Source organism: Desulfoluna sp. CYM3A (assembly GCF_056829965.1).
This window is the reverse complement of sequence record NZ_CP186556.1, coordinates 2,511,979-2,569,649: the sequence shown is the minus strand read 5'-3', so window position 1 is coordinate 2,569,649 and position 57,671 is coordinate 2,511,979. Positions and strand designations below refer to the sequence as shown.

At 48.1% G+C, this 57,671-nt stretch carries 50 protein-coding genes, 1 tRNA gene and 3 pseudogenes (1 of these 54 running past the window's edge); 39 read left to right on the top strand and 15 right to left on the bottom strand.

Features of this window, described 5'->3' with window-relative positions; genetic code table 11:
- Positions 1-1,155: the 5' portion of a B12-binding domain-containing radical SAM protein gene (locus tag ACOYW1_RS13125; RefSeq protein WP_482423143.1), read on the bottom strand. 642 nt of this gene lie to the left of the window's left edge; the window shows 1,155 of its 1,797 coding nt (coding positions 1-1,155); its start codon is at positions 1,153-1,155; its stop codon lies beyond the left edge, outside the window.
- Between the two features lie 236 nt (positions 1,156-1,391).
- Here ACOYW1_RS13125 and ACOYW1_RS13120 point away from each other — a divergent pair, with 236 nt between their 5' ends.
- The gene (locus ACOYW1_RS13120) at positions 1,392-2,117 is read left to right on the top strand and encodes an RNA methyltransferase (protein WP_482423142.1); all 726 of its coding nucleotides are present in this window, start codon (positions 1,392-1,394) and stop codon (positions 2,115-2,117) included.
- Positions 2,118-3,464: 1,347 nt separating this feature from the next.
- Here ACOYW1_RS13120 and ACOYW1_RS13115 read toward each other — a convergent pair.
- From ACOYW1_RS13115 to ACOYW1_RS13095, 5 genes are all read right to left on the bottom strand, one after another.
- A complete protein-coding gene (locus tag ACOYW1_RS13115; protein WP_482423141.1) occupies positions 3,465-4,388 on the bottom strand; it encodes a bifunctional 5,10-methylenetetrahydrofolate dehydrogenase/5,10-methenyltetrahydrofolate cyclohydrolase in 924 nt (307 codons plus the stop codon).
- Between the two features lie 220 nt (positions 4,389-4,608).
- Complete coding sequence (locus tag ACOYW1_RS13110; RefSeq protein WP_180141448.1) at positions 4,609-5,241, bottom strand: cyclodeaminase/cyclohydrolase family protein; 633 nt, start codon at positions 5,239-5,241, stop codon at positions 4,609-4,611.
- A 536-nt stretch (positions 5,242-5,777) separates the two neighbouring features.
- On the bottom strand, positions 5,778-7,025 hold the full coding sequence (locus ACOYW1_RS13105) for a M48 family metallopeptidase (protein ID WP_482423140.1): 1,248 nt from the start codon (positions 7,023-7,025) through the stop codon (positions 5,778-5,780).
- 154 nt (positions 7,026-7,179) lie between these two features.
- Positions 7,180-9,303: a carboxy terminal-processing peptidase gene (locus ACOYW1_RS13100; protein ID WP_482423139.1), complete on the bottom strand. Its 2,124-nt coding sequence runs from the start codon at positions 9,301-9,303 to the stop codon at positions 7,180-7,182.
- Positions 9,304-9,375: 72 nt separating this feature from the next.
- Positions 9,376-9,645 carry a hypothetical protein gene (locus tag ACOYW1_RS13095; protein WP_482416119.1) on the bottom strand — a complete coding sequence of 90 codons (270 nt, stop codon included), beginning with the start codon at positions 9,643-9,645 and terminating at the stop codon, positions 9,376-9,378.
- 1,200 nt (positions 9,646-10,845) lie between these two features.
- Here ACOYW1_RS13095 and ACOYW1_RS13090 point away from each other — a divergent pair.
- From ACOYW1_RS13090 to ACOYW1_RS13080, 3 genes are read left to right on the top strand one after another with little or no spacing between them, the layout of a single operon-like run.
- Entirely contained in the window at positions 10,846-11,442 is a 597-nt protein-coding gene (locus tag ACOYW1_RS13090; protein ID WP_482423718.1) for a serine/threonine-protein kinase, read from the top strand.
- Positions 11,439-13,241, top strand: coding sequence for a hypothetical protein (locus tag ACOYW1_RS13085; RefSeq protein WP_482423138.1), 1,803 nt, complete (start codon positions 11,439-11,441; stop codon positions 13,239-13,241). The genes ACOYW1_RS13090 and ACOYW1_RS13085 overlap by 4 nt, the downstream gene beginning before the upstream one ends.
- Positions 13,204-13,530, top strand: a complete 327-nt coding sequence (locus ACOYW1_RS13080; protein ID WP_482423137.1) for a diguanylate cyclase domain-containing protein — start codon at positions 13,204-13,206, stop codon at positions 13,528-13,530. Before ACOYW1_RS13085 ends, ACOYW1_RS13080 begins: the two co-directional genes overlap by 38 nt.
- A gap of 292 nt (positions 13,531-13,822) precedes the next feature.
- Here ACOYW1_RS13080 and ACOYW1_RS13075 read toward each other — a convergent pair whose 3' ends face one another.
- Positions 13,823-14,149, bottom strand: coding sequence for a hypothetical protein (locus ACOYW1_RS13075; protein ID WP_482423136.1), 327 nt, complete (start codon positions 14,147-14,149; stop codon positions 13,823-13,825).
- 229 nt (positions 14,150-14,378) lie between these two features.
- Here ACOYW1_RS13075 and ACOYW1_RS13070 point away from each other — a divergent pair, with 229 nt between their 5' ends.
- The 11 genes and pseudogenes from ACOYW1_RS13070 to ACOYW1_RS13020 all read left to right on the top strand — a co-directional run bounded on the left by ACOYW1_RS13070 (position 14,379) and on the right by ACOYW1_RS13020 (position 23,543).
- Complete coding sequence (locus ACOYW1_RS13070; protein WP_482423135.1) at positions 14,379-14,675, top strand: hypothetical protein; 297 nt, start codon at positions 14,379-14,381, stop codon at positions 14,673-14,675.
- Between the two features lie 1,331 nt (positions 14,676-16,006).
- Positions 16,007-16,357 (top strand): four helix bundle protein, encoded by a 351-nt coding sequence (locus ACOYW1_RS13065; protein ID WP_482416123.1) that lies wholly within the window; start codon positions 16,007-16,009, stop codon positions 16,355-16,357.
- A gap of 63 nt (positions 16,358-16,420) precedes the next feature.
- Positions 16,421-17,791: an MBL fold metallo-hydrolase RNA specificity domain-containing protein gene (locus tag ACOYW1_RS13060; protein ID WP_482423134.1), complete on the top strand. Its 1,371-nt coding sequence runs from the start codon at positions 16,421-16,423 to the stop codon at positions 17,789-17,791.
- A gap of 322 nt (positions 17,792-18,113) precedes the next feature.
- A pseudogene (locus ACOYW1_RS13055) lies at positions 18,114-18,968 on the top strand (nucleotide sugar dehydrogenase); the annotation flags it as partial.
- A 15-nt stretch (positions 18,969-18,983) separates the two neighbouring features.
- Positions 18,984-19,403, top strand: coding sequence for a UDP binding domain-containing protein (locus tag ACOYW1_RS13050; RefSeq protein WP_482423717.1), 420 nt, complete (start codon positions 18,984-18,986; stop codon positions 19,401-19,403).
- A 1,149-nt stretch (positions 19,404-20,552) separates the two neighbouring features.
- A pseudogene (cysC, locus tag ACOYW1_RS13045) lies at positions 20,553-21,166 on the top strand (adenylyl-sulfate kinase).
- Between the two features lie 238 nt (positions 21,167-21,404).
- Positions 21,405-21,650, top strand: coding sequence for a hypothetical protein (locus ACOYW1_RS13040; protein ID WP_482423716.1), 246 nt, complete (start codon positions 21,405-21,407; stop codon positions 21,648-21,650).
- A gap of 395 nt (positions 21,651-22,045) precedes the next feature.
- Positions 22,046-22,243, top strand: a complete 198-nt coding sequence (locus tag ACOYW1_RS13035) for a hypothetical protein (RefSeq protein WP_482423133.1) — start codon at positions 22,046-22,048, stop codon at positions 22,241-22,243.
- Between the two features lie 66 nt (positions 22,244-22,309).
- Positions 22,310-22,627, top strand: a complete 318-nt coding sequence (locus ACOYW1_RS13030) for a helix-turn-helix domain-containing protein (RefSeq protein ID WP_482423132.1) — start codon at positions 22,310-22,312, stop codon at positions 22,625-22,627.
- Complete coding sequence (locus tag ACOYW1_RS13025; protein WP_482423715.1) at positions 22,597-22,671, top strand: winged helix-turn-helix domain-containing protein; 75 nt, start codon at positions 22,597-22,599, stop codon at positions 22,669-22,671. Before ACOYW1_RS13030 ends, ACOYW1_RS13025 begins: the two co-directional genes overlap by 31 nt.
- Positions 22,672-23,288: 617 nt before the next feature.
- On the top strand, positions 23,289-23,543 hold the full coding sequence (locus ACOYW1_RS13020) for a hypothetical protein (protein ID WP_482423131.1): 255 nt from the start codon (positions 23,289-23,291) through the stop codon (positions 23,541-23,543).
- A 3,536-nt stretch (positions 23,544-27,079) separates the two neighbouring features.
- Here the strand turns inward: ACOYW1_RS13020 and ACOYW1_RS13015 are convergent.
- The gene (locus tag ACOYW1_RS13015; protein ID WP_482423130.1) at positions 27,080-27,469 is read right to left on the bottom strand and encodes a hypothetical protein; all 390 of its coding nucleotides are present in this window, start codon (positions 27,467-27,469) and stop codon (positions 27,080-27,082) included.
- An 860-nt stretch (positions 27,470-28,329) separates the two neighbouring features.
- Between ACOYW1_RS13015 and ACOYW1_RS13010 the strand changes: the two genes are divergently transcribed.
- The 23 genes and pseudogenes from ACOYW1_RS13010 (at position 28,330) to ACOYW1_RS12900 (ending at position 48,062) form a co-directional block, all read left to right on the top strand.
- Positions 28,330-28,716 (top strand): hypothetical protein, encoded by a 387-nt coding sequence (locus tag ACOYW1_RS13010; protein ID WP_482423129.1) that lies wholly within the window; start codon positions 28,330-28,332, stop codon positions 28,714-28,716.
- Between the two features lie 1,874 nt (positions 28,717-30,590).
- Positions 30,591-30,989: a glycosyltransferase gene (locus ACOYW1_RS13005; RefSeq protein WP_482423128.1), complete on the top strand. Its 399-nt coding sequence runs from the start codon at positions 30,591-30,593 to the stop codon at positions 30,987-30,989.
- Positions 30,965-31,081, top strand: coding sequence for a hypothetical protein (locus ACOYW1_RS13000; RefSeq protein ID WP_482423127.1), 117 nt, complete (start codon positions 30,965-30,967; stop codon positions 31,079-31,081). The genes ACOYW1_RS13005 and ACOYW1_RS13000 overlap by 25 nt, the downstream gene beginning before the upstream one ends.
- A gap of 652 nt (positions 31,082-31,733) precedes the next feature.
- A complete protein-coding gene (locus ACOYW1_RS12995) occupies positions 31,734-31,982 on the top strand; it encodes a hypothetical protein (protein WP_482423126.1) in 249 nt (82 codons plus the stop codon).
- 1,021 nt (positions 31,983-33,003) lie between these two features.
- Positions 33,004-33,378, top strand: coding sequence for a hypothetical protein (locus ACOYW1_RS12990; RefSeq protein WP_482423125.1), 375 nt, complete (start codon positions 33,004-33,006; stop codon positions 33,376-33,378).
- Positions 33,379-33,732: 354 nt separating this feature from the next.
- Positions 33,733-34,131 carry a WecB/TagA/CpsF family glycosyltransferase gene (locus tag ACOYW1_RS12985; protein WP_482423124.1) on the top strand — a complete coding sequence of 133 codons (399 nt, stop codon included), beginning with the start codon at positions 33,733-33,735 and terminating at the stop codon, positions 34,129-34,131.
- Positions 34,128-34,373 carry a WecB/TagA/CpsF family glycosyltransferase gene (locus tag ACOYW1_RS12980; RefSeq protein WP_482423123.1) on the top strand — a complete coding sequence of 82 codons (246 nt, stop codon included), beginning with the start codon at positions 34,128-34,130 and terminating at the stop codon, positions 34,371-34,373. The genes ACOYW1_RS12985 and ACOYW1_RS12980 overlap by 4 nt, the downstream gene beginning before the upstream one ends.
- Before the next feature lie 1,189 nt (positions 34,374-35,562).
- Positions 35,563-35,844 (top strand): transposase, encoded by a 282-nt coding sequence (locus tag ACOYW1_RS12975; protein ID WP_482423122.1) that lies wholly within the window; start codon positions 35,563-35,565, stop codon positions 35,842-35,844.
- Positions 35,786-36,115, top strand: a complete 330-nt coding sequence (locus ACOYW1_RS12970; RefSeq protein WP_482423121.1) for a transposase — start codon at positions 35,786-35,788, stop codon at positions 36,113-36,115. The genes ACOYW1_RS12975 and ACOYW1_RS12970 overlap by 59 nt, the downstream gene beginning before the upstream one ends.
- A 113-nt stretch (positions 36,116-36,228) precedes the next feature.
- Positions 36,229-36,906: pseudogene (locus ACOYW1_RS12965) on the top strand (UDP-N-acetyl glucosamine 2-epimerase); the annotation flags it as partial.
- Between the two features lie 158 nt (positions 36,907-37,064).
- Positions 37,065-37,289 (top strand): UDP-N-acetylglucosamine 2-epimerase, encoded by a 225-nt coding sequence (locus tag ACOYW1_RS12960; protein WP_482423714.1) that lies wholly within the window; start codon positions 37,065-37,067, stop codon positions 37,287-37,289.
- Positions 37,290-37,702: 413 nt separating this feature from the next.
- Positions 37,703-38,380: an O-antigen ligase family protein gene (locus tag ACOYW1_RS12955; RefSeq protein WP_482423120.1), complete on the top strand. Its 678-nt coding sequence runs from the start codon at positions 37,703-37,705 to the stop codon at positions 38,378-38,380.
- 251 nt (positions 38,381-38,631) lie between these two features.
- Positions 38,632-39,639: a tetratricopeptide repeat protein gene (locus ACOYW1_RS12950; RefSeq protein ID WP_482423119.1), complete on the top strand. Its 1,008-nt coding sequence runs from the start codon at positions 38,632-38,634 to the stop codon at positions 39,637-39,639.
- Between the two features lie 19 nt (positions 39,640-39,658).
- The gene (locus ACOYW1_RS12945; protein ID WP_482423118.1) at positions 39,659-40,243 is read left to right on the top strand and encodes a Rossmann-fold NAD(P)-binding domain-containing protein; all 585 of its coding nucleotides are present in this window, start codon (positions 39,659-39,661) and stop codon (positions 40,241-40,243) included.
- Positions 40,212-41,174 carry a sugar transferase gene (locus ACOYW1_RS12940; protein ID WP_482423117.1) on the top strand — a complete coding sequence of 321 codons (963 nt, stop codon included), beginning with the start codon at positions 40,212-40,214 and terminating at the stop codon, positions 41,172-41,174. Before ACOYW1_RS12945 ends, ACOYW1_RS12940 begins: the two co-directional genes overlap by 32 nt.
- 1,152 nt (positions 41,175-42,326) lie before the next feature.
- Positions 42,327-43,121 (top strand): hypothetical protein, encoded by a 795-nt coding sequence (locus ACOYW1_RS12935; protein WP_482423116.1) that lies wholly within the window; start codon positions 42,327-42,329, stop codon positions 43,119-43,121.
- A 399-nt stretch (positions 43,122-43,520) separates the two neighbouring features.
- Positions 43,521-43,883, top strand: coding sequence for a hypothetical protein (locus ACOYW1_RS12930; protein WP_482423115.1), 363 nt, complete (start codon positions 43,521-43,523; stop codon positions 43,881-43,883).
- Entirely contained in the window at positions 43,861-43,992 is a 132-nt protein-coding gene (locus ACOYW1_RS12925; protein ID WP_482423114.1) for a hypothetical protein, read from the top strand. The genes ACOYW1_RS12930 and ACOYW1_RS12925 overlap by 23 nt, the downstream gene beginning before the upstream one ends.
- Positions 43,993-44,077: 85 nt before the next feature.
- Positions 44,078-44,242: a hypothetical protein gene (locus tag ACOYW1_RS12920; RefSeq protein ID WP_482423113.1), complete on the top strand. Its 165-nt coding sequence runs from the start codon at positions 44,078-44,080 to the stop codon at positions 44,240-44,242.
- 34 nt (positions 44,243-44,276) lie between these two features.
- Positions 44,277-44,588 carry a hypothetical protein gene (locus ACOYW1_RS12915; RefSeq protein ID WP_482423112.1) on the top strand — a complete coding sequence of 104 codons (312 nt, stop codon included), beginning with the start codon at positions 44,277-44,279 and terminating at the stop codon, positions 44,586-44,588.
- A 267-nt stretch (positions 44,589-44,855) separates the two neighbouring features.
- Positions 44,856-45,392, top strand: a complete 537-nt coding sequence (locus ACOYW1_RS12910) for a polysaccharide biosynthesis/export family protein (RefSeq protein WP_482423111.1) — start codon at positions 44,856-44,858, stop codon at positions 45,390-45,392.
- 1 nt (position 45,393) lies between these two features.
- On the top strand, positions 45,394-47,586 hold the full coding sequence (locus tag ACOYW1_RS12905) for a GumC family protein (RefSeq protein WP_482423110.1): 2,193 nt from the start codon (positions 45,394-45,396) through the stop codon (positions 47,584-47,586).
- 393 nt (positions 47,587-47,979) lie between these two features.
- Positions 47,980-48,062, top strand: a tRNA-Thr gene (locus tag ACOYW1_RS12900).
- 17 nt (positions 48,063-48,079) lie between these two features.
- Here ACOYW1_RS12900 and ACOYW1_RS12895 read toward each other — a convergent pair.
- The 7 genes from ACOYW1_RS12895 to ACOYW1_RS12865 form a co-directional block, all read right to left on the bottom strand.
- Positions 48,080-48,529 carry a tyrosine-type recombinase/integrase gene (locus tag ACOYW1_RS12895; RefSeq protein ID WP_482423109.1) on the bottom strand — a complete coding sequence of 150 codons (450 nt, stop codon included), beginning with the start codon at positions 48,527-48,529 and terminating at the stop codon, positions 48,080-48,082.
- A 1,021-nt stretch (positions 48,530-49,550) separates the two neighbouring features.
- A complete protein-coding gene (locus ACOYW1_RS12890; protein ID WP_482423108.1) occupies positions 49,551-50,771 on the bottom strand; it encodes an IS256 family transposase in 1,221 nt (406 codons plus the stop codon).
- A gap of 317 nt (positions 50,772-51,088) precedes the next feature.
- A complete protein-coding gene (locus ACOYW1_RS12885) occupies positions 51,089-51,307 on the bottom strand; it encodes a hypothetical protein (protein ID WP_482423107.1) in 219 nt (72 codons plus the stop codon).
- 95 nt (positions 51,308-51,402) lie between these two features.
- Positions 51,403-51,639: a hypothetical protein gene (locus ACOYW1_RS12880; protein WP_482423106.1), complete on the bottom strand. Its 237-nt coding sequence runs from the start codon at positions 51,637-51,639 to the stop codon at positions 51,403-51,405.
- 285 nt (positions 51,640-51,924) lie between these two features.
- Positions 51,925-52,254, bottom strand: a complete 330-nt coding sequence (locus ACOYW1_RS12875; protein WP_482423105.1) for a nuclear transport factor 2 family protein — start codon at positions 52,252-52,254, stop codon at positions 51,925-51,927.
- A gap of 19 nt (positions 52,255-52,273) precedes the next feature.
- Positions 52,274-53,476 carry an NADH:flavin oxidoreductase gene (locus ACOYW1_RS12870; RefSeq protein ID WP_482423104.1) on the bottom strand — a complete coding sequence of 401 codons (1,203 nt, stop codon included), beginning with the start codon at positions 53,474-53,476 and terminating at the stop codon, positions 52,274-52,276.
- Positions 53,477-53,774: 298 nt separating this feature from the next.
- Positions 53,775-54,374 carry a TetR/AcrR family transcriptional regulator gene (locus tag ACOYW1_RS12865; protein WP_482423103.1) on the bottom strand — a complete coding sequence of 200 codons (600 nt, stop codon included), beginning with the start codon at positions 54,372-54,374 and terminating at the stop codon, positions 53,775-53,777.
- A 1,155-nt stretch (positions 54,375-55,529) separates the two neighbouring features.
- Here ACOYW1_RS12865 and ACOYW1_RS12860 point away from each other — a divergent pair.
- Positions 55,530-57,551 (top strand): molybdopterin-dependent oxidoreductase, encoded by a 2,022-nt coding sequence (locus ACOYW1_RS12860; protein ID WP_482423102.1) that lies wholly within the window; start codon positions 55,530-55,532, stop codon positions 57,549-57,551.
- Positions 57,552-57,671: the final 120 nt, after the last annotated feature.

Here is a 57,671-nt window from a genome sequence, read left to right as displayed (position 1 = left end):
GTCCACCTCAGGGGGCGTGATCAGGTCCATGTCCAGCAGGGACTCTGCCCAGTCCAGGGCCAGGGTGATCTCATCGGGCTTGAAGCCCGGGGTCTCGATGATGGTGTACGGAGGCTTGTCCTGGTACCGGAGCCCCAAGGCTTCACTCTCCTTTCGGAAGGCGGTGCCCGGGAGCAGTGCAAGGGGGAAGACCTGCATGTCGTCGTCCAGGCCGTTTTCCTTTACAAAGCCCAGGGAGCGCGAGAAGCTGGCGAGGTCATCGCCGGGGAGGCCGATGATGAGGTCCACCGTGGAAAGGATTCCGTGGTCCTTGAGATGGTTCACCCCGTCGATGAACCGTGTGAGGTCTGTCTTGCGACCCATGAGTTTCTGGGCCTGGGGGCAGGTGGACTGAAGGCCGATTTCAAACACGGTGAACCCGGCTTCGGCAAACAGCTCCGCGGCCTCGGCGTCGATCCATTCGGCGCGTATTTCGCTGCGCAGGGAGAGGCGTTTGTCCGGGTTGAGCTTTGCGATCTCTTTGAGCAGCTCTTTGAGCCCGGGGCGGGCGTTCAGTGACGGGTCCAGGAGATAAAGCTCCTTGACCCCTTTTTGTACGGCCCAGCCGATCCCTTCGAGCACCTTGTCATCGGAGAGAAAGGTGAGGCCTTTGCGGGCTTTGTTGTAGTAGCAGAACTTGCACCCGTAGGGGCAGCCTCGCTGGGTCTCCAGGAGCATGATCTCTTCCGGACCGGGGTCGAGGAGCTTTTCCATGTACGGGTTTTTGGCGTCCATGAAAAACTCCGGGGCGCAGCCGAAGGCCTCTTTTTGCTCCCAGAATTCCGGTTCATTCAAAAGCCTGACAAAGATCTCTTCCCCTTCGCCGTACACACGGAAATCAATGGCCGGATGGCGGGTGAGCTCATTATCGGCCGTTACCTCGGGACCTCCGGCCACGATGCGCGTTCCGCACCTTTTTTTGACCTCTTCGGCAAGGCGCAGGGAGCGCTCCACGTTCCAGCAGGTGAGGGTCAGCCCGAGGATATCGGGGCGCTTCCGGCAGATCTCTTCCAGAATAACGGTATCCCCTCCATGGGTGGCCAGGGGCTCGGGGAAGATTTCCACGCGGGCGTCGGTATGGGCCTCGGCTGCAAGTTTCAGGCAGGCGGCCCCCAAAGGAGTTGGGCGCCGACCTGGTGCCTGGGAACGGGAAGTTGGACAAGAAGGGTATGGGGCATGAAAAAGCCTTGGGATCCTGGGGTTAAAAAAAGAGAACATATGCGTTTTTTTGCCGGTCTGGTATGACAGTGGGGTTTCTATCAGAATCCGGGGATGCTATAAAGAGCGTTTTTTATCCTAAGATCGTGTAATCAGGAGTTGTATGAAGACAGAGCAGATATCCATTCCGGGGCGTGGCGGGTCCCCAGCCCCTTCCCATCGGTCACTTGTCCAGGGCCATGATGAATTTCGGTTTTTCACGTCTGGTGCTCGTGAACCCCCAGTGCAACCATTTGTCCATGGATGCCCTGCGAATGGCGGTAAAGACAAAGCGGATCCTTGAGGAAGCCGTGGTGGTGGATACCCTTGCCGAAGCTCTGGAAGGGGTTCACTACGCCTTTGGCACCACCCGGCGCTTTGGCAAGTACCGAAATGTTTTCTACACCCCGGATGAGCTGGCGGAAAAGCTCCACCCCAAAGGCGACGAGGTCAAAGCCGCCCTGGTCTTCGGACGGGAAGACAAAGGCCTGAAAACCGAAGAGCTTGACCTGTGCCAGTATTTCATTACCCTCCCCACGGACGAGGCCTATCCCTCCATGAACCTTGCCCAGGCCGTCACCGTCTGCCTGTACGAGGTCCGTAAACGCTTTGCCGGGCCCACCCCCGAAGGCATCGATACCCGGGTCCCCGCCACCAACGAATCCCTGGAACGCATGCTCCGCCACATGCAGCAGACCCTTCTTGATATCGAATATTTAGACCCCTTAAGCCCCGATCACCTACTCCGTACCTACCGCCGCCTCTTCGGCCAGAGTGACATCACCGAACGTGAGGTCAATATCCTTCAGGGCCTCTGGAGCCGCATCGACTGGACGGAGAGCGAGCGGTTGAAGTGGAAGAAGATGGTGGAAGAAGAATAGGGAATAGCAAATTCGGTGTTTTTTTTGTTGGCTCCACGGGGTGTTGTAGGGTGCGCCGTGCGCACCGCAGGCGATTCAAGACCCGGAATTATCCGATTTCATAAGGACATGTGATTGACCCAAAGCCGGTGGTTTGCGTTACGTAAATCGGTGCGGGAGCCGCACCCTACGCTTCGCAGCCCAGGCGGGACCGGGGGGTCCGTGGGGACAGGGAATCGTTTTCGCCATGGCGGCAAAAGGCCGTTGTCCCGTAGGGTGCGCCGTGCGCACCGTCGATTACCAAAGAAAGCGGATGGGTTACGGCGCATTGCAATGGCGTTGGCTGTGGCCAAAGCCGATGGCTCCGCGTACCGTTTTGCGGTGCGGGAGCCGCACCCTACGCTTCGCAGCCCAGGCGGGACCGGGGGTTCCGTGGGAGGGAATCGTTTTCGCCATGGCGGCAAAAGGCCGTTGTCCCGTAGGGTGCGCCGTGCGCACCGTCGATTACCAAAGAAAGCGGATTGGTTACGGCGCATTGCAATGGCGTTGGCTGTGGCCAAAGCCGATGGCTCCGCGTACCGTTTTGCGGTGCGGGAGCCGCACCCTACGCTTCGCAGCCCAGGCGGGACCGGGGGGGCCGTGGGGACAGGGAATCGTTTTCGCCATGGCGGCAAAAGGCCGTTGTCCCGTAGGGTGCGCCGTGCGCACCGTCGATTACCAAAGAAAGCGGATGGGTTACGGCGCATTGCAATGGCGTTGGCTGTGGCCAAAGCCGCTGGCCTCGCGTACCGTTTTGCGGTGCGGGAGCCGCACCCTACGCTTCGCAGCCCAGGCGGGACCGGGGGGGCCGTGGGAACAGGGAATCGTTTTCGCCATGGCGGCAAAAGGCCGTTGTCCCGTAGGGTGCGCCGTGCGCACCGTCGATTACCAAAGAAAGCGGATTGGTTACGGCGCATTGCAATGGCGTTGGCTGTGGCCAAAGCCGATGGCTCCGCGTACCGTTTTGCGGTGCGGGAGCCGCACCCTACGCTTCGCAGCCCAGGCGGGACCGGGGGTTCCGTGGGGACAGGGAATCGTTTTCGCCATGGCGGCAAAAGGCCGTTGTCCCGTAGGGTGCGCCGTGCGCACCGTCGATTACCAAAGAAAGCGGATGGGTTACGGCGCCTTGCAATGGCGTTGGCTGTGGCCAAAGCCGATGGCCTCGCGTTACGTTTGCGGTGCGGGGGCCGCACCCCACGGGATGTCGCCCGGTCGGGGTTCTTCGAAAGCATAATAAAAGCCGCTGGAGATTCTCCAGCGGCTTTTTGTTTTCTGTCAGAGGCCCGTGACCAAAATTACCTATGGCCTATTGCCCCCATAACCTTTTTCTTACGCTTTTTCACACGCTGCCACCGTGTGCTTGCAGAGCACCGATGTGGTTACTGAGCCGACCCCTGCGGGGACCGGAGAGATGCGGGCAACGATGGGCTCTACGTTGGCGTAGTCCACATCGCCGCAGTATTTGCCGGGGTTTTCCGGGTCGGCGTTGATGCCGACGTCGATGAAGGTCTGACCGGCTGCGGCGGCGTCGGCTTTGACGAGGCGGGGGACGCCGGCGGCGGCCACGATGATGTCCGCCTCTTTACAGACGTCGGCGGTGGTGACGCCTTCAAGGCGTTTGGCAAGGCTCATGGTGCCTTCTTTCAGGGCAAGCTCGTCCACGCACAGGGTGCCTGTTTCGTCGATGTAGCAGGTGGTGACGGCGGCACCGGCTTTGAGGAGAAGGTAGGAGACGGGTTTGCCCACCACGGCTCCCTGGCCGATGACCACGCATTTTTTGCCTTCAAGGGGCACGTTGTAGTGGGCCAGCATGTCCATGCAGGCTGTGGGGGTGCAGGGGGGGAAGCCGGAGCCGTTGCCTGCAAAGAGTTTATCGGCGCTGATGGGGCTCAGGCAGTCCACATCCTTTTCCACGGGAATCAGGCTCTTGATTTTGTTCTCGTCCAGGTGGGAGGGGAGGGGGGCGAACATGAGGATACCGTGGATGTCGGTGCGGGCACCCACATCGGAGACAGCCTTTTCAAGGTCGGCCTCGGTGATGGCTTCATCGTGCTCAAACACCTCGTACTCCATGCCCACGGCCGTGCAGGTTTTTTTGGCGCCCCCTTCATAGAACAGGTCGTCGGGGCGGGCACCCACGCGGATGATTCCGAGCTTCGGTGTGGTTCCTTTGGTTTTGAGAGCGGTCACTTTGTCCGTCAGGGAGGCCTTGATGGCATCGGCCACGGGTTTGCCTGTTAAACGTTCTGCCATGTCTGTCGTCCTTTCCGGTCTCCAGAAATAAAGGAGCCCATGTGAAATTGATTCCTGTAAAACAAGAGAAGAATCCTTGCTTGACGCAGCGGCTCCCTTGTGTGACGGTCTACGGGCAGGTGCGGTGCCCGAGCAGGGAGTCGTTTTGTATGGTCTGCATCGGGCCCCGCTGTAGACGGCGGGCGCTTTGTCCCGCCGTGTGTTGCCAGGGCCCGTTGCGTTATTTCGTCAGTTTTTCCATCACGATCTCAAGGGTGTCGTCCGCATCCACTGTCCCCTGCTCCATGAGGATGTCCATTTCGTTGCGGGTGGCCGCAAGGTAGTCTTCATCCTTAATGGAGTTCAGGTTGATGATGACGTTGAGCTGGGCGGAGATGAGGGCCGCTTTGAGAAAGGCCACGCCGCAGCCCACATCGGAGACGGCCATGACCGTGCCGATTTCACCCATGCGTTTGTGAATGGCGATGCCTTCGCAGGCCTTTCGCATGATCTGCATGGGGACGCTGCACGCTGTTTTGCAGCAGGACTCGATGGTCTCGGCCTTGATTGCCGCCTCTTCCGGGGTGGCTTTGGGCAGGCTGTAGGCTTTGGCAAGGGGCTTGAACACCTCGGCGTCCGCGTCGATGAGGGCCAGGAGTTCCCGAATGACAACGTCGCCTTTTTTCAGGAGTTCCAGAACTTCACCTTCCACATCCTGATACTTCTTCTTGCCTGTGGTCAGGTTGCCCACCATGTTGGAGAGGGCCATGCCGACGGCACCGCCCAGGGCTGCAGCTCCGCCGCCTCCGGGAATGGGGGCTTTGGATGCAAGTTGTGAGAGAAATTCTTTGGATGAGAGTTCGGCCATGGACATAACGGCAGGTTACCTCCCTGAAGTGTGAAGGGCACGTGTTTCGGGCACGCTTTGCGCACATGACGACGGACATCTTTTTTGCCGTCGTAACATCCGGTTTTGCCGTGGCAGCACCACCTCGCGGTATGCGCAATGGTATTGCTTCAGGCCCGAAATCAAACCCTTATGGAAGAAATTAGAGTAAGTATATGGCAGTCATGTAATCGAGTGATCCCAAATCCGCCCTGATGAAGACAAATCGTTGCAGATAGTGGTGTATTGCTTTGACTATTACTTGTTGAGCAATGCGATACTATCTACGAAACAGGACAGGATAAATTTAACTTGATATACCTTCTGTGCCGAAATTTGTCAAAAAGAATATATCTAAATAAGGAAAAAACGGTTTGACGCAAGGCTGAGTAATCTTGATCATTTTCCTATAGATGTATCCTTGGGAGACTATCAAGCCCGCAAAAAATGGCTTGCGGCCGAGTCATCCGAAGGCGGTGGCCACAGCGCAATGTGGCCGACCTGGGGGTGTCTTTTCGGACGGTTCAGGAAGGAGGCTTTTGGCCTTCCCGTTGGATTTGCCGGATGCGCTGGAGCAATGGGGGGTGGGAGTGGTTCAGGGCCACGTGAAGCGGGTGGGGGTTGAGGTTGGACAGGCTGGTCTTGTGAAGGGCCTTGAGGGAGGAGACAAGGGCGCCTGAAAGACCGGAGGTTCGCACCGCGTAGGCATCGGCCTGATATTCGTTGGCTCGGGACCATGCCTGGAGCGGAAAGCCCAGGAGAAATTCCACCGGCGTGTACAGAAGGGAAAAGAAGATCAGGCCGGTGTACACCTCGATGGTGGGCATGAAAAAAGCGTCATGCAGGGGGCGAAAACTCAGGGCCAGGGAGAGGAGATAAAAGAGCACGCCGGTGTGGGCAATGGCGATGAGCAGGCCGTTACGGATGTGCCGAAGCTTGAAATGCCCCATCTCATGGGCCAGGACCGCAAGGACTTCATCGGTGGACTGGTTGTTGACCAGGGTGTCGTAGAGGACGATGCGCCGGAACTTGCCGAACCCGGAGAAAAAGGCGTTGGCTTTGGTGGATCGCCGGGAGCCGTCCATGACGAAGATCTTCTGCAGGGGGAACCCGATGGTGTCCGCATAGGCCATGATCCGTGATTTCAGGTCCCCCTCCTCAAGGGGCGTAAAGGTGTTGAACAAGGGCATGATCCAGGTGGGGACGATGATGTTGACCCCCAGCATGAACAGGGTGACCACGGCCCAGCAGATCAGCCAGGCCGTATCGCCCGCATGCTGGAAAAAGGCAAGGATCCCCGCAAGCAGGGGGGCACCGATGGCAAGGCCAACAAGCAGCCCCTTGATTCGGTCCAGGACAAAGGTTTTGAAGGTGGTTCGGTTGAATCCGAAACGCTCTTCGATGACAAAGGTGCCGTAGAGGTCAAAGGGGAGACCAAACAGGGACTTCAGGGCTCCGAGGAGGGCAAAGGCCGCCAGGCCGGTGAGGACCGGGCCGACGTTGAGCGCCCTGACCAGGCGATCCAGAAAGGGGAACCCCTGGAAAAACCAGAAGAGAAGAAAAAGGCTCAGGGAGAGGAGGCTCTGGAGCCACCCCATCTGCGTGCGCGCCTTGAGATAGGCTTTGGCTTTTTGCCCTTCTTCTGGGGAGTAGAGGTCGTCGAGTTCAGGGGGGATGACTTCGGCGCCGCGGAGGTTAAGGGCATCGGCAACCATGTGGGTCAGGGTTTGGGTCAGCAGGGCGAGCAGTATAATCCAGGCGATCAAGTTCAAGGCGGCGTCCGTGTGCGTTGATGGGTGGCGAATAGAGTGAATCGTGAGCCGTAAACGGCCCCCGGTGCCGTGCCGGGGTGTTTATCACGTGCGTCCGGTCCCGGGGCGTCGGGCAACCCGATCCCCGGGACCGGACATGGCGATCACATGTCGGTTAGTTGGCTTTTTCCTGTTTCAGCAGCATGGCAAAGTCGGAGACCACGTAAGCACACTCTTCAAGGAGGGTGTCGTCGTCATCTTCTTTGTCGTCGGAGTCATCTGTCTCCTCGTTTTCCGCCTTGCGTGATGCGGTCAGGGCTTCGTAGTCCTTAAAGGGTTTTTCCCCCTGGGCTTTTCTCAGCTCGTTTTCAAGGTCGAGGAAAAAGGCTTCACTGCTCTCTTTTTCCGCCTTGCGGGTCTTTTCGTTGAGGGCAATGGTCTCTTTTTGCCGGAGGGTCTCCACGTATGTGTTGTAGCCCTTGAGGTATTTGAACTCAGCCGAAGCCTCGGTCCGTTTGTCGTGGCGCTCTTTGACACGGAGCACGATGGGCGTCAGGCTGGCCTGGTGGTATGGCTTGTAACGGATGGGACGGATGGTGTCCCAGGGAAGGGCTTCCGGAAGGGAGCTTTCCCCGGTCTCTTCCAGGTTGTACTCGGAAGGGAAGGAGATGTCCGGGTGGACACCCCGGTGCTGGGTGCTTGCCCCGGAGACCCGGTAGAACTTGGCGATGGTGAGCTTCAGCTGGCCGCTGTCCCGGTTGAGGTTGAGCAGGGACTGAACCGTTCCCTTGCCGAAGGTCTGGGTGCCCACGATGAGCCCGCGGCGGTAGTCCTTGATGGCGCCTGCAAAGATCTCCGAGGCCGAGGCGCTCATGCGGTTGACCAGAACGGCCAGGGGCCCGTCGTAGGTGATACCGGGCTCGGGATCCGGGTAGGACTCCACGCGGTTGCGGCGACCGCGTACAAGGACCGTGGGGCCTTTGTCAATGAACAGGCCGGTGAGGGCAGCGGCTTCGGTGAGGGCGCCGCCGCCGTTGTCCCGCAGGTCGATGACCAAGCCGTCGATGTTCTCTTCTTTCAGCTTTTTAAGGAGACGGCGCACGTCCTCGTCGCCTCTGTAGTCCGGGGCCCCTGCCTGGTGGGCGTTGAAATCCGCGTAAAAAGCGGGGATGGTGATGACCCCGATACGCCGAGTCCCCCCCTCTTCAAGGGGGATGTCCAGGACCTTGCTGCTGGCTGCCTGGTCCTCCAGCTTCACGGTGTTTCGGGTGATGGGGATTACCTTGCTCATGGCAGAGTCCGCGCTGTCCGCGGGAATGATCCGCAGGCGGACCACCGTCCCCTTGGGGCCGCGGATAAGCTGGACAACGTCGTCCAGGCGCCAGCCCACCACGTCGACGATCTCTTCGTTCTCCTGGCCCACGCCGATGATGCGGTCACCGGGCTTCAGGAGGTTTGATTTCTCAGCCGGTCCTGCTTTTACCAGGCTCACCACCTTGGTGTATTCGTTGTCCATCTGGAGCAGGGCACCGATGCCTTCAAGGGAGAGGCTCATGTGGATGTTGAAATCTTCCGACGCCCTGGGGGGAAGGTACTGGGTATGGGGATCGTAGAGCTCGGTGAAGGTGTTGATAAAGATGCGGTGCACGTCGCTGCTTTTCATCTGGCGTGACCGGTTCAGGCTGTTGGTGTATTTTTTGAGGAGGTTCTCTTCCGTCTTTTCAGACCCGGTATCCGACAGGCGCCTTGTGATGAGTTCGTTCTTAAGCCTGCGGCGCCACAGGTCGTCCAGGGCTTGTTTGTCTTCCGGCCACGGGCTCTCCTCCCGGTCCCTCAGGAGGGTCTCATCTTTGGTGAAGTCCAAGGTGTCGACCTTTGATTCCAGAAAATTGGCCATGAAAGCAAATCGCTCCACGGTCCGGTGCTGGTAGAGGTTGAAGATGTCGAAGGCGGGCTGGAGGTTGCCCTGGGCAAGGGCGTTGTCCAGGACGTATCGGTATCGCTGCATGGTGGCGATGTCGGCGGCGGTGAAGTAGGCTCTCCCTTTGTCCAGGGAGTCGATATAGTTGTCGAAGATGCGGCTCGACAGGTCGTCGTTGAGTGTCAGTTCCTGATAATGATGTCGTTTGAGGTTTGCGATGATGCTCACGCAGGTTTTATTGAACTCGGGAAGAGGCGCGAGGGTGATGTAATAGTCCTCTGCTGATATGGGCGCCTTGGTCTGCTGGGAGAAAACCGGCGTCGCAAACAGAAAGGACAGGGCAATGCAGGGGATCACCGCAAGGAAACGTTTTTTCATGGTTGCAGGGTATCCTTCGTCTGGGGGTCTGACAGGTAAGGGTGCGCCACCCAAGGGGGTGGCGCATGGGGCTTAGGTTGATGGCTGCGATGGAAAAATGTCTTCTACCGCCAGTCCCTGAATTTTGGACAGGCAATCTTCAAGGGCCTCGTCCGGTGTATCGCCGACCCCTTGATACTCGGATGATGCATGGATCATCACGAGGTTGGGGACAGCCAGAAAGCGCCCGACAAGGGTGCCTTCGATCAGTTCATGGACGTCAATGAAAAGCGATTTTCCGTTTCTCATCAGGTTGTAACGGGTGACGCGGGTTAACACATCTCCGGTTTGTAATGATTGCATAGTGCCTCCTTGGGAACCATAATTAACACAAAAGGGGGGGGCGGAGCGAGCCTTTTTGACTGACGCGGGCCTGGGGGCTGGGGATGCGGACCCTGGTTTGCAAGGAGGTTGAGGGGCTCTCAATGAATGGTTGAGACGACGTGTTGATATCCTACCATATTAATATATGTCTCAGTATACATGTTCGACCGCCCGATGGGAATGGTTCATCATGCTTCGATGATCATAATCCTGATATTTCATGAGTCGAGTGCGCTCATATGCAAGGCATCAGATCTGACTAATTAATTGCCCCAATGCTCTGATAACACAGAACATGGGTTCACTTGTTCTGCCTGAAGGGTGAGAAAATCGATGAATGATATTTTGAATTGTTTAACTGTCTGGATTTAAATCAATAGCCAATTGCAATGACGGGTTGTTGAATTGGCCTGGCCGTTTTTCATGTGATATTCGGGATAAGCCGTTGGCGTCCTGTTTGATTGGGGCGCCCCATGGCTTGGCTCCTGCTTTGTTAATTGATGCTCCGTTGATTTCGTTGTGGTATACTGAGCACCTACACACTTAAACCGGATAATTCACGAATCGCGTGAACGCATCTTCAAGGTATCGGGCTGCAGATGGCGTCGTTTGTTTCAATGCTTCGATATCACGGAGGATAGGCTCCCTTACGACTCCCCGGAAGGGTAAGGCAATGGAGCCGAAAGCAGCGGATTACATTTTGCATTTTTAACATGTCCAGATTTATCCTGAGTAACCAGCTGTAAAAATATCCTATTGATTTGGCCGGGGCGTTTTCCCGTGAAATATCCGGGCTAAAGATCCAAAGAGGGCAGACCATCCCGGGAAGGGGGCAGGGCAAGAAACGTGGCGGCAATAGATACCATTAAAACAGACCATCTCATCGGCCTGGAAGTTGGGTCGTCCACCATCGTCCGGGAGCATGCGCGGGGCGGGATGGCGGTGACTTCGGTTCCCTTACCTCAAGCGAACGCTCAAGCGGCGCATTGCCTTGAAAGTCCTCCCCAAGAGCCTGATCACACCCACTGCTGCGGAGTTGTTTCATCGGGAAGCCGAATCCGCGGCAGTCCTTTATCATCCGAATATCATTCCTGTCTATGAAGTGGGGGAGACCGACGAGTTCCTCTATTTTTCCATGCAGCTCGTGGAGGGGGACTCCCTGCTGCATGTCATGAAGTACTGCCCGGAAAGCAGGGTTCCCTCTCCAGGCGAACCCTCCCTGTCAAAACCGCCCTTGAAACGGGTATTCAGGTTCTCGACGCGCTGGATTACGCTCACTCGGAGGGGATCGTGCACCGGGATATCAAGCCAGGCAATATTCTTATGGAGAAGCGAAGCGGTCGACCCATCGTCCTTGATTTCGGGGTGGCCAAGGTGTTGAAAGAGGACACCAAGTCCAGGCGCGTGATCCAGGGAACGCCGGTTTACATGGCACCGGAGCAGATCATGGCCCGTAACGTCGATGGACGGTCAGACATGTACGCCTTTGGGGTTACCTTAAGTCAGTTGGTTGTTCCATCGCTGCCCTTTCCAAAGGTCGGCAGCGCCGTGGAGCTGATGAGGGAAAAGGTCAAACGCAAAGAGGGGATCTTTACGCGGCCCCTTTCGGAGTTGAACCCTCAGCTCGATGAACGGTTCGATGCCATGATTCAAAAGACCATGGCCTATGACCCGGAGGATCGGTACGCGTCCTGCGGAGAACTCAAAGAGGAGATGGCTGCCTGCCTTTCACAGCTACAGGACAGGCAGGGGATCAACAGGCGGGGTGACGAATGAAACGGAAAAATCCACAGAAAAAACAGATCGCCGATAAGATTGGCCGCAGCTTTTCCCTTCTTTTCAATCGCGCCCTCATGTACAAGACCAACCATCCCACCACGGTTCATTCTGCAGAGGAGTTCCATCGCGTGCTCCGGGCGGAGCTGGATAAGGTCTCAGCCATTGCCCTCGTCTTTCACCGGGGAGCCCTCTACGTGGATGAGGAAGCCCTGGACCCGAAGATCAATATTTCCAAAATTGCCGCAAGTTTCAAAGAGACCGGTGTGGAATCCATCTCTTTTGCCGCCGGTGTGTCCCTGGAGGATATCAATCTCCTGCTGGATATCCTGACGGACACCCAGCGCTTTGCCACCGCGGGCGCCATGAAAAATGCCCTGAAAAATCAGGGTGTTAATCTGGTGTCGGTCAATCATATTGTCTACCGGAAGGTGACCGAAGGAGAGACGGTTGTATCCAAAGCCGATGCCGAAGGCGGGCAGGGCGGGGTCTCACCGATTCAGACGTTTTTGATCGACAGGTTGATTGCCTCGGACACGGCCGGTGCCGGTACAGGGCTCTTTCGCGAGGTCTTCGGGGCCACCGAGGCCTGGGCCACGGAAGCCTTTGAAGGCGGGCTGGAGAGGTTGGAGGGTGAACTGGGTCAGCAGCTCGGCGGCCTGGACCACCAGGCTGTGGAAAAGCTGCTGAAGGGGCTGAATTATTTAAAGCGGGAGCTCCGCGAACGCGTGATATCCCGAAGGGCAGGAGGTGTTGAAGGAGCCCTTGAACACGGCCTTCTGGACAAAGCCGACTCCGTGACCGACAAGGTGATGCTGGATCTGATTCGCCGGGAGTACGGCAAGGGCGCTATCAGCATTGAGAGGCTTGCCCAGATTATCCAGAGGATCCTGCCTGATCCCGATGAGCTGGTCCGGCTTCTGCCCCGCATTGAGAGGGTGCTGCTGGATGAGGGCATGCCCCTGACCGATTTTATACGGCTTTCGGAGATGCTTCACGGGTATGAAGCGGGCAGGGACGTGATGGATGCCATCGCCGAAGGGGCGGAGACCATCGGGCTCCAGAGACAGGAACTCCTTAACGAGATCACCGACGACCCCCGGGGGGCTGCCGAGCTTATCTATCTTGCCTCGGAGATACGCAAGGCCCGTGGTGACGACGGCACCTTGACCGATGTTCTGGTGGAGTACATCGAACGCATCGGCGGTAAGATGGCCCTGGATGCCGTGGGAGAGGGGGGCAAAGAAGGGGAGGAACATCTCCAGGGGGTGATCGCCCGTCTGGAGCAGGATATCGTTCAGAACCTGAGGGGGCGGGGCATTTCATCCGAGGTGATGGATTCTGTTGTGAACCGGCTGAACGGACGCCTTGAAGGGTGCCTGAAAAAACTGGAGTCCGACTGGGAGTTTCGGACCCTTCCATCCGTAGGAGGCGGGTTCAAGGGAGACGCCACCAATGTGCTCTCCTATTTTGAAGAGACCATCGACAGCATGGAGGACCTTCAGTTTGTCCTGCAAAAAGCCAGGGAGTCTGTGCAGGAGCTTCGGGCCAAAGATGACAAGGTGCAGCAAAACGCAACACCTGAAGAGAAAGAGCCTGCATCGGATCCTCAGCCCGCCTTGCCCAAAGGCGTGTTGGGAAAGAAAAATACCTTGTACTTTATTGAAAAAGAGCTTCAGCGCGTTCGCCTTCAGCGTCGCCCTGTTCGAAATGATCGGGGCCAAGGTTTCCGTGCCCGTGTCAAAGGGAACTGTCAAGGCCATGGACATCACCACCGTTGTGCTGGAATCGTTCCGTAAGATCGTTCGGGACACCGATTCTCTGGGACTTCTCGGCAACAAGCGGTTTGCTGTCTTGATGCCCATGACCGATGACGAGGATGCCCGCATCGCCCTGAGGCGTCATCTCAAGGAGCTTCAGGCCATGGCGCTTAAGGTGGGCAATGTTGCCATCGACGCCACCTTTGCAGGGGCCGTGGCCGAGTATGACGTGGAAGAGGCTCCGAACCTGCGCAAGTTTGTACAGACTGCTGAAAACGCTCTGGAAGAGATGATCTTCAGGCTGCGGAACATTCAATCGCTTCTATAGCGAAAGGCGAATGGCAGATGGTGAGTGGTGAAAACGTGTGGCCCTTGTTGCTTCCATCCCCCATGCTTTGGAGCGCCGCACTCCAGTGCGGCACGAATGCCGACGCCCCTGCAAAAAGCCAAACCCATTCGCAGCATCTCGGTTCGGCTTATTTCATGGCGTTCCCAAACACTCCCCAAGGCTCGGCCCCCAGACATTCACTATATTAATGATGGAGCCACAGCCAACGCCATCCCCCCATCCCTTTTTTCCGCTTCCTCCCCCGTAGCACGTATTTTTCATTACAATGCGCCTATGGCCTATGGCCTACTTCACCTATCATCTGCTTTACCTGTTTCCCCTCCTTCATCCTGCGCTGTTCATCCCTGTAGATTTCAGCGATCCTGTCGATTTTCCGATACTGCCTTTCCAGCAGGTCTTCTGTAATGGTTCTGATCCCCCATTTTTTAAAATCGAGTTGAAGCCCATTGCCATTGGAGTCCTCGGCTCCTTCAAATTCGGCCAGGAACTCCCCGACGGATTTGAGAAGCCTGTGGATATCTTTGATGGCGTCACACAGGGCCGGGATTTCAGTCCCTGAGAATATATCGGAGGTATGCTGGGATTCCGTGGTGTTCATGGTTGGTCTCCTCTTCGGGCATCGTGTGCATCCGGCAGCCAATGTGCTGGCGAGGCCCGTTTGGCAGGAAGTTCGATTGTTGGCCGGTAAGAAGGCATGCCGCGCAGGGTAGGGGAGAGGGACACGAAGAAAAACGCAGGAAGAAGTAGAGGGTGTTTGTCAGGAAAATAGAAGTCGCTTCGTGTCCCTCGTGGCACATAGCCCGGCTCGCCCGGAGGGTGAGAAAACCGTGATTGAACGCTTTCTCGTGAAATCTCCGGGGGAGCCTTACCAGCCTGTGATTTACGCGCAGATGTCCATCGACGGTATGTCCGATCCATTCAGCAGGCCAGTCAGGGAGCGCAAGACGCGTAAACGGGTTTTGTTTTCCTTGTTAACCTTGCTGATGGCGGATTCCGGACAAACGTGCCTTGGTGAGCCTGGCAGGATATTCCTTCGTGAAAGTGAAACCGAAGGAAAATACCAGGTGCATCAGCACCCAACGGTACGCCTTTCCGTTATCCGGCGATCAGGAAATAAACGGTAACGGCCATTTGAAGCGGCAGTAAAGCCGGGTGCGTGATAGCGGGATTCCAAGGGGTGAGGAAAATACGACTTGAAAAGGGGGTGGGTGTGGTGTAAAAAATCGCTTAGCCATGACGACCTCCTGGTAAGGTTGTTTTGGTGAGGCCTGGCAGGATGTTCCCGCATCCTGTCGGGTCGCTACGTATATCGAATAATAACTAGTTATTAGTGCTCACGATAAAACCATCTCTCCGGTATGTCAATAGTTTTTTTCTGATAAATCCACCCGTTATTCCCTTCTGCTGTAATTTGGCGTGTTCCATGCCTCGATCCCCTTACGGAAAAGCCTGGTGTCGGTATACGTCACGTGACAAGTCCGTTGTGCTGGCCATTTTGTTTTTTTTGAAATCCAGCTGCAAGGACGTCTTATAGATTTGCCCTGGTTGTTGTCTCATCACATGTCCAGTTTATGCCCCTTCACCACGTCCACATCACCCCTTCCTTACATCACGAACACTATTCTGCGTGTTATGACAGCCGCGTTATAGGAGACATTGTAGATGCAGAGGGCTCCTGATGGGGCCGCTTGTCTTTGCTATGGTGTGGCGGACTTCTCTGGTGCATATTCCCACTATTAATAAGGCCTTCTGCCGGTGCTATTACCTGTAGATGCTTTTCGTGATGAAGCATATTTACGGATAATTTATTTTTGTATTGACAGAGAAGAATAAAAACGAGACAACAATACTTCAAATTGGTTTGGTGGATCAGTTATGACGCAAACCTCGCGTCGCTTTGTCAGTTCAATCATAAGATTGATTTTCAGCGAAATTGAGAAAAGTGAATTTCGCAACTGCCCGACTGAATTGCAATCGGGTGAATCTAAACAGTAATACGGTGTTCTCTCTTTTCCAGGAGAACAATGTTTTTTGCCGTGCGTATGCACGGCAGAACCGTTGTCTCTTCTTCCCCCCCTCAATGAAAAGAGACCCAAGGGCTCCTGACAGGCCCGACAGAAGTTCCCATTGATATTGTTGTACAAGTTACATGCAATACCCGTCGTACCCCTTGTTGTACCAGAGACAAGCAGTGCCCGTTGTACCCATTGTCGTGCCCGAATCATGTTGTGTGACCATGACCCCCAATGGATACGGAGCTCCCTATGCGTATGCCGGGTTGGATCTCATCACCCTTACGGCGATTCGTGATTTCCCATTTCTGCGCTATTTTTTTAACAGGTGGATGTAACCTGAGGGGCGGAGCTATGCGAAGTGGGGTATAGGAAATAGGTAATAGGTAATTTAGAATATACAAGCAAATGCTGGGTGTGTTTTGTGCAAATTCGGTTAACCTATGGATTTCCTGAATCTTAAAGTATGGAATCGTGCAAAAGACCTTGCGGTATTTATCTATGTAATAACCGGTAAAAATCCTTTTGAACGGGATTATGGTTTAAAGGACCAAATACGTCGCGCCGCTGTTTCTGTTTCGAGCAATATCGCAGAAGGTGATGAACTTGGTACGAAGAAACAGGCCATCAAACATTTTTATATAGCAAAAGGCTCGTCCGCAGAAGTGTTCACCCAGGCAATTATTGCCTTTGAAGTTGGTTATATTTCGAGGGAAACGTTATGTTACATTCAGAGTGAATGTTCAGCTATTTCAAAAATGCTATACAGTCTGATTCGCTCTCGTGCAAATTAAATTGGGCCAAATGGTTGTTTTATGACCTATAACCTAAGGCCTATTCCTTGGTTTCATATCCCTATGCCTGCAAAGCTACCAACTGACTTCTGTCTCTTGACGCACTTGGGAGGCGAATGTTCCGTCACCGGCTCCTGCCACCTCCTCACAATCACCCATGGCCCGACCATGTTGATCGACTGCGGACTGGCCATGGGAGAGGATTCCCTTGTGCCGTTCTCCGAGTGGCCTGTGGCACCTGAGGATATCGATTATCTGTTTCTGACCCATGCCCATATCGATCACATCGGCCGGGTGCCGGACCTGATTGATGCTGGGTTTTCAGGGGAGATCCTCTGTACGCACCCCACCAAGGCGCTTCTCATCCCCATGCTCCATGACGCCATGGGGTTTTCAAATCGTTCCAAAGAGGAGATTAAGCGGCTTGAGGCCGCTATCGACGAGCTTTCTTGGGGATTCGAGTATCAGCACTCCTTTCGCCTGAACAAAGGGGTTCGGTTCAAGTTTGGGCACGCAGGGCATATCCTGGGGTCTTGCTTTATCCATTTCACAATTCCAGGAGACCCGGCACCCTACCGGATTCTTTTTTCAGGGGACCTGGGCTGCAAAGGGTCGCCCATTCTATGCGACCCGGATCCACCCGATGCCTGCGACCTTCTCATCATGGAATCTACCTACGGGGATCGGAACCATGAGGCAAGGGGCAACCGAATCCAGCGGCTGGAGAAGACGTTGAAAAGGGCCTTGGCCGACGGCGGCAAGGTGTTCATCCCCGCCTTTTCCCTGGGACGAACCCAGGAGTTGATTTATGAGATTGACCGGATCCTTTCGTCTCAGAAACAAGGTGAAGCGGCAGGGCAGGGGAGTGACCTGAAAAACATTCCGGTTTTTGTGGATTCTCCCCTGGGGCTCAATGTCACCCATATATACGGCTCTTTGAGCGAATTCTGGGATAAAGAATCAAAACGCCTGCTTAAAGAGGGCGATCATCCCATCGACTTTGCGACGCTTTTTGCGGTAAAGTCCTACAGGGATCACCAAAAATCTCTTACGGTTTCCGGGCCGGCGGTTATTATCGCGGGCAGTGGCATGTGCACCGGAGGCCGGATCATCGACCATCTGGAAGCTGGCCTGGAAGACGCAAAGAACGATCTCTTTTTTGTGGGATACCAGGCCAAAGGCACGCTCGGTCGCGATATCATCACATACGGCTCCCGAAAGAACGGTTACGTTCGGATCAACGGGGAGAAAGTCCAGGTCAACGCAAGGCTTCACGAACTCGGGGGGTATTCAGCCCACGCCGACCAGAGCGAGCTGGTGCGTTGGGTGGAAGAGATGCCCGAGAAGCCGGGTAAGATCACTTTGGTACATGGAGAAAAGGAGGCAAGGACGGCCTTACAGAAGGTGCTGGAAGATCGTGGTTATCGGTTATAAGACATTCAGGTGAAAGGTGTCTGGTTCTTCGTTCCGCCATTATTTTCTGACTGAGCTATACACATTCTCTGGCAGAAGAATCGGAGTCGGCAAACCAAGAACACATCGAACCCGGGTATTTCTTGAGCTGAGCGCTGCCATAATCAATGCATCAGGGCTGCAGATTGGGTGGTGTATCCCAAAGCTCTGATAACATGCAGGATGGCGCCCGAAGGGTGGTCGCTCGATCAGACAATCGTGAATTCCAGCGGCAACAATTCCTTGTTGCTCAGGTCTGATCGTTTTCTCATGAAATATCGGGGCAATAACGGAGCCAACCATCATGATACATAATCCAGTCATCGCCGTTGTCGGTTTGGGATACGTTGGGCTTCCCCTGGCCCTGGAATTTGGAAAACAATACGAGACCATCGGTTTTGATATCAAAGAGTCCCTGGTTGAAAACTGCCGCAGGGGCGTGGACAACACCGGGGAAGTGGATGCAGGGGCCTTCAAAGCAGCGGTAAAATTTTCGGCAACCAGCGACCCCACAATGATCGGAAAAGCCGATTTTATTATCGTGGCTGTGCCGACGCCCATCAATGAAGCCCATCAACCTGACTTTTCGCCCCTTATGTCTTCCTCCGAGACCGTGGGCCGTCACATGAGCAAAGGGACCGTCGTGGTGTACGAGTCCACGGTTTTCCCGGGAGCAACCGAAGATATCTGTGTGCCCATCCTTGAGAGGGAATCGGGCATGACGTGGAAAGCGGATTTCCATGTGGGCTACTCCCCAGAGCGCATCAACCCGGGCGATAAAGATTTCAGAACTCTTACAACCATCACCAAGGTTGTCTCAGGCGACACCCCGGATACCCTTGAAAAAGTAAAGTCTCTCTACGGCTCCATCATCACCGCAGGAGTCCATCCCACGGCAACCATTAAGGAAGCCGAAGCCGCTAAAGTCATTGAAAACACGCAAAGGGACCTTAACATCGCCCTCATCAATGAGCTGGCCATCATTTTCGACACCCTGAACATCGATACCCTCAACTGTATTGAAGCTGCTGGAACCAAATGAATACTTCCCTTCAGGCCCGGTCTTGTGGGCGGCCACTGCATCGGCGTTGACCCTTACTATCTCACCTACAAGGCCCAGGTAGAAGGCTATCACCCCGAAGTGATCCTCTCCGGACGCAAACGGAACGATTCCATGGGCAAGTACATCGCCCAGACCACCGTAAAGCGCCTCATGAAAAACGGCTGCCTGAACAACGGCTCTTCCGTGGCCGTCCTCGGCCTTACTTTCAAGGAAGATTGCCCGGACCTGCGCAACACCCGCGTTGTGGACATCGTCGAAGAATTCCAATCCTACGGCATCCATGTCCACGTCCACGACTCCCAGGTCGACCCCCTTGAGGCCAAGAGTCATTACGGCATCGAGCTGACCCCCTTCGACGAAATCCAAGACGTCGACGCCGTCGTCATCGCCACCGCTCATCGCGAATACAAAGCGATGCCCCTGGAAGCGTTCACAGACAAAATCAAAACCAATGGGTCTCTCATTGATGTCAAAAGTGTTCTGGATCCGGATGAGATGAGAGATTGGGGGGGGGATTTTTGGCGGTTGTAAAAGTGAGGCCGGGTGCATCGTTCAACAATATAGAGATATATACCAATAAGATCAAATTGCACCGGAATGATATTTTTTTAAGGATCATGATGTGTTTCAGGGGTCTTACTTGACAAGCACGTCAATCGCGAATGAATCAAGTATTTTCTCGATTGTAAACCTTGTGAATGCCCTGGAAAACCACGATATAAAGGCAGCTTTCCTGCGAGATACAATGCTGTAAGCGTAGCCAACAGAAACCCTCTATGGTATTGATATCGATTTCATTGAAATCATCTTCGTCATCACCTCTGGCATACTCTTCAGCCCCGTATTCAAGCTCATAAGCCCATCGCTTCATTCTCCCAGCCGGGCATAAACACTGCATTCATCGGAGTAAACCAATCTGGATATTTAACAGACGAGTAGACCGGTCGCTGTTCAATATAGTTGTCGCCTATACACATCAAGCCGCGACCAATCCGAGGCCTTCAGAAACAACCTTTTCAGGGTTAAGGTAGATGTATTTTTATATTCCATATCCTTGCAAGGTCACTCCCAGCGCTCGGGGAGTTTCTTCCTGCACGAGGTTGTACCAATACGTAAAAGAAAGCAGTCACTTCGAGCCTTTATAAAGGTCAATAGATCCGCCAGTAGGGTCCTTTGACGATACGTAAATGTTCGAAAAAGCGACTCCATAAATGCGTTGCCATTACTCACTATAGAGTGGTTAAATGAACTTGATATTTCAAGCGTTTTAAGTTTCTCTCTCAATGTTGCGCCCTTCATGGGGCTACCGTTATCCGAATGTAAAATTCGTTGGCTTTCCGATGCACCCTACACGCAAAACTGTTCTATGAACAAGTTGAGCAGCATTTTCCGATGACTCGCAGCCGCCCTGGACCTCTATCTCAACAATTTTTCGGCTGAAAAGATCAAGTCAAGAATCATATAAAAGTAATAATACTGGCCTTTGATCGGGCCTGGTAAGTAGGTGATGTCCCAGCACCATACCTGATTTGGAGCCGTTGCACAGTGAGTGGTTGCTTCTCCCGGGGGGCAGGATTTTGGCTAAGGCTTTGAGGTATATGCGCGTTCGTGTAGGCAAGGCCAATAAACAAATTAAAACCAAGTTTGCAACAGATCAAAATCTTGAAAAAGTTTTAGGGTATGGAAGCTGCGCTAAATAAAAGCACGAATGTTACTTGGCATCACTCGAATGTTCGTAGGGCCGACAGAGAAAAATTACACGGTCATAAAGGTGCAGTTGTTTGGTTTACAGGGCTTTCTGCGTCTGGAAAATCAACGATTTCTCACTACGTAGAACAGATTTTACATGATCTTGGTTGTTCGACTTATGTATTTGACGGGGACAATGTGCGACATGGTCTTTGTGGTGACCTTGGTTTTGATGAAGTAAGCAGATCAGAAAATATTCGAAGAATTGGTGAAATGGTAAATCTATTCGTTGATGCTGGAGTCATCGCAATCACTGCATTTATATCACCGATCAAAAAGGACGGGAAAAAGTCAGAAACATTGTCGGAAAGGAAAATTTTATAGAAGTGTTTGTGGATTGTCCTATAGAAGTCTGTATTGAAAGAGATCCTAAAGGGATTTATGTGAAAGCCCTTACTGGAGAGATAGATAATTTTACTGGTGTTTCAGCAGAATATGAACCACCAGAGATGCCAGAAATTGTCTTGAAAACAGCAAAAAGTGACTACTTTTTTAGATGCAGAACGAGTTGTTGCCTTGATAAAGGAGAAGCGGTTGATATTTAGTAGTTAAAGGACTAATATATTGGGGTTACATGAATTCATATTGGTGTTGAAATTATAATGATCCAGTTGTAGCGAGTATGTGTTGATAATTTAGGCTATGTAGGCCTTCCCATCGATTTTGTGTTTGGGGAACACTCGAAATCACTGGTTTTGATATTAAGGAAGCCTTGGTAGAAAATTGTCTATAGGGTGTGAGAATTACACCGGAGAGGTAACTACCGATGATTTTAAAAATCCTGTGAAGTTTACGGCAACAAGCGATCCGACGGTGATCGTCAAAGCAGATGTAATAATCGTGGCTGTGTCACCCCCCATTAATGAAACTCACCAACCTGATTTGAGCCTGATCTCATCGTCAGAAACTGTTAGCAGGCATATGAAAAAGGGGGCTGTTGTGATTTATGACTCCACGGGTTCTCCCAGGGGCACGGAAAATATCCGTATCCCTATTCTGGAAAAGGATTCCAGAAAAAAGTGGAGATAGATATTTTATGTGGGATACTCCCCTGACCGGATCAATTCGAGAGACAAAAGAGAGAGAACCTTCCACCACCATTGTCGAGGTGATATCGGGCGACAGCCCAGAGACTCTGAGAATAATGAAATCTCTTTACGGCTCGTTATCACCGCCGGGGGCACCCACAACAACCATTAATGAGGCCGAGGGGATTCTAAAGTTATCGAGAATACTCTGGGGCTCTTAACGTACTAATTTTCAGCGGCGACCTGAAACTGGGTCTACACTGGCGGTTTAAAAATGACCTCATGAGGCATTATATTTCTTCAATTCAACTATTTAAAGCCATATTCTTACATCTTCTGATTTTCTTGGCTCTTAATGACAGGAATGGTGACTCTCGAAATACACAGAGACCAAAAATGGCCTATGATTCTTCAAAAAAGGTACAACTTCAAACCGCCAGCCAGAGGCAATTTGACGGAGCCGCTGAGACTGACACTCTAATCAATGAATTTGCCATTATCTTTGATACCATTGGTCTCGATACATTAAATGTTGCGGAAAGCGGTGGGGTCGAAATGGGATCTTCTTCCATTTCAACCTCTGTTTCTTGCTGACAACCATTATATTGACCCGGCAATTAAAAATACAGGCAACAGGTTGTTTGTGCTATACTCCTTTTCATGGAAAAAATTGATACAAGAAAACTACCAGCTGATACATTACACGAACTCCGAAAACAATCAGCCCGTCTGCGCAGTAAAGGCATGACGTTTAGAGAAATCGCTGAAATTGTTGGAGCTCACCAAGAGACTGTATTTCGATGGTGTAAATCCTTCGAGAAAGAGGGTTCAAAGGCACTTATTCCTAAAACTCGGGGCCGTAAGGCCGGTGAACTGCGAACGCTGACACCAGAGCAGGAAAAAATAATTCAAAAATGGATCAGGGAAAAAGATCCAAGTCAATTGAAATGCCTATACGAACGGTTGGTGAATACCTAAAAAGATGGGGTTTTACTCCGCAAAAGGGCCTATTAACGATTTGAGTGGGTAGAATGTTCTTCCAAAGCACTTGTGGAGTGAGAAACTCTCACCCATGCTACGACAGCCCCCCTTGCTATCAAGGATAAGCCGGGCTGCGCAGCCTTGACAGCTGCGGGTGTCTGCCGTCTTTGGTGGCTCAGGTTATACCTCCGTACGCCTGCCATGGCAGGCCTTGTACAACTAAGCTGTACCGAAGCCAGCTGGGCTTTCCGAGAGTTACCCACTCGAAATGGAAAGGAGCCCGCAAAAGCCACTCGCTATGTTGATCATCAAGTTCCTTCAGGCAAAATCAAAGTTTGGCTGGTCACTGTCAAATCTGGTTGCCTTTTTGAGGTGGAACCTGTTTACACACAGGGATTTGTGGGCCTGGATAGATCAGCCATATGATGTGCTGCCACTTGAGCCTATGTCAGTACAGTTAATGCTCCCATTTACGTGGTGAAGACCACAAATAATGGGACCTGTTTTTCAAGAATTGAACAATATCTACTAATCACAGGGGCCTCTCGAAGAAAATTATTCTTTGAGAGGATATTTTGGACAATAGTGATCTGAGCTTAAAATATGTTTAGTGTAAACAAATATGTAACGCCATATAATAGGATGTTTAAGTGGATTGATGAATTCAAGTAGAAAATCCTTAAAAGAAGATAATAGCTCTTTGTATGAAATTGACGGTAAGCGACATTTAACAAGTCTACCGCTTAAAGATTCAGTAAAAAGTTATTTGATAACAGGTACTGTATGGTCACTTATTGGTAAATTGGTAACAGTTTTTTCTAATATGATGATTGTTGCACTTCTTGCAAGAATTTTAAGTGTTAATGATATGGCAACGTATTTCTTAGGGTGCATAGTATTGCAGTTTTTATAGCTCTTTTTGGTCGATTTGGTATAGAAAATAGTTTATTACGATTTGTCTCTGAGTTTTTGACAGAGGGTGCAAACAATAAAGCCATTTCGGCAATATATAAAGGTGTTGTACTTGTTGGTATAATAAGTACCTTATTTGCTGTCTTATATATAAGTCTTGTCGGGCCATGGGTCTCGTCATACTTTTTCGGTTTAGTCGTTTTCCTTAGAGAAAATTGCTGGTTATATTGCATTTTGGTCAGTTATTTTGTCATTTCAGTTTGTTCTTAACGCAGTCTTTAAGGCTTTTAAGGATATCATGAGATCGGTCTTTTTTGGTGGTGGTATTATGGCGATTAACTCATTTGTATTTTTATTTTTCATAATTAATTTGTTGCACCTGAAGCTAACGCTATATCAGTCTTTAATTATAATTCTTATTAGCGGTAGTGTTAGTGTTATAATTGCTCTTTTTTTCGTTACAAAAAAAAATTTCATATATACGTATTGGAGGCAGGCCTGATACAATCTCGTACAAGTAAAATTCACGTCGTAGCTGGCCATTATGGATTAATTCTATTTCACTTTTCGTTTTAAGTCAATCTGGCATTTGGATTGTAGGTTTTTGGTTTGAAGGTATGGAGGTAGCGGGTTTTGGCGCATCGAATCGATTGATTCTCATGGTTAGTATGACTTTGGTTATTGTTAATTATGTAGTTCCACCTCTTATGACTCAATATCTAACATACTTAATAAAAAAAGAATTAGAGAAAATTTTGAGAATGACTGCGACTTTTGCATCATTACCTGTGATTTTTGTAATGATTATATTTTTAGTATTTCCTGGAGAAATTTTACAAATAATTTTCGGTGATAAAATCAAATTGCTGCACCTATTTTAGTTGTTTTAACAATCGGTCAAATAATTAACGTGCTAGTCGGTTCATGTCGGTATTTTCTTATCATGACGGGACATAAGACTGTTATGATGTGTGTTTCAGTAAGCGTTGCTATAATTTCCGTCAGTTGCGGAATCATCTAAGACTACTGAAAACTTGGTGCTGTAGGGGCCGCAAGTGCGGTTACACTTGCAATAACTATTCAACAAATTCTTATGCTTATTATGGTACGTATCCGAGTTGGAGTATGGACATGTGTTGATTTTAAAAGTGTGGTTAACGTTTTAAGGTTAAAACAAATTAGATAGGAAAAGAAATGATTAAAAGAATGAAAAATATTTGTTAGGAAACATTATTGGAGTTTATTGATGACTTTACCGGTTATATTCAAAGAAAAAGGATAATAGACGTGCATCGCGGTATATTTTTAGGCCGTATTTTGATTAGTACAAAGAGTATTTATATTCATATCCCTAAAGTGGCGAGGAAAAGTATATCTAAGTGGCTACATCAAAAGACCCGATGCATCATAAGTTACATGAGTTTAGAGAAATAGACACAAATAAATATGACTTATATTTTAAGTTTGGATTTGTTCGCAACCCATAGAAAAAACTATTACAACCGTATTAATTATTTAGTTAATAAAAATAACTATTTTATCCATATGGGAAATATTGGTGGCTAAATGAGTATGATAGTTTTGATAGATTTGTCATAAAAGGCTTGACCAAAAGAACTTGTCGAAAATGATATGTTCTTTGCTTCACAAGTATCTTATCTAAAGAACCTATCTGGTGAAATTGATGTACGATTTTGTCGGAAAGTTTGAGTCAATCAATGATGACTATATATATATTGCTAATAAACTTGGAATAACGAAAGATTTTTGGAAAAAATTGGTCCTAGTGCAAAGGGTAAAAATTACTATAGTGAGTATTCAAACGACATGATCAAAAAAGTTCAGAGAAATATACATTGATGATGTTAACGAATTTAATTATGACTTTTTTGTCTTAGATTCCCTAAAAAGCAGTTGCAATTTGATCTGAGTCGAAAGGCGAATTTCGGCTGTAACAGTGGTTTAACTGCCGGTATAAGTATCTGATCTTGTGCACTATATTTTGTAGTCGTTTATTGGTTGCGAAGTGAGTTTAACTATTTTAAAAATGAAAAATGATAAAAAAGTAAAACCGTTTGCATTTGCGTTATTATTTTTTAACTATGTTAAGGTGTGTTATACCTTCGATAAGTGATGTAGTCGTAATTCAACAATTTGAATTTTATGTTAATTCGTTGTTAATTATAGTAGGCACATTGTCTTGTTTGTTCGTTGTAATCAAAAAAACCAGAAATGGCTTTTTGTATATTTTTCACTTATTTTTGTTTGGATTGTATTGTCGAATATTCTGGCGGGACATGACTTTGCAAAATCTGTTATTCAATTTTCGAAATATAGTTCCTATTCTTATAACGGTTAACCTGATAGAAATGTCTGAGCAAATGTCACTTAGTACGAGATGGTGTGGTACTCATTTTTGTTATATGTACTTTAGCATTTATTCTGCCATTGGTATTTAGGGAAAGGTATTTCCACGGTGGCATAGAACAAGTACCTGCTTTATTATGGTACATTGCACGATAACGGTTTCATTGCAGCTACCATTTCAATTATTTAGTTTAATACTAATGTACACAATGAAGCACACAGTTGTTAGGTTTCATAATTTTCATGTTTTCCATCTATTTAATGATGGGTTCTTTAAGTAGAACGTCAATGGTAATGTTCACTATAGTTGTTCTTGGAGTTGTCTTCTTTAAAGTTCCACATAGATTGAGGCAGTTAATATTTATAGAAACCATTTATTCTCTTTGTGGGGTTATTTTAATTCTTTTTTTGTTTTTTACTGACAACTTAGAATGGTAAACCTATCTATCGTCAGGCCGTCTGGGATGTAGCTTGATCAAATCAATAGGCTTATAAATTCATCTTTTCTAGAGGTAATTTTCAGTTGTTGGTAGTAATGGTGATATAATATATTCTTCTGTTGGCTTCAGAAACCAAAAGATGCACACAGCACTTTGCTTGGTTTATTGGTTCAATATGGTATTGTGGGCTTTTGTTTGTTTGTTTCATTGTTTATTAAAATTTGGACTATTTCTCGAAAGTTGTTGATAGCGGGTCGAGGGCGATGTCTTTATGCTGGCTTTATAAGTACACTTGTTTATAGATGGCTTGTTGGAGAGGGTGGTGCCCTGTTTATTGTACTTTCTTCTTTTTTTGTTGGTACAACCTAAATTTTATCATTTGAAAAGGTAAATATTCCTTTCAGGTAGATAAATTTTTTCCTGATAATTCTGGGTCTCCGGCATGTTTGCCGAAAAACAAAAGATGTTAGTCAAATCGAAAAATCATGATATCTGTAGGCTTCTCACGGCATTTAAGTCGGTGGATTTTTGATGAGCAGTCCCTCTTGGCTATCCGGCTCGAACGATTCCGCTTAAAGAATATCAGGAACACGGGCTATACGGAATACTTTGTTTAAATCGACATATTGTGCCATCAAAATTTCATTGAGCGACAACCCATGTTGCATTATGCCTAAAGCAACGGCGGGTACGATTCCATTTGTCCAGTGGGGCCTGACAAAATTGTGTATCAGCTGGTGAACATCCAAAGTCCTTTGCAATCCAGTTTTTGTTTTGAGTATGTGTTGTTTTTTCGCCTGAATGCGCTGTTTCTTCTTCTCAGTGCAGCATTCTGAGCCTCAACATGATTCGCATGAAAATCTCCAAATATCTCCAGGTCTTGTGATGTATCAGGATGCTCCTGCTGTGTGGCCTGATATTTCTGACGCTTCGGTCCTTTTTTATGTTGCTGGCTGCCCTTGTTCTTAATTCGTACTCGAACACTCTTCGGAAGGACTTTCCGGGGACGTCCAGGCCTGCCAGTATGCAAGGCCTCATTACAAATTTCGAAAAGCATATTTCCATAGCGTGTTTCACCGTCTGATAAAAATGTCAGATCATCTGTTTGGTCGATACTCACACACTGTATTCATGACATATTGGAACAATGCTGCGTCCTTGTTGCCAGTCTTTGTTCAGCCTAGAAATCGACTGGCACGTCCCATAATAATAACCGTATACTTTGGAATCCATGGGGGCAGTGCGCTTGCCAACGATGGTGTACAACTCATCACCTTCAAAGGTTAAGGGATACAAAATCTTTGCAGAGTGCATACAGCATGAGGGAAGCCTTCTGCTCTGCAATTTACTTCCCAATGAGCAATTGTTCCTTTGAGGGAATTTAATATACGCCCTGTAGCACGAAGGCCAAGCCCTTCACTTCGAAGCCTCAAGGTTGTGGCTACCGTACTGATGGGTGATTTAATTGTCGCGGCTCCGTCACATTGCCCCTGGGCTCACAATTTGAAGTTGTACCTTTTTTGAAGAAGAATCATAGGCCACTGTACGGATCTGTGTGAGTTTGAGAAGCCACTATTTCCGGTCATTAAAAGCCAAGAAAATCAAGAAGGATGAATATGGCTTTAAATAGTTGAATTGAATACAATATAATGCCTCATGAGGTCATTTTTAAACTGCCAGTGTAGCCCCAGTTTCAGGTCGCCGTTGGCACTAATCCCTTCCATAGCGGTATTGTGGGTTTGGGGGAAAGCCTTTAACAGTCAGAGCATCGCATCAAATGGCGTTCTCCATTATGAATGGTTTGGTAGCGTTTAAAAAATGATACATTTGTGGAAGTTGACAATGGGGACATTTTATTGAGTCTAAATCATCATGAAGGCTTTGAATCATAGAATCCACTTTTTTTGGAAGACGAATACTGATGAATTTGAGCCCAGTCCCCTTTGCGTAGGTATCATATTTACTCTGAAAAGAATCTATATGGAAAAAAATATCGTAATTTTAGGATTGGCACCGCAAGGACTTGCCTTATTGAGAGCATATTCAATCGCAAACTACAATGTTACTGCTATTGGTTGTAAAGAAGATGTGGGCATATATTCTAAATATGGTGATATTTATGTAATTGATAGTCTCGATAGCATTATAAATATTATATTAAATAAACTTTATGGCAATGAATTAATACATATTACAAGTGATGTCATTCTTAACTATTTAATAGATCATTATCCCGAATTGTTCGAAAAATACAATTTTTTTCCAAAATTTAAGGATGCAATCGTTTTCCGAGATAAGCTTAACACTGCGAAGTTTGCGCAGATTTCAGTGTTCCTTGTCCTGAAACGTTTAAGTTTGATGATTTAGCATATTGTAGTAAATTCAAATTCCCATTGATAGGGAAATGGAATAAAACTGTTGGTAAGACAATTTTTCAAAACCGTTAGAATAGATTCGTATGAGGTTTTAGAAAAAAACTAAAGATTTACCAGGATTCAGTAATTTAATATTTCAGCAGTACATTTTGGAGAATGTGAATCCGATATCGTTCTGGAGGATATTGGATGAATGGTGTTGAGCAAGTGGGATAGTTGTTCAGCAATCCAGGCAGTATGCAGGTTTAGCAAGTGAAGTTGAGGAAATAAGCAACGAACCTGCTAATGTAGTAAGAAGATATGCAAATAAGTTATTAAAGGCAATGGATTACAGTGGATTTGTTGAAGTTCAATGCAGGGTTGATGATAAAACAGGCGTTGTGTATCTAATAGAAGTAAATCATAGAGCTTGTGGATCGATTAAGGTCCTGATGAAAAATTTTTCTCATAAAGTTTTATGTACAAATACTGATAGCATAAAAGTAAACGAAAAAGAAGTGGATTAATATTGTGCGCGATGTAAGAGCCCTTTTATATGCGACTAAACAATCACCCCACCAGTTTAATGTTAGTGAAATATTTATGGACTATACTGGGCATGGGGTTAAAGATATTTTCGATATAACAGATATAAAACCTTTTTTTATGCAGTTAAAAAAAATAATGAATAGGTGACGTTGTATATATTCTTAAAGAAAATTAGATTTACTCTAAAAACGGAAAGGGTCAACGTATTATTTGATGGTCTGTTGAGCCTCGTTTTATTTAAAATAGGTTTAAAATGCTCAGAGACACTATTTTTTTATTATGATCTTTTAGCTGAGTATAATTGCCTTAATGATCATGGTCATTTACTCTTACAAGGATATCAAATTTATGGTAATACCAGACCTCAAAATGTTATTAAATTTTAAAGCAATACCAGAGCGAATGGATTTTGTTCCATACAGCAATGGTTTGATCGAGGTGCTATGTGTTTAGCAATTGTTCTAAATAATAGGGTCATTGCATACACATGGGTTCATAGAGAAACGTATGATAATTTAGGACCAGCAGGTGTGCTCAGTTTGAGAGATGATGAAGTTTTCATAGGGCCATTTTGCACGGATCCTGAATTTCGAAAAATGGGGTTATATCAGCGTTTAATGTACAATAGTTTCATATAGCTTAAAGATAATGATGTCAACTTGGTTTATAGTTCTTGTAGTATATCAAATATCGCATCTATTAAAGTTTTAGTTAATAGTGGATTTTCTGCTCTTGGAATTGTCAATGTTACCAGAAATAAGTCCGAAGTTCTTAACTTTAGACATTCATTACTGTTAAATAGCAAAATTATGAAGGGTCCCCTATGAATATTTATTTTTACTCGATACTTTATGAACCTTCGTATGGGCGTTCATTTTTACAGAATATATGTGAAACAACTGATAAAGTATTTGGATGATGCAGAATTTTCTATCATCAATTTGGTTGGTTTAGAAAAAAAAGATTTTTTGAATGCAGTTGAACTCGTAAACTGGGAGTAATATTTCTATTAAACGCGATTTACTTTTATTTTTCATTACGTTTCCGTTCAAAATAATTAAACGTGGAGCTAATGTTGTACATTTAAATATTTCACTTTAAATCTAAAGGATTTATTTAGAGATGGTTTTTTTTTTATTGATTGGAAAACTATTTAACCTAAAATCTGTCGTATTTATCCATGGTTGGAATGAAAAGACTGCGTCAAAAATTAAATCTTGTCACTTTCTTTTCAACAATCTTTTAAAATGATCTATAATCGCTCTGATATCATTGTTCTATTAGCGAATGAATTTAAGCATTCACTTCGCGAGAAATTGAACTAAAACAAAAATTATCGTGGAAACAACTATCGTTGATGATGAAATGGTGCCTATAAAAAACGTATACAATAAATGCATCTCGTCAAATCATAGTAACAAGATTAATATACTTTTTTTAGCAAGGATTGAAAGATCAAAAGGTATTTATGAGGCAATTGATACCTTTGTCATTTTACGACAAAAATATTCTAACATTCGGTTGATTATTGCTGGTGATGGTAATGATTTAAGTGAGGTTAAAAAGTATGTAGATTCAATTGGTTCACATGGAATTGACTTTATTGGGTATATTAGCGGGAAAACAAAAGAAGCTGTGCTCTTGAACTCTGATATATATTTATTTCCGACTACTTATGAGAAAGGGATTTACCGATATCCTTATTGGAAGCAATGGCATTGGGCAACGCCGTCATAACTCGGTATGTTGGTGGGATTCCTGATATTTTTATAAATGGAAAGAATGGATTTATTACTGATTCAAAATCACCCGATGTTTATGCTTATTGAAAAAATGATCCTTGACCAGTCCCTATTAAGAAGGATAGGTATGAATAATTTCAACTATGTCTCAGGAATATTTTTTTGCATCAAAAGTTATTAAAAGGATTGAGTCTATTTACTTGGATCTTTATTTTTAATACTCTTCTATTTCATAAGATATAGTAATTCTAAGGCGCCTCTTTTTGCACTCTGAGCATCGATCTGCATAGATTAGTGATATTTTTCAAATCGAGGTTCAACCTTACGATTTTGTCGGTAATTCCATTATGGAGATAATTTTATTTTGCTGAATATTATTCTTACAATTGATTATGAGATTTTTGGCGATGGCTCAGGTGATGTATAAAAAGCATGTAGTAAAACCTCTCCAGAATACATCTTTTGAAATATGTAATAAATATTCCGTACCTTTAACAATCATGTTTGAGGTTAATGAGTATCAGAAATTTGTAGAGTATTGACCTTGAGCTAAATAAAAACCTTGGATATTCTCCGGCCCAAGAGATGAAAAAGCAAGTGCTCGATGCATATTCCATTGGGCATGATGTTCAGCTTCACATACACCCACAATGGGTAGACGCTGTATATAAGGATGGTAAGTGGGAGATAATTAATTCAGAAGTTTCTATTACTGAATTTTCAAGATCAAAGATACACAGTGTTATTCGGCAAAGTTAAAGCAACTATCAAATTAATTTATGAAGTTGATAAAGAATATACAGTTTCTGCTATGAATTTCACTAATCTTCCATCAAATGAAGCACCTATGGAAGTACATTCTGCTATGATAAAGACAGGTATATTTGTACATTCACTGGCGGTTTCGGATTTTTCATCGTCTCTGGGATATTGGCAACTTGCCCCGGATAATTTAATTTATGAGCTACCGATACACTCTGTTTCCTGATTATGGCTATAAACGGTTGCTTGTTCAGTCAATCAAAACAGCACAGAAAATTCAATAAGAACCTGCAATTCTGTTTCTAAACATGATATTTCAATATCAAGAAACTATATTAAGATGTTTTTAAAGTAAAAAAATAACTTGTCTTCAACCTTATTCATTCAAGTGGGACTTTTGTAAACAATCTTGTAAACAAATGTTAATATTTTTGGATGAAGCTGAAAAAAGAACATTAACTATGCGAAAAATGAAATCCCTCTTTGTAATGATATCTCATTCTAAAGACTTTTTTAATGAGAACAATTTTGAAAAATTTTTATTAAAAGTAAATACTGAATATTCCAGAAAAGGTAAGATTAAATTCACAACTTTTAATGATTTCAATAAACTAATATCATCATTTTGCACAACTATATTCATAAATCTTTGAATTTTATCACTCAATAATAGTGGTTGAGAATTATGATTAATATAAGCCACAATTTACTATTACATTACATCCACCAGCAAGATTACAATGGTTGGGACCTGTTCGATGGTCTTAATTCAACACTCCTCCAAAATACCCCACTCTATAAATTTGGTCTGGCCTTGCAGTTATCCAATTTTTTAAACGCTCCCCACTAAATCTAAGAAAACTTGTATCAGTTCCAAAGGGCTATAATCCCAAAGGTCTTGGTCTTTTTACATCAGCATTCTTTATTAGGGAATGTGAAGAAGCTGAAAATCTCTTGGCTCAGCTCAAATAGATGCGATGCCCTGGGTATTCAGGCGTATGCTGGGGTTATAATTTTGATTGGCAGGCAAGGGCGTTTTATGTGCCAAAGGGTAAACCAGACATTGTGACAACGGTTTTTGTTGCTAATTCTTTTTTAAGAACTACTTTGAGAAACATGGAGAAGCTGAGGCTTTCAATGGGCTTGCCACTGCAATAAGTGCCTGTAGTTTATTTTGAATCATATGGTGCTGTCAGAGGATGAGGATACTCTTTGTTTTGGGTATATCCCCGGAGAAGAGGCTCGGATTGGTGATTGAAATATGTTGGAGCTCCTTGCTGGCCCGTGTTTACTCTCATACAAAAAATAGAGAATATATTATGATAAATCGAAAAAGTCGATGGCTTATTCAATTAAAGGCCATGAAAAACGATTATTCATGGCCTTACGGTGAATTGAATCATCATCAGTTTGTTGATAATTTTCATACGGGGTTGATGCGTTACTTGAAAGGCTGGATGGATTCAACAGGCGACATGGCCTGGGAAAATGAATTGAGAGACGCGTTTCGTTACTTCCTTGAAACATTTTGGCTAAAAAAGGGTTGCCCCAAATATTATAATGATACCCTTTATCCTATTGACATTCATTGTTCAGCTCAAGGTATTGTTACGTGCCTTTAAACTTTCCGATTATGATAGCAGAAGTCTCCCAATGGCCCATACTATTGCTGAATGGGCCGTTAAGAATATGCAGGACAAAAGAGGTTTCTTTTATTACCAGAAAACAAGATGGTATACCGATAGATCCCGTATATCAGATGGTCCCAAGCCTGGATGTTCTACGCGCTCTCCTTTTTGTTATCAAAGCAGAAATCCAAAATTATAGTTATGCGTTTTCGTCAAATTCTTTGAAGAGGATACCGATGTCCAGAATTGATCCATGGGCTGCCCTGTCGATTCATACCGACACTGAATCAAACAATAATTGAAGTTGAAAAATCAATTCACAACAAAGCTATGTGTCAGCACGTGGTTGTGAATGTTTCAAAGTTTGTGGAGATGCAATCGGACTCTAAGTTAAAAGATATTATCGCATCCTGTGACATTATCAATGCGGATGGCATGCCCATTGTATGGGCCTCTTGGCTATTGGGGGTTCCGCTCCCTGAGCGTGTTGCCGGTGTGGATTTATTTCAGAAACTTATCCGTGTGTGCAGTGATAAGGGATACAGGCCTTTTTTCTTCGGCGCTCAAGAGGGGGTTGTGAAAGGGGTGGTGGAATCCTTTCAAAAAAAATATTCAGATTTAAAGGTGGCGGGGTATCGAAATGGATACTATTCAGAAGATGAAGAAGAGGGCATTGCGAGCATGATCAAAGACCATGCAGATATGCTTTTAGTAGATTTATTCACCTATGAAGGAAAAAGTACTTGAACAGATGGATGCCTGTGATGAATGTTCCTTTCTGCATGGGCGTCGGTGGGAGTTTTGATATTGTTGCCGGAAAAACGAAGAGAGCACCGGTGTGGATGCAGAAAACCGGAATGGAGTGGAGTTACAGGATTATTCAGGAACCCAGGCGGATGTGGCGCAGATATGCTCGCACAAACCCCGCATTTCTTTGGCTTGTTATGAAAGAAATGTTAGGCCATGACAATAAAAATATGAAACAATAGATAACCCGAGTAGCACGAAAATTACAACAATCCCCTCTCTACAAATGAATGTATATAGCGTTTTAGAGAGGTCGCCACTCCGTACCGCTGGAGGCTTGTTTTGTGCTTTTCCCATTCTCAACTCGGACTATATTTTTTTCTCAGGTATTTGTGCGAGGTTTTCAATAATCTGTCTCCACTGAGAACGGCACCGAAACGTGATGTGTTTTGTGCTTGAGCTGCAATGATAACAGGCTGATTTTTGAAAAAGCCTTGCACTTTGAGGTTAAAAATTCATTTACAGGCACAATGAGAAGCAATTTGTTTTAGAATTTGAGCTACCTTTTGGCGGCAAATTGTCCCTATACAACCGCTATGTAAAATTGGGTCACCTGATTCCCTGGGACGAATTTGAAAATGAGTACCATGGAAAGCTAACTCAATGCGGTCAAGGCCCCTCAGCAATATCAGCACGAATGGCTCTTGCTACACTCATTATTAAGGCACGCTTGTCAGTAAAGTAATCATGAATGTGTTGAGCAGAATTCGAGAAAACCCATACCTGCAGTATTTCTGTGGCATGAAGGCTTGTTCGACGAGCCTCCTTTTAATCCAAGTATGTTCGTCCCATTTTTCGAAAACGTTTTACTGCAGATATCATTTCGCGCATAGACAAATCGGTTAGAAAGCGTGCTCTGAGGTCAGCTGCGCTAATAAAAGGCCGATGACGATTATAACAAAAAGGGTGGAGGGCCATCCAACCGAGGCAAATTGCTTGTTGATGCCACCTGCGCACCCGCTGATATCTCTTTCCCTACTGATTTCAAGCTGATCAACAACGCAAGGGAAAGATCTGAGCGCATGATTGACATTTTCATGGCACTCGAAACCCAGGTAGTATCAAGCCTCAAACATACCGTAAAAAGGCGAGAAAAGAGTATCTCTCCGCTTCAAAAAGTAAACGGATGAGTACCAGTAAACGACGTCAGATCCTGAGACTTCAATTAGGGTACTTGAACAGAAATCTGGGGTATATTGACGCGCTCTCCAAAGATGAGCCTCCAAGTTCTGAAGCCGAAGGTGTACTAAGATCCTCTTGTGATTACCAAGTATATCGACAGCACAAAATGATGTTTGATCGGCGGGAGAAAAGGATCGATGACCAAATCATTAACATCAACCAACAGCAGTCTACAACCAATCAAAAAGTGTGGAAAAGCCGGGCGTGATACAGAGTTCGGCGCTAAAGTGTTCCGTTAGCCTTGTTGATGGCTATGCTTTCATTGGCCGAATCAGCTGGGATAACTTCAATGAAAACCAGGACCTGGTGAGACAAATCCAGCGTTACAAGAAACGGTTTGAGGTTTACCCTAAATCGGTACACGTTGATCAGGTATACCGAACCAGAGACAATCGTAAATATTGCAAACGCCATGGCATTCGTATATCTGGACCTCCTTTGGGAAGACCGCCGAAAAAAACGCGAGACTGAGGCTGAACTAATCGAAAAATCTCTTCAGGCCCGACAAGACGAAATAGATCGAATCCCCATTGAAGGCAAATTTGGACAAGCAAAGAGACGATACTGCCTTGGCCGTGTGATGACAAAATTGGCAAAGACCAGTGAAACTGCTATCTCACTTTGCTTTTTAGTCATGAATATAGAAAAATGGCTGAAAGCCATTTTGTTGTGCCTGCTTTTCAAAGAGCCAATTCGGTGGTGGTCTTTCAATGTGCCACGTTTTGCCTCTGCAGCTGACTAACCTCATGTCCTGAAATTAATCGCGCAAAATTGTTCAGCAACCCCTATTTAAGTGTTGGATAAAAAAATGAAAATATTGCTCGTTGCCGGTGCTCGCCCCAATTTCATGAAAGAATGCCACCCATTATTCGTGAGATCAAAGCAAACCAAAATGGTTTGCAACTTGACTACAAGCTCGTTCATACGGGTCAGCACTATGATGCGAATATGTCCGAGAGCTTCTTTGAAGATCTCGGTATTCCTGCGCCGGATTATCACCTCAACGCTGGTGGCGGCTCCCATTCGGAGCAGACTGCAAAGATCATGGTGGCGTTCGAAAAGGTCTGTCTTGATGAAGCTCCTGATGTGGTTCTTGTTGTGGGAGATGTCAATTCCACCCTGGCGTGCAGTATTGTTGCCAAAAAGCTGTTGATCAAGGTCGCCCATGTGGAAGCGGGGCTTCGGAGTTTTGACCTGACCATGCCCGAGGAGATCAACCGGATGGTCACCGATGCCATCACCGATTATTTTTTCACCACGGAGAAGCACGGCAACGAGAACCTTTTGAGGGAGGGGAAATCAAGCGGGTCCATTCATTATGTTGGCCACGTGATGATCGACAACCTCCTGTTTCAGCATGCAAAGGTCCTTGACACCATGGATTCTGAATTTGCCTGTCATGATCTGAAGGCTCGCTTGGGCCAATATTTGTTTTTGACCCTGCACAGGCCGTCCAATGTGGATGACAAGGAAAAGCTAAGCGATATTGTAAGGGCCCTGAACCAGGTAAAAAGTACCATCCTGTTTCCCGTTCACCCCAGAACCAGAAAGATGCTGGACTCTTTTGGTGTCAGGATGTCTGAGCGCATCGTTAAATTAAACCCTTGGTTATGGGGAGACTTTCTTTGTTGGAGGAGCCCCTTTATGCTGTCTTTACCGACAGCGGGGGGCTTTAGGAGGAGACCACGGGCCTGGGGGTTCCCTGCTTTTCAATCCGCGATAACACTGAGCGGCCCGTTACCGTGGAAGAGGGGACAAACACCCTCATCGGAACCACCGGCGCCAACATTCTTGCTGCATATGATGGCCTTAAAAAAGGCAATGTCAAGACCGGCTCGGTACCGGAGTTGTGGGACGGCAAGGCCGCGCAGCGGATTGTGGATGTTCTAATTGAGGATGTCACCTCTCCGTTATAACAAAAAAATCGAATCCTTTTCTATGCGTAACGTATCCTACCGGATTTTTCTGTTTGTTCTGATCTTTCTCCCCTTGCTTTTGGCGCCCGCGACACCCTTGGCTCTTGCCATCTTGGAGTTGAGCTGCGTTTTTGAGGAGCTGTGTTTTATCTTCTTGCACTTAAGGGAAATGCAACACCATACCGTGTTCCCGGGCTTTTGCCTCTTGGACTTTTTGTGGGCTGGCTCGTGTTTCAAGCCATGCCTCTTCCTGCCACACTGGTCAAGTGGGTTTCTCCTGCCACCTATCTCATCTATCGGGAGAACCTTGGCCCGCTGGAAGAGTTCTCGTGGATTCCTTTTTCTGTTTACCCCGGGAAAACCCTGGCGGAGGGTTTCGGTTTTCAGCCTATCTTTTGTTTTATTGGGGTACGGTGCAGCTTCTTTCGGATCGGGACAAGCTGAAGAAAACCGTTCTCGTCGTTGCAGGTCTTGCCGGTGTCATGGCTGTCTATGCCATTGTTGAAACTCTTTTTACCAACGGAAAAATTTACGGTTTTTATGCAGGGCCTGCCAACAACACACATGTGGGGCCGTATGTGTACCATAACCATTACTCCGGGTTTATGGGCATGATTTTGCCGATGGTGCTGGGGCTTTATCTCTACTATCGACCCCAGGCAAGGTATGGCTCCTGGCGGGAGAGGGTGGTGGAGTTCTGGAGTCAGGCGACAAGCGCCCTTCACCTTTTGCTGGGCTTTGCGGCGGTTCTCATGGGGACGTCTGTGTTTCTCAGCCTTTCTCGAGGTGGGGTTATCTCTGCGTCCATGATTTGCCTGGTCGGCTTTTTTTCTCTTCGTAAGGGGACGTCGCGGCGAAAGCGGTTTGTCTCTTTGTCTGTGCTGCTGATCCTTCTTTCTGTCTCCTGGTTTGGGTGGGAACCCAGTGAGCAGTTCGGTAGAGCCTTTAATGAAGAAGGGAAGTTGGTTAACTCTCGTTTTACCATCTGGAACGATGCCTACGGCATGGTGAACGATTTTTTTCTGACAGGTACAGGAGTGGGGACCTTTGGGATCCCGGTTATCGGAGTTTGCAGGGCCAGAAATCCGTAGGACATGCCCACAATGATTACATTGAGCTGCTCTCATGCGGCGGGGTGATTGGGTGCCTCTTGGTGGTGTGGTTCGTTGTTGCCCTGTCGCGCCACCTGGGCTATGTATCGCAAACGCCGTGATCCCTATGCCCATTGCCTGTATCTCGGCTCCTTTACCGGAATTCTGGCGATTTGCTTTCATAGTGTTGTGGATTTTAATTTCTACAGCAATGCCAATGGCCTTGTTTTTTCTTATCGTGCGGCCTCGCCATGGCCGCTTCCCATACGCGGCTTCGCGGCAGGCAGGAGACATTCCTGGCGGAATCCACATCGGTTCATAAACGGGTTACCTGGGTTTTCACAGTGGTTTTTCTCTTGCTGGTCGGCGTTTACCAGGGCGGTTCCCTACGGGCATCCGCTTTGTTTGATCGTGTGGCCGGAACGGTTGTCTCAGGTGACACCACGTTGCAAGAGTCGTCGCAAGTGATAGAAACCCTTCATTGGGCAGCGTTTTTCGCCCCCCTTGAACCCGCCTATCCCTTTGCCCTGGCACAGGTTTTTGCTGTTTACGGAGAGGGGGATATGGCGAAAGGGTGGTTGACGCAGGCTCTGCGCTTATGCCCGGTGGACAGTAGCGTCCTCCAGTACACCGCCCGGTATGCGTGCCGGAGAAACCGGAAGGTCTTGGGGCGTCACTATTTTGAGAGGGCCGTCGCCCATGACGCGGCCAACCCGGACAGGCGCAAAATGTTTGCCGGATGGCTTCTCGGTGCTGGAGAAACCGATGAAGCGTCCCTGTACCTCAAGCAAGCCATGCTCCTTGATGTATCTAAGGATAACATCAAGGCGTGCATCTCGTTGCTTCTTTACCACGGGTTATCCAAGGAAACCATTTACGGGATGCTGCCCGAGCGCATCTATCCTCGCTTTGTGTTCGCCGATACAATGAGTGCCTTCGGCCATGGTGAACTGGCACGTGAGGCGATTCTCCGGGCAATGGATTATCTGGAGTGCGACGATTCGCTGAGACCCTGGCACTTCATGAAAATTTACCGGGTTTATATGACTGAGAAGGACTACGACATGGCGCTGTCGGTCCTCCAAAGAGCCTCTGAGTACTTTCCCGGCCATCCGAAGATACGACTTCTGACGGGCGACACCTACCTCAAAATGGGTATTCCCTACCGCGCCGCAGAGGAGTACGAGCGGGTGTTGATTGTTGACCCGGACAACCGAAGAGCAACGGCAGGGCTAAAGCGGCTGTCGTCCTACCTTTGATTTGGTGATTGAGTTGTTGATGAACCGAAGCATTCTCCCCCCCTTAGCGTTTATGGCATCGACCAAAGGTGCCTTGTTGGGCGCGTTTGTATCAGAAAACCGAGGGATTCTCATGCTTAAAGAAAAGAACAGGGTTATTGTCCGGTTTCATCTCTTTATCGATGTGTTGATAACGATGCTGGCCTTTGTGGGGGCCTACTTTACCAAAAAATACCTGCTTCCCGGTGGGGCAGGGGGGCTGTCCACGGCTCCTAACTATTACACCCTTCTTTTTATGGTGACGGTTATCTGGGGGCTGACGTTTCAGGCTTTCAATTTGTATGAGCCCTATCGAAAACGAAGCCTCATGCAGGTTCTGGTTAACGCCACACAGGCCGTTTGCTTTAGCCTGCTGGTATTTGGGGCCGTTTTGTATGCATTGAAAAACCATGATGTAAGTCGCGGTATGATTCTTATTTTCGGCGGCCTCAACATGGTGATGCTTTGTGTCAGCAAGACCATAATTTATCTGGTGCTGGTTAGGATCCGGAAGCGTGGGTACAACACGCGAAATATTCTGGTTGTGGGGAGCCTTGAGCGAGCCAGGGATCCTGAGGAAAATTGAAAAGCAGAAAGGATCGGGGTACATCATCCAGGGGTGTTTGGACGTCGATTCCTCTCGCATCGGACGGGAAGTGATCCCCGGCGTGACGGTTCTCGACAATGTGGAAAAGCTTGCTGAGATTCTCAAGGAAACCGTTGTGGATGAGTTGATCTTTGCCATGCCGTTGAAGTTGATCCCAAATGCGTCCGGCTACCTGACCCTTGCAGAGAGCATGGGCGTAAGCGTCCGCATCGTGCCGGACTGGCAGATTCATAAATTGGTTTATAAACCAGGCAATGCGTCGGTTTCATTTGAAAATTTTCTACAGATTCCCACCATGAAGATGCACATGATCTCCTCGGATGCCGTGGGTTCTATGCTGAAAAATGTGTATGACTATGTTTTTTCCTGCATCATGCTGGTCGTCTCTTTACCGTTTTTTCTGGTCATCGGTCTGGCCATCAAGCTCATCTCTCCCGGGCCGGTTTTTTATAAGCAAAAGCGCATGGGGGTGAACGGGCGGTTTTTTGAGATTTACAAGTTTCGCACCATGGTTGTGGGTGCCGATACAATGCTGGACGAGTTAATGGAGGCAAATGAGAACATGGCGGCCTTTAAAGTTCGAAAAGACCCCCGGGTCATTCCATACGTCGGGACCTTTTTGAGAAAAACCAGCCTGGACGAGCTGCCCCAGTTGATCAACGTGGTGCGTGGGGAGATGAGCCTCATCGGGCCCCGGCCACCCATTCCGAGCGAGGTGAGTGAGTACGAGCTGTGGCAACGCCGAAGGCTCTCCATGAAACCAGGAATGACCTGTATCTGGCAGGTGACCCCCAATCGCAATGATGTCAGCTTTGAGGGGTGGATGAAGATGGACTTGGAGTACATAGACAACTGGTCCCTGGGGCTGGATGCAAATAGATTCTCCTGTCCACCATACGGGCTGTTGTGATGGGAAGCGGGCGATAGAACCTTTATTTCAAAGGGATACTATCAGCTTTGTTTGATATTATTTGGCACGTTTCGGTGGCGAACGTATGGAGGCATGGCAAGTGTGACGTTTTGGCCCTTTCTTGACATGAACACGCGGGGCAGCCAGGGGCTTTGGGGCCAAATAAGGTGGCCATGGATTCCCAAGGGTAGGCCGGAAACTGCCAAGGGGTGGTCCTCTTCGGCTCTTCCTGATTCCCCGGACTGGGTAGATCCTGGGCCGGAAGCCGCAGGTTTCGCAGAACAGCTGGGGCTTCACGGCTTCCATGTGAGTCACAAAATCGGATTCAGGGGCTGTTCTCTTTGAGCGACGGTGGTGTGCTGGCGATGTCACGCCGTTTATGATAGGCGACAAAGAGCCCGGGTTTTTGGCAGGCTTCGTCGTAACCGGTCAAAAAGGACTCCTCATTGAATTACTTTTCGAGGGGGAAGGGGAATCTGACCCTGGTGCCGAAGCCGAAGGCAAACGGGCGTTGCTTTTTTGAGAGAGCGTCTTGTGGCGTGTATGATTCAATTTGATTTTACCAAAAATGAAGTAAAACAACCTTTTTACGGCAAGTACTATGATAGTTGCTTTTGAGTGATTTTTGTGAAGTGCCAACCTATTATTACTTTGAAAAAACATGTAAAAAAACTTGTGCGATTAACGTCTCTTATGTTTAAGTAACTATCTGTTATCCTCCCCCCTCGGTATTGATCAGTATTCATGGCTCGGACTATCATGAATACTCTGTAGTGAAACGCATCAGGATATAACCAGATTCGGCAGCGTTGCCTTTCTTATCTTAGGCCCGAATTGTATGGGTGTGGTGTATCAATCGTTCTGATAGTGACTTGCTTACTCGGTTACGGGGTATGTTTACCTTCATAGGGTTGTCGCATTATCCCACGGATTTCGCCAGTCTCTTTTGGTGTATAAACTAATGGCTCAGGGATTCCTGATCGCCTTCGCGAAATATCCGGTATAGATACTCGAATTTTTTTGCACTGCTGCCAGTCAATGGGAAATATATCGTCAGATAGTGATGGCGATTAAATAATATAACTTCATTCGGTAGAGTGCTCCGTTTTTCTGGAGCGACCGTCTATTTAACTCATGCGCCAAGGGGGCACCATGAAAAAGTGGGGTGTAGTCGTTTTATCGGTTTGTTTGGTTTTCGGTTCGGTTTCGTTAAGTTTTGGGGCGCCGGAAGCGGAAGAGATTCCGACTTGGAAGACGGTATTGAGCGATGCCATTAAATTTGGTGGTGTCTCCGACTCCATGATGATGCAGGAAGCCCTGCAGTTTGCCATGACCAACGATGTCTCTTTGTCGGAATTTCTTTCCGAGGTTAACACGATCAATCCCGAAGCCGTCCAGGTTGCACTGACGTCCGGTTTCAAGGTGGTTGACGACAAAAGCGCTGTGATCGCTGCTGCTTCCACCGTCAATGCCGATGTCGGAACCGTTGTGACCGCAGCCATCGCTGCCGATGTTCCGGCTGCCGACATTGTTTCAGAGACCGTCAAGGCAGATCCCTCATCGGCAGGAAAGGCCGTTGCAGCAGCCATTGCCGCCAATGCATCCGCTACCGAGGTCGTAACTGCTGCCGTGACGGCGGATCCTTCCACAACCGGTGACGTAGTTGCAGCTGCGGTTGGCGCCAATGCAATGGCGGGAGATGTTGTGGCTGCCGCCGTAAAAGCAGATTCAACAACTGCGGGCACAGCGGTTACCGCCGCTCTTGATGCCGGTGCCCAGGCAGATGAGGTTGTCTCATCTGCAGTCGTCTGGATCAATCCGTCTCAAGCGAGGTGGTGGCCGCGGCCATCAACGCAGGTGAGAACGTCCTTGAGGTTGTGGGCAGCGCCATGGAGGCCGTTGCAACTTCAGACCAAATTACCGTGGGGGCCACTGAGGCAGGAATGACAGTGGACGCTGCACAAGTTGCTATGGATACGGCCACTGAAGCTCAGACCTCCACGAAATCTGATGACGATGGCTCGGAGATAGATATCGACGATACTCCGGTCACTCAGCCTCCCGTTACCATCGATAATCCGCCCTCCGAGGATGTTAGCCCCAACTAAACCATGGCGATCTTGCCAAAGACCGGAAACATGGGGCTTGGATTCCCGCTGTCACATTCGCTCTCTTATAGGCGGGCAGGGGAAATGCATCACGGTATAAGGCTCAATATGAAAGACGCGACGTGGTAGCTGTCTTGTTTATCGCGGAAATGATTTTGAGGTCGGTTTTCAGCCTTTACCATAAATAATAGGTGAAAAAGTGAGACAAACGAAGTGGATAGGGTTCGGATTTGGGATTGTGGTGTTTCTGTTGATGGCCGCGTCTGGGTGGTGTGATCTTTACTCTCAAGAGATGTTCGGGCTTGAGTCGGATGTGATTCATCCTTTTATCTCCTTTTCCGGGGAATACACGGATAACGTGTTTGCCACCAACGACGACGAAGAAGATGACCTGATCAGCTACATCACCCCAGGGGTCTGGCTGGCCCTTCCCGGAGCCGATGCCGAGGTGATCAACATTGCCGCTTCCAGCTCCGTACCGGGCGGCATGGCCCAGACCCGCTTCCAGAATGAAGAGATGGGCAGGTACCAGGGCTTTTTCAGGTATGCTCCGACCTTCGAGAATTATTTGGATTTCGATGGCGGGATTTTATCTCCATAAACTCGATGCCTATGCGGCCTGGAACCTTGCCGGGGGCCTCTCCTTTGAATTGATGGATCAATACCAGGACTCCCGGGATGCCGTAGAAAGAAGAGACGGACAGTGCTGAGTATAACAATAACCTGCTGGCGCTGACCACCTCCTATGCCATCAGCGATAAGCTGAAAGCGCGGTTGGATTTGGGCTACTACGATGTGAACTATAACTCTGACGCCCCGGAAAAAGATCGTAAAGACTTGTATGCAACGGGCTTTGTCCTTTTCGATATCCGGCCCAAGACGACGCTCTTCGGCGAGATCTCCCATACGGATATCGATTACGATACGAAAGATTTTGACAGTACGGAATTCAAGGTGTAGAGATAAATACGATGCCAGCGAGCGTATCAACGCCATGGGTAAAATTGGTTACATAAACAAGGACCTCGATGACCTCGATGAGACTGATGACACCATCGGTCTTGAGGCCTTTGTCAGTTACGACCTGAGTGACCGAATCGACCTTTGCGCCAACGCGAAAAGAGGGAATGAAGAAACCACCACCAGCCGTTTTGTCACGGAAAGTATGTTGAGCGTTTCGGGAACCTATAGTCTGACGTCGCGTATCAATTCTGCACTGCGCCTCTCTGTCTCCGAGGAAGAGTATAAGAAAATCGACAGGGACGACACCACCTATACGGTCTCACCGTCGGTTAAGTCAGCTTAACAAGCGAATCTACGGAAGCCTCGCTTATATGTATACGGACAGAAGCGCTTCCGGCCGAGACAAAAGTGACCAGAGTGATTACACGGAAAACATGATGTAGCCCGTAACAGCCTCGATGTAAGGGCAAAACGGGGCTGAGGGGAATAAAGGGGCCGGCGTGTGAATGGCTCCTTGAAGAATATGCCTTAACACGCCGGTTGGTTTGGTTTTCCCTTAGCCCTTGCCCGAACATCCCCCACACGACATTTTTTATTATCGAAGGGAATTATGAGAAATACAGCAGTGCTATTGATTCTTATTTTCTTACTTGGTCCTCTTTGTCCGGCTTTAGCGCAAAATTTCCGGGTCGGCAAAGGGGATTTGTTGTCTATCAAGGTGTATGAGCACGAAGATCTGAGCATGAATGTGAGGGTAAGTGCCGACGGCACCATCAAGATGCCCTTTATCGGAAGCGTAAAGGTGAGCGGACTGACCGGGGAAGAAATTTCCGAACACCTGATGCGTCTGTACGTGGATGAAGAGTATCTCGTGAATCCTCAGATCAATGTCTTTATTGATGAGTATCGCAGCCGTAAAGCCAATATCCTTGGGCAGGTGACTGAACCGGGGCGTTACGAGATCGACGAGGACACTTCCATCATGGTCCTTGTCACCATGGCCTCTGGGTTCACGCGCAGGGCGTATAAGAAAACGGCTCAGGTCATCCGCCGGGTCGACGGGGAGAAGCAGATTCTCGAAGACGTTGATATGGGTGATAAAGTTATTCCCGGGGATATCATTGTGATACAGGAGAGTTTTTTCTGATATGGAAGAAAGAGAGATCCACTTACGAGATTACTGGCGGGTGATTCAAAAGCGGCGGCTTACTGTCCTGACTTTTTTTATTTTAACCCTGGTCCTGACGATCATCGGGGTGTTTACCTCTAACCTTGAACCTACCTGGGAAGCCACGACCCGGCTCCTGATCGAAAAAAACGAAAGCTCTTCACCCATCATAGAGTCCCAGGGCTATGTGCGCTGGGATCCCCAGTTCCTTGAAACCCAGTTTCAGATCATTCGAAGCAAGCCTGTTGCCGTCAAGGTGGTGGAGAGGTTGGGGCTTGCCACGCGCTATGGTTCCTGGTTTCTGGAAACAGATGAAGAAAAGCGCTCGTTGTGGGAAGACGCCGTTTCGTGGGGCAGGGACGTGATGAAATCATTTTCCGCCACGGAAGGGCAGGACGAGGGGCTGGAAGGGGGGGCCGTTACCGATGTTGATATTATTGCCAAGATCTTGATCGAAGAACTGAAGATTGAGCCAACCAAGGACAGCAAGATTGTCAACATCAGCTATGAGTTCGACAACCCGGTGATTTCATCCATGGTGGTGAACGCTTTTACCCGCGCTTACATGGATGAGCTCCTTGAAATGCGTATGAAAGCCACCGGGTATACCGTGGAGTGGATGAGTAAGAAGGCCGAAGAGCAGCGAAAGCAACTTGAAGCCGCGGAAAAGGCCCTGAACGCCTACATGCGCCAACAGGACATCGTGGCCATCGAAAACAATATCAACATCGGGCCCCAGCGTGTTAACGAACTCTCCGCCAAAATGACCGTTGAGGAGACCCGCAAAGAAGAGCTTCGGGCCATTAGCGAGAGGCTGCGTACTGTCACAACCGAAGAGGCCCTTACCGTTCCGGCTGTATCGGATGATGAGGCCATTCAGGATATCCGCCGTGACCTGGTCAAAGCAGAGCAGACCATCCTGGAGCATTCCAAAAAATACGGGCGACGTCATCCGGTGATGATTCGCAGCACCAATGAGCTTGCCCTCCTTCAAGACAAACTCGCCACGGAAACCAAGCGGGTGATCCAATCCATCCAGAACAACTATGAGATGGCCCGTGAAAATGTGAAAAACCTCAAGGCACAGCTTCTGGCTGCCAAGAGCGAGGCCATCACCCTGAGCGAGAAATATGTGCAGTACAAGATTCTCAAACGGGATGTGGAGACCTATCGCCACCTGTACAACGCCCTTATCGCTAAAATCAAAGAGCAGACCCTTTCTGAAGAGGTTCAGACAGTCAGTGTCTGGACCGTGGAGGCGGCTGTTCCCCCTGTGGAGCCGGTGGATACGCATCGTGCCCGCAACCTCCTGCTCGGGGTGCTGCTCGGGCTGTTCGGCGGCGTTGGGCTCGCCTTTTTTGTGGAGTACCTGGACAATACCGTTAAGTCTGTTGAGGAAGTCGAAGAGCGTTTTGAGTTGCCTGTGCTCAGCGTGGTGTCTCAAATGGATGCCAAGGAAGGGCGTATCGAGACGGTTCTGAAAGAGGCTCCTTTATCCAGCGTTTCAGAGAGCTACAAGTCCCTGAGGGTGGCTCTGATGCTTACGAGCAAAGACACCCCGCCCCAGAGGATTCTTTTTACCAGTATGGCCCCGGCAGACGGAAAGACCACCACCGCCGTAAACCTGGCTACGGCCCTTGCCAACAGCGGGAAAAAGGTACTGATTATCGACGGGGACCTGAGAAAGCCCAACCTTGGAAATCTGCTGGGCCTTACCAGCGAAGTGGGCCTCAGTACCTACCTGAGCGGCAACAGCGATGAATCCGTTGTGGTGAAGACAGGTGTCGAGAACCTCCACGCGGCCCTGGCCGGACCGGTCCCACCCTTGCCTTCGGAACTCCTCAGCTCTGAGCGTCTCAAGGCCTTTCTGGACTCAATGTCGAAGGTCTACGATATGGTGGTGATTGACTCGCCTCCCGTCATGCCTGTTTCGGACAGCCTGATCCTGAGCCGCCTTGTGGATACCACGGTGGTGGTGGTACGCGCCGGTAAGACCACCTACGACATGCTGGACCGTGGTCTCAAGGCCATGGAGCATGTGGGGGCTGACGTAAAGGGCCTGGTGATTAACGGGGCAGGGAAGAAAAACGGCGGTTACTACTATTATGGTTATGGCGCTTATTACGGGGGCTATGCCTACGGAGGGGATGACAGGCAGAAGGCGTGTGGGTAAAAAGATCAATTGCTTATACGGGTGCCGGGTGACCTCCCGGTGATTCCATAAAAAAAGCGGAATGCATGTTTCATGCATTCCGCTTTGCTTTTAAGGCCAAGCCGTTCGGAGGTGAGCTATGGCAGTAGACCCTCGCTGAACGGCTTGCAGGGGACCGTATGGCTGCCACCATCAGTCACACCTGTCTATACACTACCGTAAAATAGGGGAGGGGTCAACGTGAAATTCAAGGCTGGCGCACTTTTCAGGGATTGGCCCACCTTGGTACGGAATGACGTGAAAGGGTAAAAAACGGGTTGACAGCATGCTGCTGGGACTGTATAAAAACGTGGTTTTTCAGACCCTCATTGGTCGTTGCAAATGGAAATGAGGTCCTGTATAAATTAACAACATGCCGAAGTGGTGGAATTGGTAGACACATAACTTAGGTACAGTTGCCGCAAGGCGTGGGAGTTCAAGTCTCCCCTTCGGTACCAATGATAAATACAAAGGGTTACGGTGAGGTCTCCGTATCCCTTTTTTTGTCCCCAGAGCCCATCTGCCGACACTTTTGCGACACTTGTCCGTTTCTCAAAAATCCCTCAAATTGGTGCATGGCGTCGACAGCCTCCTCGTCCGATACAAAATTGTATCTGTCGAACATCTCCCGGGTCGAGTGAGCTGTGATTTTCATGATGACCGTCTCATCTATTCTCGCTCGTCTCATGTTTGTTATGAAGGTGTGGCGAAGGTCGTGGAAGGTGATTCCGTCTTTTGATTTTCTACCGTAGGGGATGTCTGTGAGCTTGCAGGCCTTTTGCAGTGATCCGCGGATGTCTTTTACAGGGAGAGACTTGTAAAGGAGGGTGTAATCTGTGTGTAGGTGCCGGGGAAGATCAAGGAAGATTTCCAGAAGAGGGGAGGGGGTGAAAACGAGCCTCATCATCTTTCGTGATATCATCATCAACGGTAATCTTCCGACGCTTCAGGTTTACAATCTCATTTCTCTGCATGCCGATGTAATAGCCCGTGGCCCAGATGCTGTTTAGCATGGGGGCACTCATTGCTCTTTTCCTTTTGGCGGACGTCCCTTGCCGTACTTGGGGTCATTCTCTATAGATACCCTGATATCATGGAGAGCCGAACGAGCCGCGGCCAACTTTTCAGCAGCATCTTGGGTGTCCTCCCTGCAATGGAACTCGATTGATCAAGCTTCGCGGCACTGTTTTTCAAGGCTTTCCCGATTTTTTGTGAGTTGACGATCTATTTTCTTATGTCGTCGTTTGTCGTGGGCGGAAAAATGGACCACCAAAGCCCTGTATTCGGCGCCATAGAGAGTTACCGCTGCTTCCTGTTACCGATAAAGCCGCTGGACTATTGGTCGCCTGACCTTGGGAGAGCTCGCCGATATGGATCCAAGCATCCTCAACTCTTTCCGTCGCTCCTCGTATGGCCTAGCAGCGGTTGCTGGGCAGGAAGACGAGTGATGAACTTGATATTGTCACCGCGGAAACGTCGAGGATATTCTGTCCGATGAGCATGGCCGAGTCTGCCACATAAACTGAAGCACCGGTTCCAATGCCATGTTTAGCCAGGTGCGTTGAGATCTGGTTAGTAGTTTCGTTATTGAGCTTATTATCACTGGCACTCCCGTCTCTCACGGGTATGTTTCGGTCGGTGCAAAGAAGCGAGATCATAAGTTGCTTCAAGTCCGGTCTGTGATCTTGAAGATCGTTGGGGTTCATCGGTGTCCCCAGAAGACAGTAGAGATCCTGAGATGAGTAATAATCTGGCAATCGGTACAATGGCGTTCGGAACGACAATGTATCCATGATAAGGGGGAACAGGAAACAGGTTACGGCCTGTATCCACTTGCATCTCGCTATCAATAAGGGTGTTGAAAGTGCGCTGCGTCCATGAGGGGTTTAAACTCCTTGGCAGTGATGATCGAGACTGTCAAATAAACTGTGTATCTGGCGTTTAAATCAAAGAGGGACTCTCCCCTCAAATACAATCGAAAAATAGTTGAGAGCAGCAGCCCAGTCCCTGATGGGGCGCGACCACTTCTCAGAAGCCTTTAATATCGCCAGATACAGAACCTTTCGCACTGAATCCTCTGCTGGAAAAGCTGCCCGTTTCTTTGTAATTTTCTTCAATGATGCGTTCAAAGATTCGATAGCATTTGTCGTATAAATGACTTTACGTATCGGTTCTGGGTAACGGAAGAACGGCGCTATATTTTCCCTTTTAGAACGCCATATTTGGCCGATAATTGGGAACCTTTCTCCCCACTCTTGCTCAAATTGATCCAAAGCTCTCAAACCAGCTTCTTCTGTGGGTGCAGTGTAGATTTCCTTTAAACTCTTTACGACGTTCTTTCGCTCTTTCCAACCAACGTATCTCAAAGAATTACGCACCATATGAACGATACAGAGCTGGACTTCCGTCTGAGGAAAGACGTTCCCAATGGCTTCAGGAAAGCCCTTTAAGCCGTCAACACAAGCGACCAAAATATCTTTTACCCCTCGGCTTTGAAGCTCAGTGAGGATGCCAAGCCAAAATTTTGCACCCTCAGCCTCTCCAATCCAGAGGCCAAGAAGCTCTTTGTTACCTTCAAGGTTTACACCCAATGCCAGATAAACAGCTCGATTTTCAACATGGCTGCCTTTACGAATCTTTAGATATATTGCATCCAGGTAAACGATGGGGTAGACCGTATCCAACGGACGAGACTGCCACTGGCGAACATCATCTATGACGCTGTCGGTCACATTGCTGATCAGTGTCGGGGATACTTCAACACTATAGAGATCTTTGAGATGGCCCTGGATCTCTCTCACTGTCATTCCGCGAGCATATAGTGCAATGACCTTGTCATCAAACCCTGGAAGCCTTTTTTGGCGCTTTCTGACTAACTGAGGTTCGAAATCACCATCTCGATCCCTGGGAACCTCAATATCAAGTGAACCTCGATTCGTTACAATTGTCTTTTTTGTATTGCCATTACGGACGTTTGTCGAGCGACTCTTTTGGCGTTCATTCTTCTGGTAGCCGAGATGATCGGTCAGCTCGCCTTCCAAGGCGCGTTCCACAAGGCGTTTGGTTAAATCCTCAAGAAGTCCATCTTTATTAAATAGTTCTTTAGGGTCTTCATCTTTGAGCAACTCATCTAAAAGTGCATCTATACGACTCTGCTTTTTGGCCATGGTGACATTCTCCTTTCAGGAGGTTAATACCACAGCCAGATACACAGATAAATTTACACTCTCTGATGATCCGGTTCCTGTGTTCCTTGATTATTTCGGGAGCATTTTTGAGAGATTCAGAAACGGGCACAAGGCCTCATAGGAGACCTTGTCGTTATCGGCCGTTTTCTTCATTTTCTTAAATTTCACTGTCCTGAGGCCTGCTCTACAAGGCAGAGTTCATGACAGTGGCTTTGTTAAGGTGAACGATGAAGCTACAAACAGTTCCTCCATAGTTGTCTTGAATGAACATTTTGGGGGTGATAGTTTTTACACACTTAAAATACCCCATTGGCATTTCTGATTTTACCGCCTTTTAGCAAATTATAGAATCGCATGGATGTATCAAGTGGTTGAATCGAGTCCCAGTGTTCTACAATTCTTCCGTTTTTAAGCCGCCACGTATCTATGATGTTCATCCCTTTCCGGTCATTTCCTCGATCCTTTTCTTTTAGCGTTGCATGTGGTTGAAAAATTCCCATTGATTTAGCATCCACGTAATTGTTTTCCTCATACGTGTAAATCTGGATAAATCCTTGAACAAATTTTTCCGGAACTGCTGCCAGGCGCTGTGATTGTTCAGAAATTTCTGTTAGTAGTTGTCTGAATCGTCGTTATACTTCTCCAAAACATAGTCAAAGTTGTGATTGTTCATTAGGTTTTGTACAAAATCCGTAATCAGTTTTGCGTTTTCCGTTTCTTTTTCTGACCAGCTTTCTCTCTGCAGGGATTCAAAATTTATAACTAATTTCTCTGATTGTGCGTGAATATCGGTTGAAAAGGCGACGCAACCCACAATAAAAAAGGATAGAACGGTGATTTTCCACATAATTATTTCCTCTTAAAATATAGATGTATATCTCTACTGACCAATGCCATGTAATGCATGTCAGGCTTAGCTAACAGTAGATTTTGAAATTTATGGATTCTATCTTCAGCCCACAGGGCAAATGGAATAACTGGTTAGAAAACCCCATTTGTGTTAAGCACTGCACCACCTGTGATCCAGTAATACAAGCGCATAAAACTATCGAGAGGCTGAACCGCATCCCAGTGCTCCGTTAACTTTCCGTCTTTAACAAGCCAGGTATCAATAATATTGAACCCTTTTCGATCATTTCCCCGATGTTTTTGCACGGTTCGCTGCAGTCGAATGCAGAATGACATAGTCACCGTCGACAAAAATGTTTTTTACTTCATAGGAAAAGTCCGGAAATCGCTTTGTAAGGGTGCTGACAGAGTTAACCACCCCCTCAATGCCATCTTCCATGCTTCGATTATGCTGGATGTAAGTGGCATTTGAATACTGCTGTTCAATGAGTTCAAAATTGTGATCATTCATCAGGTGTTGTACGAATGAAAGGACAGTTTCAGCCTTTTCCTTTTGGGCCGGTGACCAGTGATCTTTTACGAATGAGTTCATCTTGTTGCGGTTTGTTTCCATGGTTTCCTCCTTTTTGAGATTATGATTTATTTTCAAGTGACTTTAGGAGCTTCATCGTTTCTTTCTGTGCTGCTTTTTCTTCCTTTCCTAACTCAAAAAAGCAAATTGTACCGTTTGGGTTATAGCACCCATTACAGGCTATACATGCAGCATCCTGCCTGTCGCCTGCCATCCACCTTTCGACAAGTTCCGGTTCACGAATCAGGGGGCGTGACATGGATATTGCCGCTATGTTTGTTTCTGAAAGAATACGATCAATAGTATCAATATTTCTGAGCCCACCGACAAGAATAACCGGAACAGATACGTTGTTGGCCACTTTTTCCGCATATTCGAGATGATAGGCTGTATGTTTTTTTGATCGGCTTGGTGCGTATTTACCAGTCAGGGTTCCGCCGCTTACCTCAATGGCATCGATTCCATTTTTTGCTAATTCGTTTACAATTAAAAGAAAATCCTCTTCTTTTAACCCTTCATCTGTTGGATGAAAGTCTGAACAATTCAGCTTGATCCAAACAGGGTAGTCTTTTCCGCATTTTGTTTTAATTTCGTTTAATATTTCGACAAGAATACGGGCGTTTTTAACAGGTGAACCACCATAATCATCTGTTCTTTTATTAAAAGCCGGACTTAAAAATTTGTAATAAGGTGAACCATGAATCTGTACACCGTCAAATCCAGATTTTTTAGCTATTAAAGCGGCGTTGCTAAATTCTGTAATAAACTCTCCTATCTGTTGTTTCGTAAATGACAGAGGGGTAATACCACTGACAGGATCAGCTACCTCTGAAGGACCATAGACCTGCCCCTTTGGCGGAGATAATAGTTGAGAACCTGAATGGTTGATTTGAGTCACGATTTTAGATCCATGTTGATGAACGGTTTCGGTTAATTTTTGTAATCCTGGCAGTGAGGCCTCATTCAAAGCCACCGTTCCTTTACTGTGGTGGTCGGTTTCTGAAAAAACATGGTACCCCGTGATGATCAGCCCTACATGACCTTTAGCAAGATTACGATACGTATCTAACAACAGGTCACTGACCTGCCCGTTCTTTGCGGTCCCTTCATGAGTGGCTGATCGAAAAATCCTGTTTTTCACTTCAATGCCACCTACACTGGTTTTTTCAAATGTTGATTTTGTTTTCATTTTCATTCCTTGTTTATTGATTTTGTACTGTTTGCTTAGTGATTGGCGAAATTCATGAAAGGCATAAACCCTCACCTAAAGAACTGCCTCGTCATGACCTCGAAACTTATTTTTCATATCATTTTCTCCTTAACCTCAATGTTATAGTAGACCGGTCGTCTTGGTTCTTGCACTAAAAAAAATCTATCAACAGTTCGCGTCCATCAATAAATTTTTTTAGCAATTCAATAAGCCCTGAATCAACCTGTGGTGTTGCTTGTGTAGTGTACGACAGGTACGCCGTGAAACAAGCGCCCTTGGAGTGCGCCTCCTTGCAACCCCTTGGTTGACCCGGTGCTTGCAACGTTTTTATTTCTGAATTGGAAATGGGGCACTAATTATTCTTAAAAAGAACATCTAACATGTGATCAAGGGCGTTTCGGGCAGATGCGGTGTCACCCTCCACTTTCATTCGTAACAACGCCCCTTCCCACTGATTTAAAAACAACATAGATAGTTGCTCAGCAGTGAGGTCATTTCGAATGCTACCAGAATCCTGACCCTTTTGTATCAATCCGGTCATTCTGTCCTGCCATGCCTTGAAAGCATATTTTAATGCAGTCTCGCAGAGTTTACTCTGCCCGCCTATTTCTGCTGAAAGATCGCCAATAAGACACCCTTTGAGGCACTGTTGCTCATCTGCACTGTCCAAAACATGGAGATACATGGTCTTGATTATTTCCAATTCATCCCCGTCACTTTCTTCGACATAAAGATCAAACTGCTCCATCATAGCATTGTTATATGTCCGGATAACCTCGACGGTAAATTGCTCTTTGCTTTTGAAGTAATTATAAAATGAACCTTTCGGTACCTTAACAGCGTCGAGTATTACCTTAAGGCCAGTCCCGTGATATCCATGCTCCGACAGAAGTTCGATACCCTGCTGAAGAATTCTTTCTCTTTTATCGTTATGTTGTTTTTTTTGTGCCATGGAATGTAGCATACGACCGGTCGTCTTGTTTGTCAAACGTTTTTTAAAATTGCTTTGTCTGAAAACGGCCGTACATGCACATTTTGTCATTTTGTAATCATGACGTATCACAAAACCAAAGAAAATAGAAAGTCGCTACGTCTAATATTTTGATTTTATGATGTTTGTTGTGGTTTAGTGTGGTGAAAGTTCGGGTCTATAGGATATAGTGCCGCAAGGCTTAGGAGTTCAAGTCTCCTCTTCGGTACCAAACAATAAAAAGGGGTTACGACTATTCGGTCGTAACCCCTTTTTATTGTTTTTGAGGCCGCGTGCGACACCCGCACAGTCGGTCCACATGGTCCTTTAACCTTGGTGTGTCGTGTCATAACCCCAACATTGAGGCTGTCTTGTCAAAGGTGGGCACGCTTCGTTTTGCCCATCGGGGGTGGATTCTGTATGAAAAATGGTAAATTAGGTACTATTTTTGATATTGTATTTGATTGATGTGTTTCAAACACATTGCCCTGGCAAACCAACATAATAGCTCTGGTATCTTTTGTGTTGGATGGTATAATGAACACAAAAAATAGTATTGGTATTTTTGAAATAAGATTTTTAGTTATATCATCTATTTGACCGTCCGGCCCCAATCCCACCCAATGGCCGGACCGGTTATGCCTCGCAAGGGGGAGGAGGCGCTCATGGCAACGTTCATAAAGGCATGAGAAACATGTCGTGGGATGAATGTTGTATTCCAGTCACCCGTACGTCAGGCCACGCCACAACGCATCATATCGTCATGATGCACAATTTCACAGAAGACGGACTGTACTTTGAATCCAAGGATCCTGTAGGGCCCTGTACCCACGCCATTCAAACTACGGCAGGCAGCGCCTGCAGATATTATATTTACGGTAACCACGGTGTCACAAAATCGGCCATGACGTTGCCAATGCCTATCGTTTCGGATTGATCTTCCCTGTTTTTGTCTTCTTCGTCCCCATTCTCATTCCATTTTAGCTCCGACGTTCTGATTTGGACCCGCCTTGATCCCGCAGTCCCTGAGATCGGTCCCCGATAAGGGCTCACCCTTTTTGTCTGTTTATTTTTTTGCAGGCCAAGAGACTGCCGCGACAAGCAGGAAACAAAGGGGAGTGGCTTTTGGAATCAACGGTGATCTCAATAAACGGAAAGAAAGTCGGTTGCCCGGTCGGGACATCCGTTCTCGAGGCTGCGGAATCGGCTGGGATCTATATTCCGAGGCTTTGTTATCACCCGGAATTGAAACCCCATGGAGCCTGCCGCATGTGCCTTGTTGAGGATGAGCACAGCGGAAGGCTGCTGGCCTCGTGCGTCACCCCGGTCTTAGGCGGGATGAGCGTGCTGACGCACACAAAGGAGGTGCTTGCGCACAGGCGCAATATCGTGCGGCTGATGATAGCCGAGCACCCGGAATCCTGTGTGGTCTGCAGCAAGGGCAACAGGTGCCAGCTCCGACGGGTTGCCGCCGAGCTCGGGGTGGGGGAGCCGGAGCTGTATCCCATGCCCCATGTCAATGCACTGGACCAGTCCAACCCCTTTATCGTTCGGGACCTTTCCAAGTGCATCCTGTGCGGACGGTGCATCAGGGGCTGCAAGGAACTCGTTGCCCAGGGCACCATCGACTACAGCTTGCGGGGGTTTGATTCACGTCCGGCCACGCTCCATGATCACCCGTTAACCGAGTCGTCCTGCACATTCTGCGGGACCTGCGTTTCCCTGTGCCCCACCGGGGCCCTGTCTCAGAAAAAGAGCGTGTTTTCCGGAACTCCGGAGCGCGAGCATGACACGATCTGCGGGTTTTGCGGTGTGGCGTGTTCCCTTTCCCTGGGCGTTTTCGGCTCCAGGGTTGTGGAGGTGAGCCCTGCCCGTTCAAGGGAGAGCGTCAACGGCGTCACCCTGTGCGTCAGGGGGCATTTTGCCCATGACTACCTGAACTCAACGCACCGGCTCCTTCGCCCGAGGTTGCGGAAGGGCGGAGAACAGGCTTCCGTTCCATGGGATGAGGCTGTGTCGGCTGTATCTGAAAAGCTCCTTGAGATCAGGGACAAGCACGGTGCTTCGTCCATCGGTTTTTTCGGCTCTACCAAATGCACGAATGAGGAGAATTACCTTTTCCAGAAAATGGCAAGGGGGATACTCGGAACACACAACATCGACAACGGGGGCGTTTTCTGCGGGCGAAACCGGTTGGCTGATTTTTTCAGGAAAACCCGTGGCATCTTTGGGGCTACCCGGCTTTCCGATATGGAAAAGGCTGACGTCATCGTCATGGCCGGGGCCGATCAGGGGGAAACCGTTCCGGTGGCGAGTTACCACGTGAAAAGGGCCGCACGAAACGGGGTCCCGCTCATCGTGGTGGACAGCCTGACGTCGGATTTTACATCCCTTTCGACACGCTGGCTGAGGCCATTACCCGGTAGCGGGCATCTGGGGCAGGTGATGCATGCCCTCTCCGCCCTGGTGCTCAGCCACAGCAACACCCATCGAGACGGCATCGCCGGGTTGACCGATAATTTGGGTGATTTCGAACGGGACGTTAGCCGCCTTGACATCGAAACGATGTGCCGCACAGCAGGCGTGGGCGTTGAAGTGCTCAAGGAGGCCGCAGGAATCATCGCAGGCCGCCGGGTTGTGTTGGTTGCCGGGTGCGAGGTGTTGGAGGCCGACGACGGGGGCTCGGCGCTGAATGCCCTGGTCAATCTTGCCCTTGTCTCAGGAGACCCGGGACGCTCGCCTGCGGGGGTATGGTTCTCAACACGGGAGAACAACTTGTTGGGTGCATGGGCGATGGGCACGGATTTTTCTCCTGACGCGGGGCTGTGCATGGGCGGCATGATTGAGGCCGCTGAAAAGGGCGACTTAAAGGCGCTCTACATCATGGGGGAGAACCCCCTTCGGGCCATGCCCCAGCAGCAGAGGGTGAAGGCGGCCCTTGAAAACCTCGAGCTTGTGGTGGTGCAGGATATCCTTGAAACCGAAACCGTGAACATCGCGGATGTGGTGCTTCCCGGAGCAGCCCCGGCTGAAAAAGCCGGATCGTTACTGGAAGGAAGAGTTCAGCCTTACCCCTGCGGTGCCTCCTCCGGGGGAAGCCAAGGCCGATCTCGATATCCTGGGCCTGGTTGCAAAAGGGCTGGGATACCGTGGAGATGACCTGGGGTTGGAGGCGGTTCGGGCCGAGATCAAACGCCTTGTCCCATTGTGGGCACGTGACGAGAGTCCCGCAGAGAACCATGGAGACGATGCCAGGATATCTTTTCAGCCCATCGCATA

Excerpts from the sequence above, each read along its gene's own strand:
- ACOYW1_RS13060 (WP_482423134.1), top strand. The coding sequence starts at position 16,421 with ATGCCTGCAAAGCTACCAACTGACTTCTGTCTCTTGACGCACTTGGGA.
- ACOYW1_RS12935 (WP_482423116.1), top strand. The coding sequence starts at position 42,327 with ATGAAAAAGTGGGGTGTAGTCGTTTTATCGGTTTGTTTGGTTTTCGGT.
- ACOYW1_RS12925 (WP_482423114.1), top strand. The coding sequence starts at position 43,861 with ATGGCGGGATTTTATCTCCATAAACTCGATGCCTATGCGGCCTGGAAC.
- ACOYW1_RS13050 (WP_482423717.1), top strand. The coding sequence starts at position 18,984 with ATGGGCAAGTACATCGCCCAGACCACCGTAAAGCGCCTCATGAAAAAC.
- ACOYW1_RS13065 (WP_482416123.1), top strand. The coding sequence starts at position 16,007 with ATGGATTTCCTGAATCTTAAAGTATGGAATCGTGCAAAAGACCTTGCG.
- ACOYW1_RS13085 (WP_482423138.1), top strand. The coding sequence starts at position 11,439 with ATGAAACGGAAAAATCCACAGAAAAAACAGATCGCCGATAAGATTGGC.
- ACOYW1_RS12945 (WP_482423118.1), top strand. The coding sequence starts at position 39,659 with ATGAACCGAAGCATTCTCCCCCCCTTAGCGTTTATGGCATCGACCAAA.
- ACOYW1_RS13110 (WP_180141448.1), bottom strand. The coding sequence starts at position 5,241 with ATGTCCATGGCCGAACTCTCATCCAAAGAATTTCTCTCACAACTTGCA.
- ACOYW1_RS13030 (WP_482423132.1), top strand. The coding sequence starts at position 22,310 with ATGGAAAAAATTGATACAAGAAAACTACCAGCTGATACATTACACGAA.
- ACOYW1_RS13100 (WP_482423139.1), bottom strand. The coding sequence starts at position 9,303 with ATGAAAAAACGTTTCCTTGCGGTGATCCCCTGCATTGCCCTGTCCTTT.
- ACOYW1_RS12950 (WP_482423119.1), top strand. The coding sequence starts at position 38,632 with ATGGCCGCTTCCCATACGCGGCTTCGCGGCAGGCAGGAGACATTCCTG.
- ACOYW1_RS13080 (WP_482423137.1), top strand. The coding sequence starts at position 13,204 with ATGGACATCACCACCGTTGTGCTGGAATCGTTCCGTAAGATCGTTCGG.
- ACOYW1_RS13000 (WP_482423127.1), top strand. The coding sequence starts at position 30,965 with ATGGCATTGGGCAACGCCGTCATAACTCGGTATGTTGGTGGGATTCCT.
- ACOYW1_RS13095 (WP_482416119.1), bottom strand. The coding sequence starts at position 9,645 with ATGCAATCATTACAAACCGGAGATGTGTTAACCCGCGTCACCCGTTAC.
- ACOYW1_RS13075 (WP_482423136.1), bottom strand. The coding sequence starts at position 14,149 with ATGAACACCACGGAATCCCAGCATACCTCCGATATATTCTCAGGGACT.
- ACOYW1_RS12875 (WP_482423105.1), bottom strand. The coding sequence starts at position 52,254 with ATGGAAACAAACCGCAACAAGATGAACTCATTCGTAAAAGATCACTGG.
- ACOYW1_RS12970 (WP_482423121.1), top strand. The coding sequence starts at position 35,786 with ATGGCATTCGTATATCTGGACCTCCTTTGGGAAGACCGCCGAAAAAAA.
- ACOYW1_RS12915 (WP_482423112.1), top strand. The coding sequence starts at position 44,277 with ATGGGTAAAATTGGTTACATAAACAAGGACCTCGATGACCTCGATGAG.
- ACOYW1_RS12895 (WP_482423109.1), bottom strand. The coding sequence starts at position 48,529 with ATGATGATATCACGAAAGATGATGAGGCTCGTTTTCACCCCCTCCCCT.
- ACOYW1_RS13035 (WP_482423133.1), top strand. The coding sequence starts at position 22,046 with ATGGCCTATGATTCTTCAAAAAAGGTACAACTTCAAACCGCCAGCCAG.
- ACOYW1_RS12880 (WP_482423106.1), bottom strand. The coding sequence starts at position 51,639 with ATGTGGAAAATCACCGTTCTATCCTTTTTTATTGTGGGTTGCGTCGCC.
- ACOYW1_RS13010 (WP_482423129.1), top strand. The coding sequence starts at position 28,330 with ATGGAAAAAAATATCGTAATTTTAGGATTGGCACCGCAAGGACTTGCC.
- ACOYW1_RS13115 (WP_482423141.1), bottom strand. The coding sequence starts at position 4,388 with ATGGCAGAACGTTTAACAGGCAAACCCGTGGCCGATGCCATCAAGGCC.
- ACOYW1_RS13020 (WP_482423131.1), top strand. The coding sequence starts at position 23,289 with ATGAATTCAAGTAGAAAATCCTTAAAAGAAGATAATAGCTCTTTGTAT.
- ACOYW1_RS12910 (WP_482423111.1), top strand. The coding sequence starts at position 44,856 with ATGAGAAATACAGCAGTGCTATTGATTCTTATTTTCTTACTTGGTCCT.
- ACOYW1_RS12865 (WP_482423103.1), bottom strand. The coding sequence starts at position 54,374 with ATGGCACAAAAAAAACAACATAACGATAAAAGAGAAAGAATTCTTCAG.
- ACOYW1_RS12890 (WP_482423108.1), bottom strand. The coding sequence starts at position 50,771 with ATGGCCAAAAAGCAGAGTCGTATAGATGCACTTTTAGATGAGTTGCTC.
- ACOYW1_RS12905 (WP_482423110.1), top strand. The coding sequence starts at position 45,394 with ATGGAAGAAAGAGAGATCCACTTACGAGATTACTGGCGGGTGATTCAA.